Source organism: Sneathiella sp., assembly GCF_036844445.1.
Lineage (GTDB): Bacteria > Pseudomonadota > Alphaproteobacteria > Sneathiellales > Sneathiellaceae > Sneathiella.
Window position 1 is genome coordinate 335,791 of record NZ_DAIUFV010000002.1, and the last position, 55,973, is coordinate 391,763.

Sequence of the window (55,973 nt, forward strand, 5' to 3'; positions counted from 1 at the left end):
CGAAGCAATGGACGCCCGGACGGCTTGAATGGCGCGATCCGCGTTGGTTTACCTTCGCCGTGACCGACGGGCGCACGCCGCTCCTCCGCGACGGCGCAAGCGGAATGCCGCTGCCGGATTTCAAGTTTATTTTCCATGAGGTCAAGGCAAAGAGCGGCATCCCGATCCGCGGTGGTCTCGCCCGCGCGATCAGCTGGTACTACATGTTTAAAAACTTCGCGGTGAAAGACTGGGTCGTCTTTGCGGAAGTCTATGGTCAGCCGATCCGCATCGGCAAATATCACAAGATGGCAACCGAAGAAGATAAGGCGGTCCTCCGGCGGGCCGTGGGGATGATTGGCACAGACGCCGCCGCCATTATCCCCGACAGCATGATGATCGAATTTGTCCAGGCGGCGAGCAGCGGTGGGTCAAGCGGAAGCGGCAACGGCGGACTCTATTCATCGCTCGCCAACTGGATTGATCAGCAAGTATCAAAAGCAATCCTTGGCCAGACGACGACGACCGATGCAATCTCGGGCGGTCATGCCGTTTCCAAGGAACATCAGGAAGTGCGTCTCGACATCCAGCAATCGGATGCACGCCAGCTCGCCGCGACCCTAAATCGCCAGCTGGTTCGCCCGCTGATCGATCTAAATTTCGGACCGCAGGATGTGTATCCGAAGCTCTCGCTGCCGATCCCGGAAAGCCTCGACATGCAAGCCTTTGCCTCCGCCGTGAAGACGGCGGCGGATGCTCAGCTCAAAATCCCGGCCAAATGGGTGCGCGATAAGATGGGCATCCCCGAACCGGAAGAGGATGAAGAGGTTATCGGCAATGCACCGCTCATGCCTGCCTTCCCACAACCCGACACCGAGAATGCGCGCGCCAGGCACTCCGGCACCTTCGCGCTCGCCGGGGCGGCAAGCCGACCAATACGCGATATTGATCAGCTGACGGAGGCGGCCATTGTTGCCGCTGACAGTGCGGCCACAAAAATGATAGACCAGGTCCGGGAAATCATGGAGAGCTCCAGCGACCTCGCCGATTTTGCGAGCCGCCTGCTCGACGCCTATCCGGATATGGATGTCCGGGAGATGGGCGACGTGATTGGCGAGGCGTTGGCGGTTGCTGATCTGGCGGGCCGGGCGGCATTACTCGATGGCTGACGGTCCCCGCTTAGAGCCCGTCCATTTTGAGGAGGCAATTGATTTCTTCCAGGGCAAACTCCGGATGCCGACGGCGACCTGGACGGACATCTGGCGGGAGCAACACGCCCGCGCTTTTGTTGTTGCCGGGGCCATGAAGGATGATCTGCTCAAGGATTTCCAGTCGGCAATCGATAAGGCAATCAGCCAGGGCACCACGCTGGAAGAGTTTCGCAAGGATTTTGATCGCATCGTCGCGACCCACGGCTGGCAATATAACGGCGGGCGGAACTGGCGGAGCCGGGTGATTTTTGAGACCAACCTGCAGATGGCATATTCCGCCGGCAAGTGGCAACAGATCCAGCAGGTCAAGAATGCGCGCCCCTACCTCCGCTATACCGCGCTGCAGGGCGGCGACCGGCGACCGGAGCATCAGGCCTGGCACGGCACGATCCTGCCCGTAGACGATCCCTGGTGGCAGACGCATATGCCGATCAATGGCTGGGGCTGCAAGTGCTCCGTGCAGAGCCTCTCGGATCGTGACCTGCGCCGATACAAGCTGAAGGTTTCAGACAAAGCCCCGCCGATGGAGATGGAGGAGCGGACAATCAACACGCCCTCCGGCCCGGTCACCCGGCAGGTGCCGAAGGGGATCGATCCTGGCTTTGATTACAATGTCGGGGAGGCTGGCTGGGGGAGAAAGTATCCAAAGGAAGTCCGTCAGGAATTCCTCGATAGCGGGATAAGGGAATGGGAACCGCTTTATAAAAAGGACTGGCAGGAGCTCGGTCGGCCCGCCGACGTTCCCGTCGACAATCCAAGGGCAAGGTTGGGAGAGCGATTAAAAACAGACGATGAAATGAAAAAGGCCCTTCGTACGATCTTCGGAGCGGACAAAAAAGTTATGGACATGGTCGTCCCCCTCCCTGACGGCTCAGCCTTCCAATTGAACTTTGATAATCTGGCAGGTCACCTCAAATTAGAGAGAAGTAGTTATTTGCCCTTCCTTCCCGAACTGTTGTCAGATCCGTTCGAAATCTGGCTGGCTTTTGAAAAAAGCAGATTTAATGGACAGGTCGCATTGCGAAAACGATTTGTCAAATCCGTCTACCTTCCGAAAATCGGCCGTTTTGTTTTTGTGGCAAATGTGGTGCGCGGCAGATTTGAAGGATGGACCTATTTCAAGGCTAGAAAAAAATCAGATATTAACTCTGTGCGGTATGGGAGACTGCTCTACGCACGAGATGAAAATATCGAGGCTGGTCAGAAGTAGCCTGCTGGCCACCCAGTGATGTTTATAGGAGGCTACTTCTCCAAACATCACCTTCGCTGGAATTCATATAACAATTTCTGCTGATGCATTCAACCCCCTCCCCAAGCGATCCTGATTTTAAGGCCCGTGTGGGGCCTCTGTCGGCTTGAGGGGTATCGTTCCACCTAAATCACTGCAGCGGCGAAATTTGACCGTTTAACACCCCTTTAACGGCGACGTTGCATGGGCGGGCGATCTGCGTTTGTCGGAATGTCGGATAAATGGCGCTGGCCGGAAGGACTTCCGGGCAGTCTGCGGACCGTGCTCCCGCCATACTCACCCACGAACAGTACGGCTGCAACCTCTTTTTATCGGGTGATATTTTGGCGGAGCGTATCGCACATTTTATTGTCGAGCTGAAGGCGGGATCGGACCACCAGTGGGTCCACCTGATGCCCGCCGGTGAGTTTCGCGCTCACGAGTTTGACGGCCGCGCCGGCTGGACGCTGACCTCGGCCGAGAAGGTTATCGAGAAAAGCCTGTCTTTGGGCCGCGATATCGTCATCGACTTCGAGCACCAGACCGATAAAGCGGCCGCGAATGGCCAGCCTGCGCCTGCCGCTGGCTGGATCAAGCAGCTCGAGGCGCGTAGCGATGGCATCTGGGGCCGTGTCGAATGGACGGCGCGCGCCGCAGAGATGCTCAAGAACCGCGAGTACCGATACATCAGCCCGACATTCGCGCACTCTAAATCCGGTGAGGTCCTGGCGATCCTGCGCGCTGGTCTCACTAATGATCCGGCCCTATCACTCACCGCACTTGCATCTAGCGAATATGGAGATCGAGAAAACATGGAAGAGTTTCTGAAAACTCTGGCGGCCGCCCTTGGCCTGCCAGAGGACAAGGCAACGGACGTTGCGGTCTGTGCCGCGATTAAGTCCCTGGCGGAACAGGCCAAGAGCGGATCGGCCGCTGTCGCGCGGCTCGCTGAGGCAGCTGGTCTTGAAAAGGCGGCAAAGGTCGACGACATCGTGGCCGCCATCGCCGATATCGCCAAAGCAAAGGCCGAGGCCAATACGGCCGACCCGGCGAAATATGTCAGCATCGACCAGTTCAAGACGGTGGCTGCGTCGCTGAAGGATCTCCAGGACAAGGTCAATCTGGAGACGGCCACCGCCACAGTTGATGCCGCCGTGAAGGCTGGCAAGGTTCCGCCCGCGATGAAGGAATGGGCGCTCGGTTATGCAAAGTCGGATCCGGCAGGCTTCGCCAGCTACATCGAAAACGCGCCAGTGCTCGCGGGCGAGTTCCAGCTTTCTGCCCAGGTTGACACAGCGACCGGCCTTACGTCCGCCGAATTGGCGGTCGCGAAGGCGATGAATTTGACGGCGGAAGAATTCGCCAAGTCCAAAAAAGGAGCCGCCGCATGACTGCACTCACCAATGGCCGTCCGATTGAAGAGCGGGCGGGAATTCTGTTCACGGATCCTGTCGCCGCCGCGAAGAAAATCTACGCGGGCGCGCTTGTCTGCCTGGACGCAAGCGGCAATGCAACACCTGGTGCTGTCTCCGCGACGCTGAAGGCGCGAGGTGTCGCGCGGGAAACGGTCGACAACAGCGCGGGCGGTGCAGGTGCAGCCACCGTCACGACCGCAAAGGGCATCTTTCCATTCGCGAATTCCGCGGACACCGATGAGATCACTCGCGCCGACATTGGCGGCACGGCTTACATCGTCGATGACCAGACAGTCGCAAAAACACATGCGACGAATGCCCGGTCGGCCGCAGGCAAAATCATGGACATCGACGAGTACGGTGTCTGGGTCAAGATCGATTAAAGGATCGTTTAAATGATTATCAACGGACAAAATCTCCGCACCCTCAATGTCGGATTTAACGCATCGTTCCAGCGCGGCTTTGATGCGCCGGAGGTCTACTGGCAACACATCGCGACCCAGGTCAACTCCACCACGGCCAGCAACGAGTATGGCTGGCTCGGCAACATTCCGGGCTTTCGTGAATGGTTTGGTGATCGCGTCATTCATCAGATCTCGGCGCATGGTTATGCCATCAAGAACCGCAAGTTCGAGCTGACCGTTGGCGTGGCGGCGGACGACATCAAGGACGACAATATCGGCATTTACTCACCGCTCATGGAGGAGATGGGACGGCAGGCTAAAATTCATCCCGACCAGATGGTGTTTGAAGCATTGCTAGGTGGCTTCGACACCGCGTGTTTCGACGGGCAGTATTTTTTCGACACTGATCATCCTGTTGGCCTCGGCAGCAGCAAGGACAGCGTTTCCAACTTTGTCACCGGGTCCGGTTCGCCCTGGTTCCTGATGGATACCAGCCGCGCGCTGAAGCCGCTCATCTATCAGAAGCGCGAGGATTACAACTTCGTCGCCAAAGATAATCCGGATGATGAGAATGTCTTTCACAAAGACCAGCTGCTCTACGGCTCCAGCGGCCGCGGCGCAGTTGGCTATGGCTTCTGGCAGCTCGCCGTCGGCGTGAAGGATACGCTTGACGCGGAGGGCTTCCGCGAGGCGCGCAACATGATGCGAGCTTTCAAGAATGATGCCGGCGTCCCGCTCGGGATCAACCCCAAGACCCTGATTGTCGGTGCAGGCAACGCGGACGCCGCGCGCGATGTCCTCCTGCGCGACCGCATTGACGGGTCGAGCAATCCGGACTTCAAGCTCGCCGAAATCGTCGAAGTCCCGTGGCTGGATTAAGAGGAAAAATCTGATGGCCGATACACCCAAAACCAAGCCCGAGGCAACGGCGCCTGATCCAAAAGGGCGGACGCCCGCCCTCATCATCCGCGCCGTTAAGGATGGGTTCCGCCGTTGCGGCATGGCCCATCCGAACGAGGATGTCGAGCATCCTGCGGGGACATTTACGGAGGCGCAGCTGGCGGCGCTGATGGCGGAGCCTGGCCTCATGGTCACCGTTATTACAGACCCGTCCACCAAAAAATAATTCCAGCGCAATGATCCTGCCGTCGCGGTGCGGTGCGGCGTGTATGCCAGGGGAGCGCAACATAGGGTCAGCCACCGCATATGGCTGACCCGTTTTTTAGAGGTCTTTAAGTGGCATATATCACGGCTCAAAATCTGAAAGATGCATTTGGCGCTTACGTCATCGAGCAGCTCGCCGACCGTGACAATGATGGCGATGCGGTCAAGATGACCGCCGCGATCGACGATGCCATTGCCCTTGCCGAGGCCGAGATCAATGCATATCTGGCACCGGTTTATCCGCTGCCCTTTGCGACGACGCCGCCGATTGTCGCGCGGCTCGCCCTCGACCTTGCCCGCTACCAGCTCTCCACCGTCAACCCGACCGATGATGTCCGCGCCCGCTATAAGGATGCCATCGCGCTGCTCGAGAAATTTGCCAGTGGCGTTGCCGATCTCGACCTCACGCGGGAGAGCACGAACCCTGCCGTCGTCGCCCCTCCCCGCGTTTTCGGGCGCACCGAGATGAAGGGGTTTTAACATGGTTGCGACGATTGAATTTCGCCCTGCCGCCGCCGACAAGATCGCCGCTGCATTCCGCGAGATCGGTCGTGCGGATACCACACCGCTCATGCAGGAGATCGGCGAAGAGCTCCGCACGTCGGTCGACTTCCGCTTTGAGAATGAGGAGGATCCCGACGGGAACGCCTGGCTGCCGATCTCTCGTGACGGGCCGATCCTGCAGAAAAGCGCGCGGCTGCGTCGATCCATCACCTATAAGGCGACCCGCCGTAAAGTTCGGGTCGGCACGAACGTTATCTATGCTGGCGTGCACCAATATGGCGCGGTGATCAAGCCGAAAAGCGCCGCTCGTCTGGCGTTCAAAATTGGCGACCGGATGATCTTCGCGAAACAGGTCACCATTCCCGCCCGGCCCTATCTCGGCTTCAGCCAGGATGATTTCGAGGCCATTCGCGAAATCGCGATGGACTTCCTGCGGCGACGGCTGGAGGTGCTGCCATGAGCGCCGCCGCCGGATGGATCACAGATATCGAGAAGGGGATCATTGACCTCGCCGCCGCCGCTTTTACCCGCGATGGCAAGTCGGCGCTCAAAACCGTTGGCTCGTTACCAGGCGAATTCACGGCGGAGAGCGTGGCGCAAATGCGGATCGAGACACCGGCGCTTTACGTCCTGTTCCTCGGCGGGCGTCTGACACAAGGCATGGATGACCGCATTGATACGAGCTGGGCGCTTTATGCCGTTACCTCTCACCAGGGCGGCCAGGTACAGCGCCGGCATGGGGACACGCGAGAGATCGGCGCTTATGAAATTGTCAGTGTGGCCGTCGCGGCGCTCAATGGCGTGACTGTCGCCGGCTGCGGACCCTTCCGGATCGCACAAGTTGAAAACCTTTTTACCGGTCAGCTGATGAAGCGCGCGATTGCGGCATATGCCGCGACTTTTACGCTGCCCGTCGATGTCCCTGGCACGCTCGATCCCGAAACCGACCTGGCTGATTTCAACATTTACCATTCCGACTGGACGGACGAGGCGGACGATCTGCCGCTCCCGCCCGGCGACCATCCTGTCAACCACATCGACTTGAGAGAGAGCGAATGAAACAGACGATCCATGTCGTCCCCGCAGCGGGACTTAAAGTCATCAACCCCGACAAGCCTCTCGGCGCAGCGGATGTGTACCTGCCGCCGGAAGGGGCTGTCGTCGAGACTAGTGCGTACTGGCTGCGCCGGGTCAAGGACGGCGACGTCACATTGAAATCGCCGGCAAAGTCCGGGCAGAAAAAAGGAGCTGATGCATGAGCATGATTGCTTTCAACCAGGTGCCGGTCGATCTTCGCCGCCCCGGTCAGTACATTGAATATGACAACCGCCGTGCGGTCCGCGGGCTTGTCGGCATGCCGCGCAAGATCCTCATGATCGGCCAGATGCTTTCCACCGCGACGGTTGCCGAGGCGACGCCTGTCCCGGTCACCGACCCGGCCGGTGCCGCCGTCGCCTTCGGTTACGGCAGCATGCTGCATCAGATGGCAATTCGCCTCCGTGATGCCAACAACTATCACCAGCTCGTCTGCATGGGGCTGGCGGACGCATCTGCCGGAACTGCCGCATCCGGGGACATCAGCTTTACAGCAACCTCGGTTAAGGCCGGCACGCTCAATCTCTGGATCGGTGGCCGGCGGATCCGCGTCGGCGTCAAGACCGGGGACGCGGCCACCGTCATTGCTACAGCCGTTGCAGCTGCCATCAATGGCGATGGCATGCTGCCGGTGACAGCTGCAGTCGACGGAGAAGATGCCTTTAAGGTCAACCTGACCGCCCGGCATAAGGGCGAGCTTGGCAACTCTATCGATGTCCGGATCAACTATTATGATGACGAGTTCCGCCCGCTCGGCCTCACAGTGGCGATCACCGCCATGTCCGGCGGCACGGGTAATCCGGAGATTGACAGCGTCATCGCGGCGATGGGGCCGACCTGGTACACCGATATCATCACGCCCTATACCGACGCCACCAATCTAGCGGCGCTGGAGGCGGAGCTCGAGGATCGCTTCGGCCCGATGGAGATGCAGGATGGGATCGCCTATTCGGCGAGGGCCGGGACGCATGGCGCTCTCTCCACCTTTGGCGATGGCCGCAACAGCCCGAGCGTGACAATCATCGGCATCAATGGTTGCCCGACACCGCCTTGGGAGATCGCCGCCGCCTACGGCGGGGTCATCAGCTTCAATGCTGCGATTGATCCCGCCCGTGATTATCAGACACTGCGCCTGCCGGGCGTGCTGGCTCCGGCGACCGATGCGCAGTTTACCGATATGGAGCAGGAGCTGCTGCTCTATGAGGGCATCACGCCAACTTACTGCGTCGGCAGTGACGTGCATATCACACGGGCGATCACGACCTACCAGGTCAACGCGCAAGGGCTGGAGGATACGTCCTATCTCCGGCTCGTGACGATGACGCTCCTCGCATATCTCCGCTATTCGGAGCGCCACACAATCGCGACGACCTTCCCGCGCTTCAAGCTGGCTGACAACGGCACTCGACCGTCAGCCAACGTGATCACCCCGGACGGGATCCGCAACGAGCTGATCTCACTCTACAAGAAGTGGGAGGGCGCGGGCCTCGTGCATCAGGTCGACGAGTTTATCGAGGAGCTCCGCGTCGAGCGGGATCCGAATAATCCCGACCGCGTGAACGTTCTGAACCCGGCGAAGCTGATCGGCAACTTCCTGATCTACGCCAGCAAAATCCAGTACAGCCTCTAAGGATCTGCCATGAGCAAACAGTTTACGGGCCGCGCCCATATCGCTATCGCCGGGAAAGAGTGGGCATCCTCACTCGGCGCCACCTGCACTTTCCCTGGCGTCCGGAGGACAGAAGAAGAAACCGACCGCGGCAGCGGCTACAAAGAGCAGCTGGTTTCCGGCAAGATCAGCGCAACATTCCGCTTTGGCAAGGGCGACAGTCTCAAGGAATTGGCTGAGCTGCCACCGGCTACGGTTACGTTCACCTGTGACACCGGGCAGGTCTATATCTTCTCTGATGCCGTCCGCCTGGGTGATCCGCCGACGCTCAACTCCGATGGCGGCACCGTCGACATGGAGTTTATGAGCAATGATGTCGAGGAGGTTAAGGGTTGATCCAGACGGCGGTCATCAAGCTCGCCGGCGGCATCAGCGCGGGCAAACATTCCTTCACTGAATTCACGGTTCGGGAAGCGCTGGACCGGGACGAAGAGGACGTCATCAAGACGCATGGCAAGAAGTCCGGCCTCGCGCTCGAGCTGGCGCTCGTCGCCCGGCGCGTCACCAAATATGCGGGTACGGACGGCCCGATGTCTGCCGATCTGCTCTCGATGCTGACCGACACCGACTGGCTGCTCGTTGTCGAACAGATCAGCGCCTTTGATGAGCGCCTTCGCGCCGATGCACTCGCGAAAATCGACGTCGACGGATCGGCGGCCATCGACATGGTGAGCGGCCTCACCGTTGACGGCGCGGCCGTTACCCGTTTCGTGATCCGCGAGACGACGCTGAAAGACCTGCTCGCGGCGCAGGAGGAAACAAACAGTGCGGAAGGCGGCGACTTCACCCGCGCGGCGCTCGCCCGGCGCATCGTCAAATTTGGAGACCGCGAAGGCGCGCCGGACCCCGCAGTCTTTCGTGATCTCACCCTGACCGACGGCTGGCTGATCCGCCTGCAGGTGGAGAAATTTGATAACCGCCTCCTCGCTGATGCAATGGCGGAGATCGGGCTGCCGGCGGGGCGAGAATAATCCCGCCGATCCGCATGAGGACCGGCGGGGAGTAATAAAAATGGTCGTCATGATCAGCCGATTTACCGGCTGGGGCCGGGATGAGGTCCTGAATATCGGCCTCCGAGAAGCGGCAATGATCCTGAAATTGGCAAAGGATGAAAGCGAAATAAATGGTCACCACCAACGTTGATATGCTCCTGAACCTGCGCGGCAATGTCGCCCGCGAAGCGCGCCGGAATGAGATGGCGCTCGCAGGTATGGCCAAGCGCAGCAGCGTTGCCATGGGCCGGATGAATGGCACGCTGCGGGCAACGAGCAAAGGGCTCGATGCCCTCGGTAATCGCTATAGCGCCATCCTCTCCGGCGCGGCGGCGGCCGGGGCCATCAAATATATCGCTAGCCTCGAGAAGCGGTATGAGATGCTGGGCATCGCGGCCGGGCGAACGTCAAAACAAATGATCGAACTGCGCGAACAGATTTTTGAGACGGCCCGCGCGCCTGATATCCGCATCGGCGAAGGCGAGCTGTTTGCGGCTGTCGACGAAATCTACAAAAAGACCGGCGATCTGGAGGCCGTCACCAAAAACATGCAGACCCTCGCCCGGCTGATCCGCGCGAGCGGTGCTACCGGCGCGGCGGCCGGTGCACTCGGCGCGGGTCTGATCGAGACGATGGGCATTCGTGATCCAAAGGCGTTTGAAGCAGCGGTTGACACTTTGTTAGTCCAAGGCCAGGCGGGCGGCTTTGAGCTTGATGACCTGGCCGCATTGGGGCCGCGTATCATTTCAATGATGGCGGGAACGGGCAATGTCGGGGTTGGTGGTGCGCGGGAGTTGGGCGCACTCATGCAGATGTCAATGAGAAGTACCGGTACGCCCGAGATGGCCGCAACAGCGTTCGAACGCTATGCAGGTAGTTTGCTGGATGGGGAGATCATCAAAAAGCTAGAGGGCGTTGGGCTCAAAATTTTCGAGGATGATGATCCCGACAAGATGCGCAGCTTGGTTGATATCACCAAGGAACTGATGACGCTATCGGGCGGGGACGAACTCAAACTCGGCCAGGTCTTCGATATCCAGGCCATGCGGGCGATCAGAGATATTGCCCGTGAGTACAGAGATACCAAGGATTTTAAAACACTCGACAGTTTTCTGGCCGTTGGCGGCGACGGATCGAAGTTGATGGAGGATGCCACGCGCGCGGCCCAGACAATGGACGCGGCGCTTACAAGCCTCTCATCAACAATCCAGAACCTCGCCGATAAAAACCTGTCCGGTCCAATCAAGGGTCTCGCAGATGCCATTAATGCTCTGGATCCTGATCGGCTCGACACGATTTTTAAAACGCTGATCGGCATCGCCGGCGCGGTAGGTGGCCTTGTCATAATAAACAAGCTGATCAAGGGCGGCATGGGCATTGTCGGCATGGCGAAGGGAATGAGATCCGGCGGCCTCGCTGGTGCGGTCGGGGCCGTTGGTGTGCAGAAGGTCTTTGTCGTCAATATGGGGATGGGCGGCATGGGCGGCGGCATGGGTAATCCCCGCCGCGGCGGCGTTGCCGCTGGTGCGGCGGGTGCCGCTGCGGCTGCCGGCACGACCGGCGGGCTCGCTTCACGGCTCACATCGCTGTTCAAGGGCGGTTCTGTAAGTGGCCTTAAAGGGCTTTTTACGCGTGTGCCGGTCCTCGGCGCGTTGATCGCCGGAGCGGCGATCAGCGGGACTGCTTTGGCGGATGATCTCACGGGCGCGGAAAAAGCCCGAGGCATAGGCGGTGACCTCGGTGCACTCGGCGGGGCGCTCGGCGGCAGCGCCCTCGGGGCATCCATCGGTAGCGTGGTGCCGGGCCTCGGCACCCTGCTCGGCGGCATTGTCGGCGGGGTGCTGGGCGGCTTTGGCGGTCAGTTCAGCGGCGAGCAGATCGCCGAGCTGTTGACCGAGCTGATCGACGTCACCAAAGAAAACGGCGAGGTCAACGTTGATGTTGCGGTCAATCCGAACGCCGGCGGCCCGGTTGTCCGAGCGACAGCCGCGCGGCGCGCGCGGCGCGGCACAAATGTGCATGCCGGCCCGCCGATGGAAGCTGGAGGCTGGTGAATGAGCTGGCTCTCTCAACTTCGGCCCGGTAGCTTTCGGGGCATCCCGTTTCACTCCCTGACCCATCGCGTCTCCGGTGGCCGGCGCGGTGTGCATCATGAGTTTCCCGGCAGCGACCAGGGCGAGATTGAAACCTTCGGCCTTGCCGACAAGAAGTTCACTTTCGATCTTGTCCTCTTCGGCGACGACATGCGCTTGCGCAATGCCATGTGGGCGGCGCTCGATGCGGCCGGCGCGGGCGAGTTGATCCATCCCTTTGTCGGCACCGTTCTGGTCGAGGTTGATCCGGAAGAGCGCTGGACGCTTGCGGAGAGTGCCGGCGAGGGTCGCAAATCCGTCTTCACCGTCACCTTCGTGAAGAGCGCGCCAATTGTCCGCCCGACCGTGCGAACAGATACGCGCCGCACCGTCCTGATATCGAGCGAAGAGGCGCGCCAGGCGGCGCTCGATCTCTTTCAGGAGCGTTACGCCGCGCGCGGTCGCCCCGGCTTTGTCGCCGCAGCGAGCGAGGGATTGGTTGGCTCCCTCCTCACCCAGATAGAGGGAGCCATGAGCTCTCTCCGCCTGGTCACCAGCGAAATCAATGCGTCAAAATCGCAAGTTATCGGCACCCGCAAGCGGGTCTCGACGCTCGTCTATGAGCCGACCGCGCTGGGTGCCGCCCTGCAGGGCGCGCTGACCCTCGGCGGGGCGGCGCTGAGCAATCCTCTTGGCACCCTCGGCGCGCTCGGCCTGATCCTTGATGGCTGGCGCGCGACATTACGTCCTGTCCCGAACTCAAACGGCGCGATGGCAACAGCGTCCCGCCGGGCGGAGGCGGACAATCAGACGGCGTTGGAGGGGCTGGTTACCACAACTGCCGCCGCACTGAAAGCCGATGCCCTGGTCACTGCGGATTTTGACAGCTATGAGGAGGCGACCGCCGCCCTCGCCGACGCGCTCGATCTGATCGATGAGGCGGCCGCCGCCGCGTCCGATCCGGTCTTTGCGGCGCTCGAGGATCTCCGCGCCAAGCTGGTGACTGATACGCGGCAGCGGTCCATCGACCTTGCCCGGCTGGTCCGCGTCAGCATCAACCGGACGCGGCCTGCGCTGGCCGTTGCCTACGATCTGTTCGAGGATCTTGACAAGGCCGACGATCTGATCTCCCGCAACGCCTTGAAGCATCCGAATTTCGTACCCGCTGGCCGGCCTTTGGAGGTGCTCTCCAATGTCTGATGTCGCGCTCAAAATCGACAATCTCATCTATGGCGGATGGACGGAAAGCCGCGTCGAGATGGCTATAGGCGAGATTGCCAGTACGTTCGAGCTGACACTCTCGGCGCATTGGGGCCAGCGTCGCGGCCGCCCGGCGATCATGGATAACTCTGCGGTGCAGATCCTCATCGACGACGAGTTGGTGATCGACGGCTGGATCGATGAGTTGCGGACCAGCTACGATCACGAGACGGCCACCACCACCATCACCGGCCGCTCGCGGACGGCCGATCTCGTGGACTGCAGCGCCGGGGCAAAAATCAGCGAATGGAAAGACCGGACGCTCCTCCAGATCGCCGCGGATATCGGCCGGGAGTTCGGCGTCACCGTCCGCGCCCTCACAGATGTCGGCGAACCATTTGCCAAGGTCGATGTGTCGCAAGGTGAAAGCGCCGGCGACTTTTTGCAGCGGCTCTGCGCCGCGCGTGCAGTCTTCCCGATGGCGGATGTACACGGCAATCTAACGCTGGTCCGTGCCGGCGAGGAGCTGCAGGGCGCGCTGGTGCTGGGCAAAAACATCAAGGCGATGTCCGGCACCAGTTCCTCGCGTGGCCGGTTCAGCCCGGTCATCGTTAAGGGAGATGGCATGGGCAATATCTGGGCTGATCCTGATGCGACCGCGAGCAGCGATGCCCGGGCGACGGACGTCAACGTGGCAAGATATCGTCCGAAAATCATCATCTCGGAGACCAGCGGCGATGCGAAAAGTTTCGCGGATCGCGCGCAGTTTGAAGTCAATGTCCGCGCCGGCAAGGCCAAGTCATACGAGTATACGCTCACCGGCTGGCGCACGGGCGGGGCGACCGGCCCGCTTTGGCAACCCAACAAGCTGGTGACGGTCGATGATCCGGAGGCCGGGATCGACACGACGATGCTGGTCGAGCGGGTGGTATTTACAAAAAACGAGGAAGGGACATTGACCCAGCTGAGCGTCGTTCCGCCGGCTGCTTATGACCTGATCCCCGTTCCGCTCGATCAGGGCACGGAGGGGGCGCTCTCATGGTAGAGGATCTGATCCGGAAGGTCAGCAGCAAATTGCGGCTCCAGCTCCAGCTCCTCGTCGGCCGGGCGGTGCTGAAGGCGATCAGCCACACAGAAGGAAAACAGTATCTGAAGGCAACCCTGCTCGCCGGCGAGACTCACGACGGGCTGGAGCAGTTTCAGGAATATGGCCTATATTCCGTGCCACTTCCCGGCTGCGAGGCCGTCTTTGTTGCCGTCGGCGGCAAGCGCAACGCGGCCATCTGTATCGCCACCTCCGACATGCGCTATGAGCCGAAGGACAAGGAGGCCGGCGAAGTCGGCGTCAGCCATTATACCGGCAAGCTATTTCGGCATCGCAAAAGCCAGACCGAGCTCAACAGCGAAAAACTTGTGGTCGAGGTGGGCGAGATGATTGTCACCGCAGGATCGCTGGTCATCAACAGCGATGATATCCGGCTCGGTGGCGCGGACGGGCAGCCTGTCGCACGCGTCGGCGATATGGTCCGCATCGGCGGCGGCAGCTCGGCGGGCGACTGGCCGATCATCTCCGGGTCAGACACAGTGAGGTCCGCATGAGTGATCTGCTCGCCAGTTTCGATCCGGCCATGCTCGGGATTGATTTCAGCGTCACCGGCGGCGACCTCGCCCGCGATGACGGCGTCGTCTCGGCCGTCCTGATATCGCTTTTTACCGACCGACGGGCGCTCCCCACCGACGAAATCCCGGATGGCAGCGGCAACCGGCGCGGCTGGTGGGGCGATCTGCTCAATGATGATCCCGCCGACCGCATCGGCTCGCGGCTCTGGACGCTCGACCGGCTGAAAGTCACCCCTGAAAACCTCCGCCGCACACAGGAAATCGCCGAGGAGGCGCTGGCATGGATGATCACTGACAAGGTGGTCACAGAGGTCAATGTGGAGGCAATCGAGATCCCGCCGCGTGCCGCTGGCGCATCCCCCACTCTCGGCCTGATCGTGACACTCCAGCGGGCCGATCAGCCGCTTGAATTTCGTTTTAACCAGCTCTGGAAGGAGGACGCATAATGCCCGCGCCGCGCCCGACAATTGCCGATCTCGATGAACGTCTGCGCACGACCCTGGCTTCCCGCCTCGAGGGGACGGACCCGCTGCTGCGCAAAAGTTATGTCGCCACAATCGGCCGCGCCGTCGCCGGCCTTGCGCATGGGCTCTATGGCCGGATTGAATATGCCGAACGGCAGCTCTTTCCCGCCACGGCCGATGAGGATGCCCTGCTCGAGCTGCATGCCCCGCTGCGCGGTATCCCGCGCAAGGCGGGCGAGGAGGCTGTCGGTATGGTAAGTGTCGCCGGCGCGGACGGAGCTGTCATCCCGGAAGGGCGCGTCCTTACCCGTAGTGACGGGATGGCTTTCGAGGTCCAGACGGAAACCGCCATCGCCGGCGGCAGCGCGAGCGTCCCTGTTCGGGCCGTCGATCCGACGGCGGCGGCGAACACGCCCGCCGGAGCCAGTCTCTCGTTCATCTCGCCGCTTGCCAATGTCGCGAGCTCCGGCACTGTCCTTGCTCCAGGCATCACCGGCGGCAGTGATGTCGAGCCGATTGAGCGGCTCCGCGAGCGGGTCGTCGCCCGCTGGCGCCGGCCGGCGCAAGGGGGAGCGCTGCATGACTACATCGCCTGGGCGCTGGAAGTCGCCGGCGTTACCCGCGTCTGGCCGGTCCGCGAGGCAGGCGGCTCGGTGACCGTGCGCTATGTCACCGATGACGAGGCGGACATCATCCCCTCTCCGGCTCATGTCGCGCTGGTGCAGGCGCATTTGGAGAGCGTTCGGCCGATCACGGCCGAGGTGATCGCCCTTGCCCCCGTCGCAACGCCACTCGATTTCGAGATCCAACTCGCCCCCAACACGCCCACAGTACAGGCGGCGGTGACGGCCGAGCTCAACGACCTGATGACGCGGCTCGCGGCACCGGGGGCAACACTGCTGATCAGCAAGATCCGCGAGGCGGTGTCCATCGCGGCCGGCGAAGGCAACAATGTCGTCGTCGCCCCGGCCGCTGACGTCAGTCACGCGGCTGGCGAGATCGCGACGCTCGGCAGCATCGCCTTTGCGGAGATCGAGTGATGGCGAGCGAAACTGAAATCGCCCGCCAGGTGAATGCGCTGCGCGAGCTGCTGCCGGGCGGCCTCGCCTGGCCGCGCGAGCGCAATACCGTCCTGATGAGCCTGGTCGAAGGGCTCGCGGTAGAGTTCGCCAATATCGAGGAGCGCATTGCTCAGCTGGAGCGAGAAGCGGATCCACGTGAAGCATCCATTCTGATCGACGACTGGGAAATCGCGCTCGGCCTGCCGGATGATTGCGTCACCTACGCCCCGGTGTTTCAGGAGCGCCGTGCGGCCATCCTGCAACGGTATCTCTCCACAGGGGGGCAAAGCAGGTCCTTCTTTGAGGGGCTCGCCGAGGATCTCGGCTATCCCGTCACCATTACCGAATGCAAGCCGCTGTGCTGCGGCGATTTCCTTGTCGATCCACTCGGCGGCGGCCCTGCACAGCGGCACTATTGGTTTGTGACGGTGCATGAGCCGCGCGTCACCTATGCCCGAACGGGGGCCAGTAACTGCGGAGATTTTCTCGCCACTCTGCGCCAGGCGGAGGATCTGGAATGCCTGTTTCAGCAGCTCAAGCCCGCCCACACCATCCTGACATTTTTCTATGAGGAAACCGAATGAAATACGTGCCGCCGCTCGATGCGTCGGGGACCGAGGATGCCTTCGAAAACCCGAACAGCAACAACCCCAAAGGCTCGCAGATCCCGGCAGAGTTTTTCAACGTCGTCCAGACCGAGATCCTGAACGCCATCGAAAATGCCGGACTGGAACCGGACGACGGCGATCTTGCCCAGCTCTCAAAGGCAATCCAGAAGGGGCGGGCAATGGATATCGCTTTCATGGCCGGCGTCGCATCGGACGGATCCGGGCGGGACCTCGCCGTGCAGGAATATGGCCGCCTCGTCCTCGCTCGCCCGATCCGGATCGATGGCTTCTATGCGCATGCTGCGGTAGCGCCGACCGGCGCAGCCGTGATTGTCGACATTGAAAAAAACGGCGCGTCGATTTTTGGCACCAAGCCGCGCATTGCCGCGACCGACAATGTGCATACGGCCGGCACATTCGCGGGCGGAGCGGCCTATGTCGACGCGGTGGCGGGCGACGTGCTCGTGTTCAAGGTGACGCAAATCGGCAGCACCATTGCCGGGCAAAAGCTGACAACAACCATCCGCGCAAGCGGGATTTAAGGAGGGGTAAATGGCTCTTTACATGCAGATTAAAAACGGCGCTCCTGCGGGTTTGCCGCTCACCCGCCCGGCTGTCATCCCCTATACCGACCCGGGGAGCGGAGAAGTCACGACGATCCGTACGAACGGGCTTGATGACGCGGCGCTGCTCGCGCTCGGCGGTTATGCGCGGCTTGATCCTGCCTTTGCCCTCGGTGTGCATGAGGTTTATGTCCCCGGCGGCACGCTCGATGCGGAGACAGGGCTTGCAACGCCCGCCACCTCGACGCTGAGCGTGGAAGCGGTGCAGGCGAAGGCTATCGCCCGCATCCGGCATATTGCGGACGATATCCGCGCGCAAACGGCCGACGCCGGCCCATTCGAGATTGCCGCCTGGCCGGTGAAGGCGGAGCGGTCGCGGCGCTATCTTGCCGGGGTGGCGACAGAGGAAGATGAGGCGATCATTGCGGCGGAAGCGACCGCACGCGGCCTCGGTGAAAGCATCACCGATCTGGCGGAGCTGCAGCAGTCCAAGGCCCTGATGCTGGCAACCGTCGTCTCGGTTATCGACGGCACTATAAAACAGGCGGAGGACGCCGTCTCCACCGCCGCCGATGCCGCCGCTGTTGCGGCCGCGGTCACCAGCTTCACCACTGCCCTGACATCGGCTTTAGAGGCGCTGCAGGAGGGGGAATGACATGGGTTTCCTAAGCCCGCAGAACATCAGTAACAGCTGGCGCGGTCAGTCAATCCAGTTGCAGCTCAGCGTGGATGACTACAACGTCAACCTCTTTGAGCTTGCGCAGGAGCAGCCGAATTTTATTCCCGGCCTGCCCGCCTTTGTGACGGTTATCGTGGAGAGCGGCGTCATCATCGGCTCGGAAAGCACGGCGCTCAAAGCGCTGCGCACCGGCGTCTTCGCGGCCGGCAGCCTGATCCATCTGACCGTCGATGGCCGGATCCAGGGCATGGGCGGGGCTGGGGGGAAAGGCTCCAATTCCGAGCAGAACGGCGGCTCTGCCGGCCTGCCGGGCGGCGACGCGCTTCATATCGAAACGCCAACCATCCTCGACTATGCGGCGGGGCAAATCTGGGGCGGCGGCGGTGGTGGCGGCGGCGGGCGGCATTACCGTGTTTATATGGGCGCGGGCGGCGGCGGCGGCGGGGCGGGCTCGTTGCCGGGCGCGGGCGGTGCACATGGCGGCGATATCAATGGCGGGAACAATGGTAGCCCGGGCACATCCATCGCCGGCGGTGAGGGCGGCGCGTTGCATACAGCCGGCGGCAAGGGCGGGGATCCGGGCGAGCCGGGCGATCCCGGCAGCACATACGCGACCGGTCAACCTGCCTACGCGGGCGGGGCGGCGGGCGCGGCAATCACAGCGACAGCAGCGCTTTCGATCATCGGCTATGGCGATCTGCGCGGTCCGGCGGCTTTCGCAGCGTATCCGGTCTCGGCAGTGATCGGCGACGGTTCGCCGGATACGCTGACGGTGATTTTCAGCAAGAGTATCACCAGCGGCTGGTTCATTACCGGCGTGTCAATCACTATTGACGATGTGCCCGTAACCGGGCTTGCGGCATCGCCGGCGGACGGTTCGAGCGATACGCTCGTTTTCACGTTTAACGAGGAGGTCGAGGCCGGGCAAGAGGTTCGCTGGTCTTACAATTCCGGCCCCGGCGACTGGCTCGATGCCGATGGATTTAATGTCCCGTCCATCTCGGGCGCACTCGTTACAAACAACGTGGCTCCGCCCGAGGTCGCTCCACCGGTGATTACAGTCCATCCGGGCAGTCAGTCGGTGGTGGAAGGTGACGACGTGAATTTTGTGGTCGTCGCGACCGGCGCGACCGGCTATCAATGGCGGCTCGACGGAACGCCGATCAGCGGCGAGACCTCCTCGACCCTGACGCTTGAGGATGTCGCGCTCGCACTCGACGGCGCTGAGATCGATTGTGTCGTCAGCAACAGCGACGGCTCGGTCATTTCGGACGCGGCAATCCTGACCGTCAATGAATTCGTTCCGGTCCTTCCTGTCATCACCGTGCAGCCGTCAAATCAGACAGTGACGGAAGGGGCGAACGCGACCTTCTCGGTCACGGCCACGGGCGCGACCGGCTACCAGTGGCGGCTCGACGAGGCGCCGATTCCCGGCGCGACATCATCGACGCTCATCCTCGAAGCGGTGACGCTGGGTGACGATGGTGCGGAGATCGATTGCGTCGTCAGCAATGAGGATGGATCGGTCACCTCTAATGCCGCGACACTGACGGTCAGCGCAGTCGTCCTCAATCCTCCCGTGATCACCGTGCAGCCCATAAATCAGAGCGTGACGGAGGGGGAAAACGCTACATTTACAGTGACCGCGACGGGCGCGGACAGCTATCAATGGTACATGGATGAGGTCGCGCTCGTCGGCGAGACATCGGCCAGCCTGACGCTCACGGCTGTCGAGCTGGTCGAGAGTGGATCCGAGATCTATGTTGTGGTCGCGAATAGCGATGGCGCAGTCGCCAGCAACACGGTGATATTGACCGTGACCGCAATCGTCGATCCGCCGGCGGATGCGCCGCGCTACCTCGGCGGCGATATCCTGCCGATCCCGGTGATCAAGGGCTCGGCGATGACGGCCTATGATTTCGGCCCGCGCTTTGATGATGCGACCAGCTATGCATGGGAGCCGTTTGACGCGGTGCAGGATCAGCTGCTGGATGGCCTGACGCTCAACACCTCGACCGGAATACTGTCCGGCACCCCCACGTACGCAAAACCCATCTATGGGCGAGTGAAGGCGACAAATGCTGAGGGCACCGCGATTAGCGGCCCGATCATGATCTACTCGGTTGCGCATAACAATTTTAGCTATGGCTCTGACGTAACTTATGATGGCGGCGAGACTGGCACATTTTATGTTGATGCAAGCGTCGTCAGTTCCGGCGACGGAACATCATGGGGCACTGCCTTTAAGACCATTACCGAGGCGCGCAATGCCGCCCATGCGGCGGGCGGCGTGCAGAAAATCATTGTCGCTGGCGAAACGCCGGGCGGTGACGAGATTATTTATCGGGAGAGTGTCTCACTTGGGGCAGGCGCATGGAGTGCGCTCGATATCGTGCCGCGCGGCACCTCCCGGCCAACGATCAGCGCATTTGAGATATTGACCGGATGGACGCCGTGTACGGCAGGCGATGCGGCCCGCGTCGGTCCAGACTATGCCAAGTGCTACAAGGTGGCGCTCCCCTCCGGATTTACCCACACCAATATCCCGCCGGAGGGTCTTAATCTACACGAGGCCGGGGTCCAGCTCCGCTGGGCCAGCGATAAAGCGGTTGAGGGTGACCCGGCGGCGCTCAAAGTCTTTACCGAGTACCACAGCGCCGACAGTTTCGGGACCGTGGGCGGTAAAATCAGCTCGATCACAGACGCTGATGTCCTCTCCGCCTACACTGCCGGGCAGCTCACCAATGCGCGGGTGTACTACCACCGCAACGGCAATTATTTACACGCGGGGGAGATCGCCTCTTTTGACGGGACCGATACGATCACGCTCGCGACGGCCGATCAGGACCCGCAATCGGGCAGCACTCGATTTGCCCTGTTTAACGTCCCGCTGACCGCTCCAGGGCAGTGGATGTTTGAGAGCGAGGCAGAGGGAGACGGCAGCCGATATCTCTACATCTGGCCCTATGACGCCCGCAATCTGACCGACAAAATCGAAGTCTCGGCCCGCACATTCTGCGTGGATTGGGGGGCGGTCCAGAACACAACTATTGAGGGGTTCAACATTTTCGGGGCCAGCGGATCGTTGACCCGCGAGGGTGTCTGCGCGGGCACTGTCACCAGCGCCACAAGTGGTGGCGTTCGGACCGGCAATGGCCTTAAAAACTGCGTCCTCGGCAAAAACTGGCATTCTTCGCGGGGTTATGGCGCGATCTATTTTGCCCTCAACGATGATCTAATTCTTGAGCAAAACACTATCTTGCAGACTACCGCATCATTTGGCGTGTTTACCCAGCGCTGCAATGACTGGCTCAACACAAACGCGCTCTATTTTCGGTGCGGCCAGGCCATCCACCGGTCGTTCGGCAATAATTATACCGACCCTTCCGAGCATCAGGTGCTCTATCGCGCCTATGCATTTTTTAATGGATTTGACGAACATGCCAACGCAGTCAATTTTTACGAGGGCCAGATTGATGCTATCGGCTACGCATTGCAAATTTACAGACAGTACGGTTATGTGACATGGCAAGAGGCCTCGGGTGTCTATATAGGAGAGAGCTATATCGAGCCTTCACGGCTGGATTATGTCACTGGCGGGACTGATGGCCGGGCCATTGTCGATCAGGGTGGGACGCTCCCCTCCGGCGGCGATGATGAGGTCCGCGTTTGGAACGTCACCATCCCGCCACGGCCTGATGGGACCGGCGGCTTTATGATTATCGGTTATGACGCCTCCGTTGATACGAGATTTTATAATATGATCCTCAATGGCGGCGGGGCGACGGGCGGCGCAGCGGCTCTGGCCGAGGAAAAAAACAACCTCTACACGGGTCTGCTGTCCGGTCAATCATCCGGGTCTCTCGACCCGACGGATACCCACGACAATGATCTGGCTGAGACCTATGTTGATCCGTCCAGCGGTAATTTTAATTATGTGGAGGATGGCAACGCGGGCAAGAGCGGGGCGGATATCTCGGCGATGCTCTCTACTCTGGCGGTCAAATTCCCGGAGATTGACTTTACGCGGGATATGCACGGCGACTTGATCACCAGCGATTACGTCGGCGGCGGGTATCCGGGATTTGGCGGGACGCCGGTCACCGCGCCTGAGTACACAGGCTCCGTCAGCAACCTCACGCTGACCGAAAACACGGCGATGACGCCGGTTGATTTTAGCGAGGAATTCGGCGGGGGCACTCCGACGAGTTATTCGATCTCATCAATCCCGTCGGGCCTGTCGTTCAATACCAGCTCGGGCGTGCTATCCGGCACGCCGGATGATCCTGATGACGATAAAACCGGCGTGACCGTGACGGCGACCAACTCCGCGGGCAGCGACACGACCGACCCATTCAACATAACTGTGGATGCGGCGGCGCCCCCTGTCTCAATTAATGACGTGCATTTTGACAGCAGCACGTGGTACGCATTTACTCCGCCCGCCGCATCCAAAAATTTGACCGTTGCTCTTAAAATTAGGCGCACCTCCACAGCCGAGACGACGCTGATGTCGTCCGAGGGCGCAAATAACAGCCGTCTCCGATTTGCGTCCGGCGCATCCTCCAGCCTCTATACGATTATGGAGGAGACCAGCGGCAGCCCCCACACATACACATCGGCAGGTGGCTATGCTAAAAATGCAGAGCTGGCGATCGTCGTCAGTGTGACGGATGGGACGCAAAAGGTGATGATCAACGGCGCGCTCGCCGCCAGCGGCACGGACAGCTACGCCGCCAATCTCAAGATGCTATCGTTGATCAATTCATTGACGGCGGCGGGCTCGGGCCAATCCGAGTTTGATATCATCGGACCCCTGTTTTTGGCGTCTGCCTATATCGACGCGGAGGCCAACTGGGGGTCATTTTTCGACGCAAACAATGACCCCATTTTTGGATCGACGGTCGAGAGCGTGGCGGCCGACGTATTTATCGACGAGGACGCGGCAGGCTGGAACGCTCTGCCGGGCACCACAGGAACTGTAACTGACAATTAAAGGAGCGTTTAAATGAGCATTAATGACGTGAAAAGTGAGAAATTCGGGTATGCGCACGAACTGGTCGGCCGACCCGTCGAATTTTATCAGGTCGGCCAGCGTTACGCTGGCGACGTGATCCGGTTTCAAGAGCCGGTCGGCACAGACAGCCAGAGCAATATCGCGATCGCCGATCCCGACAGCCTGAATGGCGAGCGGTATCAGCCGCTCGAGGCGACCCGCTTTAAATGAGGCGGGGGTTACGGCGTTCGCGCGCCGGAACCGGGTAGAGGACACTACCCACGACATAAGCCGCCCCGCCGCCGCTTGCGCGGCCGGGCCTGTTTAAATGAGATAGATTTGCAAAACGTTAATGAGGTAAAACCCACCCTGCCCGTCGCTCCCTACATCGGCGGAAAACGCAACCTGGCCAAAACCATCATCGCCCGAATTGATCAAATCCCCCACCAGACCTATGCCGAGCCATTCGTCGGCATGGGTGGCGTTTTCCTCCGCCGCACCCGCCAGCCCAGGGCGGAGGTGATCAATGATTACAGCCGGGACGTGGCGACATTCTTCCGGATCCTGCAGCGGCACTATGCCGCCTTTATGGATATGATGAAATTCCAGATCACCTCCCGTCGGGAATTCGAGCGCCTGGTGGACACCGATCCTGCCACACTCACAGACCTCGAGCGCGCTGCGCGGTTTTTGTACCTGCAGCGCACGGCCTTCGGCGGCAAGGTCTCGGGCAAGAATTTCGGCGTTGCTGTGGGTTATCCCGGCCGGTTCGATATCAATAAGCTCGGCCCGATGCTCGATGATCTCCACAGCCGCCTCTCCGGTGTGATTATCGAGTGCATGGGATATGATGTGTTTATCCCAAAGTACGACCGGCCTGACACCCTGTTTTACCTCGATCCGCCGTATTATGGCTGTGAGAGTGACTACGGCAAGGATGCATTTCACCGCGATGATTTCGAGCGGTTAGCGGAGATTTTAGGAGCCATTAAAGGACGATTTATCCTCTCTCTTAACGACCGCCCGGAAGTATGGTCGATCTTCGACCGCTTTCACATCGAGACTGTCGAGACCCGCTATACCATCGCCAACGGACCATCAAAAAAGGTCGGTGAGGTGATTATTTCGAACTGAAAATGGGACGCGGCGCTAAAATGTGAGTGAGGTAAAACCATGTGTCGTTGCAGGCAAAACCATGTGTCGCGCTACACCACTCGGCAGCACTCTTTTGTTTCCCAGATTTGCGCCCGTCATCGACGGCTATTCGTATAAAACGGCAGTTTTCTGCGGACTTCAGGAGGGCTTAAAATCGGCGGTTATCGCCCATAGTGGCGCGAATTCAGGTTTTGGACAAACAAAAAGCCCAGAAAACCGCAGTTCTCGGGCCTTTGAAGATGGCGCACCGGGGAAGATTCGAACTCCCGACCCCCAGATTCGTAGTCTGGTGCTCTATCCAGCTGAGCTACCGGTGCCTGATGTCGCTTCTCGCGGGCGATGACGTGGGTTGTCGCCGCCTGCGGATCGGGAAACTAATCAAAAGGGGGGGGTAATGCAAGCGATTAAACCGGATTCATGCAAAAAGTTGTGGCGAAATCGGTTCTTGTCGCCACGGCGCACATTGGATAGTATCGGCCCGTGATTTCCGGTGACGATAACCGCCCGGGTTGGATGCGGAATTTTCTGCCGTTTCCCGACGCGTGCATAGAAACAAAGAGTGTTGTACAGCCATGGTATTCAATCTTACCCGCCCCCTTGCAATCAGCGTCGCACTCCTTCTTGCAAGTTGCTCTTTCCTTGATGAAACGCTTCTGCCCCCGCTGACCGGCGATCCGGCGCCGTCCGAGAGCGCCCCGGCCGATGCGAAAACAGCGCAGAATCTCTCACCCGAAGATATCCGGGCGATGACCCCGTCCGGCCCGATTTCCGCGAGCTCCGGCACCGCAGCGGCCTCCAGCACGGCGAGAAACCCGTTCGAGTTGCCGCCGGTGACATCCGCGCCCAGCACGGGCACCGTTGTCGGACAGCGGGTTGAGGCGCTTCGCGATAATCTTCGCACGCTGCAAGCGCGTATCGATCAGGGCAGCAGCGCCTATCAGAGCATTGAAGCCTCCACCGCCGCCACCTCGCAGCGCTATCACGGCACCATGGCCGCCATCAACGCCCGGCTGCAGATCGGCACGACCAAGGGCAACCCGATCCTGATCAACCAGTGGAACGAGGCGCAGAAGGATCTCGAACAGGTTGCCGCGGACGTCTCGCGCATGAACACGCTTGCAAATACCATCGCCGAAGATGTGGGCGAGGTTGGCTTCCTGCTCGAATCGGTGCAGTCCGCTTTTGATCTCAGCGGCGCGATCGAGGAAGACCATCGCCAGCTCACCGTTCTCGAAGACGAGACGAGCCGCACGTCGGTTCTCGCCAACCGGCTGCTGACGCAGCTCACCAACGATATCAACCGCCAGACCACCTATGTCGGAACCGAGCGGATGAACCTCACCAATACGTCGATCGCCATCAAGAATGGCGGCTTTCTTGGCAGCACCGTCAGCGGACGGAAAGGCCCTGATACAGCGAGCCGCACCCAGGCCGCGGCCGATGAGCGACAGGCGCTCGTGATCATCCGTTTCGACCGGGACGATGTTGCCTATGAAGACCCGCTTTACGATGCCGTCAGCCAGGCCCTGCAGGCGCGGCCCCAATCAAGCTTTGACATTGTCTCCATCGCCCCCCTCACCGGCAATCTCGCCGGCAACCAGGCCCGTGCGACACAAAATGCGCAGCGCGTGCTGCGATCCCTGACCAATATGGGGCTGCCGGCGTCGCGTGTGAATTTGTTGAGCGCCGCCAATGCCAACGTCGCCTCCAACGAAGTCCATATCTACGTGCGCTGAGCAAATATCCCGCCGTCTCTCCATTGCTCTGAAGATTTCCTCTCGCTCTAACTATATGAAGCAAAATGATTTTTTCTCGGCTTCAGAGAAAAACCTTATATATTAAAATAATTCTAAAAGTGACTTGCAACAACAGGCTTCCTTCCTATATGTAAGCTGTCATTAATTCAATTTCAGTGGAGCTGTTAAAAGATGAAAAATATGGAAGGCCAAAAAGTCCCGAACGTAACCTTTAAAACGCGCGTCGGGGACGCTTGGCGTGATTTGACGACGGATGAGTTGTTCAAGGGCCAGAAAGTTGTTGTTTTCGCGCTCCCCGGCGCATTTACGCCGACCTGTTCTTCCTCGCACCTGCCCCGCTACAATGAACTCGCACCGGTGCTGAAGGAAAACGGCGTCGACCGGATCGTTTGTCTCTCGGTTAACGACACCTTCGTGATGAATGAGTGGCAGAAGGATCAGAAGGCCGAAAACATCACCTTCGTTCCGGATGGGTGCGGTACCTTCACTGAAGGCATGGGCATGCTCGTCGACAAGGCGGATCTCGGCTTCGGCAAGCGGAGCTGGCGCTATTCCATGCTGGTGAATGACGGCGTCGTTGAGAAGATGTTCATTGAACCGGAGAAGGAAGGCGACCCGTTTGAGGTTTCCGATGCCGATACGATGCTGAACTACATCAACCCGTCGGCGGCGAAGCCGAAGGCTGTCACGATCTTCACCAAGCCCGGCTGCGGTCACTGCGCCCGCGCAAAGTCGACGCTGGAGAAGGCTGGTCTTTCTTATGAGGAAATCGTCCTTGGTTCGGATGCGACCTATCGCTCGCTTCGCGCTGTCGCCGGCGCTCTGACGGCACCGCAGGTCTTCATTGACGGCCAGCGGATCGGTGGCGCGGACGAGCTTGAGAAGCACCTCGCCGCTGCCTGATAACGGGTCAGACAACTTTACCCCGCACGGGAGGAGGAGTTAGAGTTCCTCCCACAAAAAAACCCGCTGGTGGAAGCCAGCGGGTTTTCTTTTTCGTTTCCGATTGTCGCGGCGCGATCAGTCGCTCCAGCTCATCCGGGCAACGTCGGTCGCGAATAGCGGCAGGTCTTGCCAGACGCCGTTCAAGCCTTCACGGGTGACGATGATGCGCGGCAGCTGGAAGATGTAACCATTGACCGCATCTTCGGCGAGAATCCGCTGCGCTTCCTGCAGCAGTTTGGTCCGCTCTTCCGGCGAGGCGGCGGAATCAGCCCCCTGAACCGCTTCCTTCAGCTTCGGGTTGTTGTAGTTGAAGTAATAGTTGTCGCGGATGTAGATGCCGATATCCATCGGTTCGACATGGGCGACGATGGAGAGGTCATAGTTCTTGTTCTTATAGACTTCATCGAGCCATTTCGGCCAATCGACATTCTCGATATTGATCTTGAAGCCGGCCTTTTCGAGCTGGGAGGCGATGATCTGCCCGCCCTGGCGCGCATAGCCTTCAACGGGCGGCAGCTTCAGCGACAGCTCCAGCCCGTCCGGATACCCGGCTTCCGCCAGCAGCTTCTTGGAGAGTTCCGGATCATAGGGATAGGTATCCGTCAGATCGATATAATCGGGGTGATGCGGGGCGAAATGCGTGCCGATCGGAGTGCCGTAGCCGAACATGGCGCCGTCGATGACTTCCTTACGGTTGATCGCATGCGCAATTGCCTGACGCACTTTCAGCTTGGAGAGCGCCGGGTGTGCATTGTTCGTGCTCAGGATCACTTCGCCGTTGGTGTTGCCGACGATGATGTTGTAGCCATCCTTCAGCGCGTCATTGGCAAGCAGCTCTGTCGGCACGTCGGTCGCATCCACATCGCCCGAGAGAAGCGCGGCGAGGCGGGCCGTACCGTCACCGATGAAACGGATCGTCACATGCTTGATCGGCAGGTTCTCCTTGTCGCGGTAGGTTTCCGCGGCAGTGAGCTTGAGGTTGTCGGCTTTCGTCCAGCTTTCAAACTTGTAGGGGCCGGTGCCGACGGGATGGGTCGCATTGTTGGCGTCTGATGCCGGATCAACGATCACGGCGGTAGATTCGCCAAGCTGCTCCAGCAGGTCGGGGCGGCGCTCCTTCAGCTTGATGATGACGGTATTTGCGTCCGGCGTCTCGATGCTTTCCATCACATCGAAGCGATCTTTGCGCTTGTTCTGGCTGCCTTCGGCCTTGTTGGCCTCGAAGGTATATTTCACGTCGGAGCTGTCGAAATCCGCGCCGTCATGGAATTTGACGCCTTCCTCAAGCTTGAAGGTGTAGGTCAGGCCGTCGTCGCTGATCTCCCAGCTCTTGGCGAGCAGCGGCTGAACCATGCCGTGTTCGTCGATCCGGGTCAGCCCTTCATACACATTGTACAGAGTTGTCAGGGAAATCGCCGCAGCGGCCCCGGTGCGCGGGTCAAGCCCGGGGGGCTCGAGCTGCTGGGCAAAGACAACACTGTCTTTTGCGGCCACGGCCGAAAAGGGCGCCAGAATGGCCCCTGCAACGGCAGCAGCGATAAACATTCTCTTCATAGACTTTTCTCCCTAAATGACGTTTGAAACGTTACGACATGAATCCCGGCACGCCGCCCAGACTTTTGGCATTGTAAACTGCACGGGCTACTGAACGGGCAACACAATCTGCAGCCATGGCGCCTATTTTCGCGATTACCTGAGGCCGCAGTCCCGTTACCTCTTTCCTCTCCGTCGACAATGCGAAAATACTATCGCCGTCAAAGGGGGTATGTACAGGCCTAATTGCACGCGCGAAGCCGTCATGCGCCATTATGGCGATGCGCTTGGCTTCCGATTTCGTAAGCGTGATATTGGTGGCGACGACTCCGATCGTCGTATTCTCTCCAAGGCGCGAATCCGCGGGAAGGTCGAGGGGGATATCCGCCGCCAGATCCGGCGCGCCAAAGCCCCCGAACTCATCCTGCTGCTCAAGCGCCCAAGCCCAGAAATGCCGCGTTCCGGGGATCAGGACACTGCCGACCGGATTGACCGCAATCACCGCGCCAACCTGTATGCCGTCCGCGTCGATGAGCGATGCACTGCCAAGCCCGCCTTTCAGTTTTCCGGCCGCTGCGCCGTAGCCTGCGCCTGTATTGCCGAGCGGAAAATCCACGCGTGCGTTCTGAACCGCTTCGATGCCGAGCTGCCTGTAGGGCGGCATGTCGCCCCAGTCCTTGTTGCCGGCATTCGCAAGATCAAAAAGGATTGCGGACGGCACAATCGGAACGCGGATGCCGCGCGCCTCGAACCCGCGCCCCTGACGGGCGAGAGCGATTGTCGCGCCGGAGGCCGCCTCAAGCCCGTAGACCGAGCCGCCGCTGAGAACAATGGCGTCAATGCGCTCGACCAGGCATTCGGGGCTGAGCGCTTCTGTCTCGCGCGTGCCGGGCCCCCCGCCGCGCACATCCACCGCCGCAACCGCGGGCGCCTCCGGAACTACTGCCGTCACGCCTGTCATCGCCCCCAAATCCTCGGAATTGCCGATTTTTATCCCGTCTACATCTGTGATAAGGTTTCTGGCGCCGGGTTTCATCATTTGCTGCATCTTTGTTTATATTTATTTCCCATCAGGTTAGTCGCGGCGGAAACGCCGGTCAACTTATCTTCGCACGTGCGGCAGGAACAGGAGAGAGTCCCTCATGAGCGCCAAACGCATCGCTTTCCGCTTGATATTCGCCGCGCTGATTTCGCTTCTTGTCTGCGGCCGTGCTGCTGCCGCGTCACAATCTGAGGGCGCAGAGAAATTCATGATCGCGGCGGCGCATCCGCTCGCCGCAGAGGCGGGGCGCGATATCCTTGCGCGCGGCGGCAGCGCGGTCGATGCCGCGATCGCAACCCAGATGGTGCTGACGCTGGTGGAGCCGCAATCATCCGGCATCGGCGGCGGCGCCTTCCTACTCTATTATGATGCAGCGGCAGCGCGGCTCGAAACCTATGACGGGCGCGAAACGGCCCCTGCCGCTATCCAGCCCGATCATTTTCTGCAAGCGGACGGGGAGCCGAAGAAATTCTATGATGCCGTTGTCGGCGGCGGCTCCGTTGGAGCGCCCGGCGTCCTCGCCATGCTGGAGATGGCGCATCGCGATCACGGCCGGCTACCCTGGGCGGAGCTGTTCGAGCCCGCCATCCGCCATGCCCGCGAGGGGTTTCTCATCACGCCGCGCCTTCATTACCTGCTGCATGAGGACCAGTATCTGAAAACCCGGCAGCCTGCACGCGCCTATTTCTATGACGCGTCGGGAGAGGCACGAAAGACCGGGGCCCGGCTCGTCAATCCGGAGCTTGCCGAAACCTTCTCGCAGATTGCGAAGGACGGCGCGCAGGCCTTCTATCGCGGCGATATCGCCGCGGCGATCGTTGCGGCGGTCCGGAACGACCCGACAAATCCCGGCGTGCTGTCGCTTGACGACCTCGCCGCCTATCGCGCCATCAAGCGCGCGCCGGTTTGCGCGCCCTATCGCGCCTATCAGGTCTGCGGCATGGGACCGCCGACCTCGGGCGGCGTTACGCTGCTGCAGGCCCTCGGGCTGCTGGCGGCGCATGACCTTGCTGCGCTTGATCCCCTCGGGGCGGAGGCCATCGACCTGATCGCGCAGGCAAGCGCGCTTGCGTTTGCCGATCGCGGCAAATATCTCGCCGATACAGATTTCGTCGATGTGCCCGTTGCCGATCTTCTCTCCCCCGCGTATCTCTCGCGTCGCGCACGGCTGATCCGGCCGGGAGCGCCAGCGCTGCCGTTCGCCGCGGGCGATCCGCGGGAGAAGCAGGGATCGCGCGGGATTGACAACGCAATCGAGCTTCCCTCAACCAGCCATTTCAGTATCATCGACAGCTATGGGAACGCCGTCTCGATGACGACATCGGTGGAAAACGCCTTCGGCTCTCGACTGATGGTGCGCGGCTTCATGCTCAATAACCAGCTCACCGACTTCTCCTTCATCCCCGCGACGCCCGAGGGGCCGGTGGCGAACCGGATCGAGCCCGGCAAGCGCCCCCGCAGTTCCATGGCCCCGACGATGGTCTTTGATAGCGACGGCGCGCTCGAGATGGTGATCGGCTCACCGGGCGGCGGGCGGATCATCGGTTATGTGCTGAAGACGCTGGTCGCCGCGCTCGACTGGGGGGTCGATATCCAGACGGCGATCGACATGCCGCACGTCATCAATCGCAACGGCGTGCTGGAAATCGAGAAGGAGACGCCCCCGGCTGACCTGCAGCTGGCGCTTGACGCGATGGGCTATAAGGTCAATGTCCGCGCGCTCAACAGCGGGCTGCATGGCATCCACATCACGCCGCACGGGCTTGTCGGTGGCGCGGACCGGCGGCGGGAGGGCGTGGTGCTCAGCGAATAGCGCCGCCCCTACTCGGGGATCTGGACAACGATGAAGAGACGCGAGAAGGGATAGATCGTCGCATCGTCCTCGCGCATCGGATAGGCCGACAGCAGCCGCTCGGCATACTGACTCTCGAACAGCACCGCCTCCTCCTTGGTGAGTGCCGCGAGGAACGGGCGAAGGGCCGACCCGCGCGTCCATTCAAGGACCGCATCCTTGCCCTTCAGGATCTGAAAATATGTCGTCTCCCAGATGTTGATTTTCTCAACCATCGGCGAGAGAAGCTCGAAATACCAGTCGATCTTGTGCACCGGCGCCGGGCGGACCAGCGCCCCCAGCCGGTCGTACCATTCGGAGGAGCGGGCAAGATCATAGAGATTCTCGTGCGACGGGGCGTTGAAATTATTCGGCATCTGCACCGCGAGAACGCCGCCCGGGCGAAGCTGGCCGAGCAGTCGCGGCAACAGCGCTTCATGGTCGTCGAGCCAATGCAGGGCCGCGTTGCTGAAAATAAGATTGGCTTTGCTTGTTGGGCTGAAACGGCTGATATCCTCGCGTTTCCATTCGAGAGACGGATAATCCTCCCGGGCTTTCGCCAACATCTCTTCGGAGCTGTCGACTCCGGTAACGATCGCTTCCTTCCAGCGCTGCGCGAGAAGCGCGGTGACATGGCCCGTCCCACATCCGAGATCATAAACAAAGGTTGGCGCGGCCAGCGGAACCTGCGCGAGCAGGTCGAGCGCCGGACGGAGGCGGTGATCGGAGAACAGGTTATATTGTTCCGGATTCCATGTCATTGTGCGTTGCTCCTTCTCTTCTCCCTGTAAGGTAGCAACTTTATCGTGCGATATCACGCCGGTTTCACGAAAAACGACGAAACATGCGCAAGATCACAGTCACTGATCGCCGAGCCGCTGGCCGGTTTTGAGACGCTCATACTCCGAAACGCTGACATAGGGCGCGCCGAAAGAGGCAAGCGGCGGAACCTTGCGCACCCGCGGCGAGCGTTCCGTTGGATAGGGATTGGGCTCGCTGTAGCAATCAACGGTGCCGAGCGACCGGTAGCAGTAGAGCGGTATCTGAACGATCACCTCGCCGTCCAGTTCCGTGCAGACGGCGTCGCTTCCCGAAAGGGGCGAGCAGGTTTCGCCCGGCAGCGCGGCAACCTGTTTCGGTCCGGGCGTTGCCGTGTCGCTTGCGCAGCCCGCGAGCGCGAGCAGCACCGCGCCTAACCCCGCGCCTGACCAGAACGGATTTTTACCCATGCCCTCAACCTCCGGCGAGCGAATGATCACCTATTCTGACACCACCTAATACGCCGCGCCTTTAAAATTTATTAATCGGGCAGTTCAATGCGGAATATGGTGCCCGCAGGTCCCGTGCTCTCCAGTGTAATGTCCCCCCCATGCGCAACGACAAGCTCACGCACGATGGAAAGTCCGAGGCCCGTTCCGCCTGCCCGCGCCGAGCCGGAAAAAGGTTCGAACAGATGCTCTTTCGCCTTTTCAGGGAGCCCCGGACCCGTATCGATAATCCGGATCAGCGTGCGCGGCCCCTGCCGACAAACGCGGATTTCAAGCGTTCCCTTGCCCTCCATCGCCTGAACGGCGTTGCGGCAGAGATTGAGAAGGATACGATAGAACTGCTCACGATCGGCATGCAGCATCATCCCGGCGGGGATCACGTTGCGCCAGACGACCCCTTCATTTTCCCGAAGGCCAACCGAGGTTCGCACCTCATTGACCAGCGATTCCAGAAGGAACCGTTCTTTGCGCGGCTCGCGTTCATCGGCGCGGCCGAATTTGAGGGTCTGCGTGCAGAGCTCGATCGCCCGGTCGATACTGGTCATCAACCGCGGAACAATCTTCTGCACTTTTGGATCCTCAATCTCCGCAAGGCTGTCGCTGACGATCTGCGAGGTCGAGAGAATGTTGCGAAGGTCATGGCTGATCTTGGTAACGGCGGTGCCGAGCGCGACCAGATGCTGCTTCTGCTTCAGCGCCGCGCGAAGCCGCGTCTGCAGGATCTCGAATTCGCGCTCGGCAATGCCGATCTCATCGCGCCGCCGGGTCGAGACGGGCGCCGTGGTGACGGCCTCCGGCGCCTTTCGAAAGCGGCTCATATTTTCGCTCAAGCGCCGCATCGGCCGCACCATCAGCCAATGGAGCGCAAAATAGACAAGAATGGCCGCGAGGATCGAGATCAGCAGTGATACCCAGAAGATATTCCACGCATATTTGTACATTTCCCGAATCAGGGGCGCTTCGTCGATGACGACCTCGAGCTGGGAATTGGGCTCATTCTCGATCGGGCTGAGGATCCGGATAATCCGCCCCGGCCCTGTGATCATGCTCTCGAACGCATCCTCGATCAGGAGGAAGGGGTTGTCTTCCGCTAGGTTATACTCCGCGTCGATGATATAGGGCATATTCTCGCGCAGGATCAAAAGCCGGGAGTTGGCGCCGTGCAGGACGACGCTGCGCGCCCCCACCCGAAACAGCAGTTCCTCGCGCAATTCTTCGGAAACCACATTGTCCGGAGAGGCAAGCAGCGACAAGGTCGCAAGGTGCGCGAAATCCACCTTCTTCTCCAGATAGTTGAGACGGAAAAACGCAATGGAGGGCACGAAAATCAGAATTTCGGCCAGCATAACGAACAGCAGCGTCAGCACCAGCAGTCGCGCCGATAGGCTATGGAAAGATGCCTGTATTTTGTTCCAGAATGCCATTACCAAGGATAAATCAAAAAGATGATCTGCATCAACTCATTGATGGCGGGGCAATATCAATGCAGAAGACTGATCGGCGGGCGCGGCGCGGACCTATCCGAAACGCGCGAGAAAACGGACGATGGCACGCGTGCGAGCACTGAAGAGGGCCGGCGTATAGTAGGCGCCTGCGACGCGCTTGTTAATCTCGCCAAGCGTCGGATATGGCGCAATATAGTTCGCCATCGCCGATATTTTAAGCCGCGCCGACACGGCAAGCACCCAGGGCTGGATCAGTTCGCCGGCGTCGGCTCCGACAATCGCCGCCCCGAGGATTACCCCGCGCGGCGCGGTGATGACCTTGATGCGCCCCTCTTCGCGGCGATCCGTTCGCGCCCGGTCAATGTCGCTGAACGGGCACTGAAGCACCTTTATCTTATCCCCGTGGCGGGCGCGCGCCTCCGCTTCCATCAGCCCGACGCTCGCAAATTCCGGATCGGTGAAAGTCACCCGCGGCAGGGCGCGATAGTCCGCCTTCGTCGGCAGTCGGAACAAAGCGTTGCGGATAACAATGCCGGCCTGATACCCGGCGGCGTGGGTGAACTGCGGCCCGCCCGCCACATCGCCGATTGCGAAGATGCGCCTGTTCGTTGTCCGGAGCCGGCCATCCACTGTTATTCCCGAAGGCGTCGTTGCAACTCCCGCCGCGTCAAGGCCGAGATCGTGGAGGCTGGCCCGCCGCCCCGCCGCGACAAGGAGGTGAGATCCGGAGAGAACCTCCTTCTCCGCGTCGGCAAGGGCGAGCCGGTATTCTCCGCCCGCGCCGCCGGCAACCTCGGAAACGGCGGTCCCTTCGCGGATATCAACGCCGTCGCGGCGGAGCGCAGCGAGGACCACTGCCGCCATCTCCGGATCCTCCCGTCCGAGGACGCGGGCCGCTTCCAACACGGTGACGTTTGATCCCAGCCGACTGAAGGCCGTTGCCATTTCAATGCCAATCGGCCCGCCGCCGATAATAAGGAGACGGTCCGGCAGCTCTCTCAGATCGAAAAGCGTTTCGTTAGTAAGGTACCCGCTCTCGGCAAGTCCGGTGATCGGCGGGATGAGCGGGCGCGAGCCCGTCGCGATCACGAAACGCCGGGCAACAACGCGATCGGCACCGATAGCAACTTCGCGATCTGAGACGAACCTCGCCCGCCCCTCAATCACCGTAACGCCAAGGCCTTCAAAGCGTTCAATCGAATCATGCGGCGCGATCGCGTCAATGACCGACTGCACATGCGCCATCACGGTGGGGAAATCGACCTGCGGGGCCGGGGCGCTAATTCCGAATGCGGCGGCTGCCCTGATGCCCGCCACCTGTTTCGCCGCGGCCAGCAGCGCCTTTGAGGGGACGCAGCCGTAGTTCAGGCAATCGCCCCCCATTCTCGCCGCTTCGATGAGGACGGTCCGCGCGCCGAGCTGGCTTGCTCCCGCCGCGACCGACAGCCCGCCCGAGCCCGCGCCGATCACGCAAATATCCGCCTCAATTTTCCGGCCCATCAGCAGCCCCTCCCCTATTGGCCGCGTCCGCGCAGCTTTTTCACAATGACCGGCACCAGCGCCAGCACGCCCAGCGCAGCGAACGCCACCAGCATCTCCCCCGTCAGCAGTGAGGAAATCTGAAAATCAAGCGCACAATTGGCCCGGCCGGCCTCCATGCAGGCGCTATAAGTTGCCTGTTGCTGACGGATGATACTGTCAAGACCACCGCCGAGATAGGCGAAGGCGAAGGTTCCCGGAATGATCCCGATCAATGTTCCAAGGATATAGGTGCCGGTGCGCACCCCGAGGAACGCCGGCGCAACATTCACGAGCCAGAACGGAAAGAGCGGAACGAGGCGAAGGAAGAGAAGATAGCTCATGGCATTTTCGGCAAAGCCTGCCTCCAGCTTTTTGAGCCACGGCCCCGCCCGGGCGCGAAGCGGCGTGCCGAGCGACGTTGCCGCAATCAAAAAAATGAGCGTCGCGCCAAGCGTTGCCGCGATCACCGTCATCACGCCCGCCGCAACCCAGCCGAACAGAAAGCCGCCGGTCACCGTCATCAGCAGCCCGCCCGGCAGCGAGAGGGCGACGACCGCAATATAGATCGACATATACAGCATCGCGGCGGCGACATAGTGGCTGGCAACGAAATCGAGCAGGCGATCCCGATTTTCGCTGAGCGCGCGGAACGTCAGGTAGTTATCGAGACCGAAGGCAAAAAACGCGGCAATGGCGAGGGCAACCAAAGCAAGCGGCAACAACCGCGTCACGGTCAGGCGGGGCCGCGCTGCCCCCCCGGCACGTGGCGCGCGCGTCTGCTGCGCCTTGCCGCGCTTTTTCGGGACCCTCTTTTTGCTGTCGGAACCTGCCATATGGACCGGGCGAATCTGTCTTGGAGCCGAAGAACGGATACTCCGTTCCCGGTCGCTATGGCGGTCAGCTTATGCTATTGCACGTCCGGATGATAGGCGTCTAAATTCCGCTTCAAGCGATCGTGAGTTCAATTGAACGGGCGTTCCCGCCCCGCGGCTGCAAAATTCATCTCCTGCATTGACTTCACCCCGCGTAGACCTTATACAGCGGGGCTTGTTTTCCCTTCGCGCGAAAGCGCGCGGATGATCGACGGAGAAGTCTCTTGAAACGTACATATCAGCCGAGCAAACTTGTTCGCACGCGCCGCCATGGTTTCCGTGCACGCCGGGCAACGGTCGGTGGACGCCGGGTTCTTGCCAACCGCCGGGCAAAAGGCCGCAAGAGCCTTTCAGCCTAACTCATGCCGATTGGCGTCGAACGGTTGAAAAAGCGGGCGGATTTCCTCCGTGTTGCCTCTGTTCGTCGTAAATGGGCCGCACCGGGGATGGTTCTACAGGCCGCCCGCGGGACTGCAACGGGCGAAACCGATGTTTCGCGCGTTGGCTTTACTGTGACCAAAAAGGTCGGCAATGCTGTCGTCCGTAACCGGATAAAGCGTCGCCTTCGCGCCGCTGCCGATCAGGTTATCCCCGAGCATGCCGCGCGGGGTTGGGATTTTGTTCTGATCGGGCGGCAGAGCTCTCTCAATCGTGATTTCGACGATCTGACGGCCGATCTCAGGCTGGCGCTGGACAAGGTCGGAGCTGCGGCTTCGGCGGAACGGGGAACGCGGTGATCAAATCGACTGTCATCTTTCTGCTCTCGCTCCCGATCCGGATATATCGCTATTTCATATCGCCCCTGCTGCCGGCGAGCTGTCGTTACTATCCAACCTGTTCCTCCTATGCTATGGAGGCGTTGGCTGTTCACGGCCCGCTGAAAGGGAGCTGGCTGACGCTGCGACGCCTCGCGCGATGCCATCCCTTTGGCGGACAGGGATATGACCCTGTTCCCGACACACATCGCGACTGTCATCATGGCGCGCCCGACCTGACATCCCGCGCCCGTATCAAGTAACATTGGACCTGTAATCATGTCAGACCAGAAAAACCTGATCCTCGCTATCGTTCTTTGTTTTCTGATCGTTTTCGGATTTCAGTATTTCGTTGAAGGCCCGAAAATCGAAGAAGCACGCCAGCAGGAGCAGGCGCAGTCGGCTCAATCCGGCTCCGAGGCCTCGTCATCTGCGCCCGCCGCGCCGGGCGATCTTTCCGTGCCGGCCCAGAATCAGGGCCCGGTCGCCCAGAACAGCCTGACGCGCGAGCAGAGCCTTCAGAATGCGGCGCGGATCAGGATCGCGACGCCGAGCCTGCACGGCTCCGTTTCCCTTACCGGCGCGCGGCTTGATGATCTGACGCTGATCAAATATCGCGAGCAGGTCAATCCCGCCAGCCCGGAGATCAAACTGCTCTCACCGGCCGGCAGTCCGCATCCCTATTACGCCGAATTCGGCTGGAGCCCTGCACCCGGCCTCAATATCGCCCTGCCCAATTCCCAGACTATCTGGAGCACGGATGCGACCGAGCTGACACCGGAAAAGCCGCTCGAACTCAAATGGGACAACGGCGCAGGACTGGTGTTCCACCGGATTATCTCGATCGATGAGAACTATATGTTCGCCATCGAACAGCGGGTCGAAAATAATACCGGTGAAGCCATCACGCTTTATCCCTACGGGCTGATTTCGCGCCACGGCACGCCGGAGACGACGGGCTTTTATATTCTGCACGAAGGTCCGATCGGCGTTCTCAACGACAAGCTTCAGGAAATTGACTACGACGACCTCGAAGACGGCGACACGCCGAGCTATACCTCCACGGGCGGCTGGCTCGGCATCACCGACAAATTCTGGCTGACCGCGCTCATTCCCGATCAGGCCACCGAGGTCAAGACGCGCTTTTCCTATGCACCGCAAGGAGCGCGGTATCAGACCGACTATCTCAACCAGCAGGGCGTCACGGTCCCTGCAGGCGAGACAGCGGGCATAACCAACCGGCTCTTTGCCGGCGCCAAGGAAGTTTCCATTCTGGACGCCTATGAAGAGCAGTATAACGTTGCCCGCTTCGATCTTGCCATCGACTGGGGCTGGTTCTACTTCCTGACCAAGCCGATCTATTTTGCACTCGAATATCTCGACAAGCTGATCGGCAACCTCGGCCTCGCCATCATGGCGCTGACCATCATCATCAAGATCATTCTGCTCCCGCTCGCGCACAAATCCTACGTGTCGATGAGCAAGATGAAGAAGCTGCAGCCGGAGATGCTGAAGCTGCGCGAGCGTTACGGCGAGGACAAGCAGAAGCTCAATCAGGAGATGATGGCGCTCTACAAGAAGGAGAAGGCGAACCCGGCCGCGGGCTGTCTGCCGATCCTCCTTCAGATCCCGATTTTCTTCGCGCTCTACAAGGTGCTGTTCGTCACGCTGCTGATGCGTCACCAGCCCTTCTATGGCTATATCAAGGATCTGTCGGCACCGGATCCGACGACGATCTTTAACCTTTTCGGGCTCATTCCGTGGGATCCGCCGCAAATTCTGATGATCGGCTTCCTGCCGATCCTGATGGGCGTCAGCATGTTCCTGCAGCAGCGGCTGAACCCGCAGCCGGCAGACCCGGTACAGGCGAAGATCTTCCTCTTCATGCCGATCTTTTTCACCTATCTGCTGGCAAGCTTCCCGGCTGGTCTCGTTATCTACTGGACCTGGAACAACATTCTCAGCATGGCGCAGCAGTGGCTGATCATGAAGCGGATGGGCGTGAGCGCGTCGGGAGAGAAGAGCTGACGAGTATGGCCGTATGACAGCGCCGATTGATCCTGCGACAGACCAAGACGACGCCCTGCGCATTGAAGCGGGGCGGCATCTTTTCGCGCAGGAGTGCCGGTTTGTCGCCGGGGCGGCAACGCTTCAGATGCTGCCGCCCGCCTCGCTCGTCGAAGTCGCCTTCGCCGGCCGCTCCAACGTCGGCAAATCGAGTCTGATCAATGCGCTGACCAACCGCAACACCCTCGCCCGCACCTCCAACACGCCGGGCCGCACGCAGCAGATCAACTTCTTCGATCTCGGCGGCCGGCTCTATCTCGTCGATCTGCCGGGGCATGGCTATGCGCGGGCATCGAAAGCGAAGATCGATATCTGGACGGATCTCGTGAACAGCTATCTGCGCGGCCGCGCGTCGCTCCGCCGGGTCCTCCTGCTGGTGGATTCGCGGCACGGCCTCAAATCCTCCGACCGCGACGTCATGGATATGCTGGACACCGCTGCCGTCAGCTACCAGATCGTCCTGACGAAGGTTGACAAAGGCAATAAAAGTGACATCGAATCACTGATTACAAAGATCAAGGCGGAACTGACCAAACGTCCGGCGTCACATCCGGAAGTGGTGGTCACAAGCGCCGTCAAAGGATACGGGATAGACATGCTCCGGGCGGAGCTGGCGACAATGGCGGAGGTCGGTTAATTACATGAGCAATAATTCCCTGACGGTCGAAGAACAGCTGGCCAAGGCCCGCACGCTCTCCGAAGCCCTGCCTTATATGCACCGCTTCAGCGGCCAGACGTTCGTCATCAAATATGGTGGCCACGCCATGGGCGATGAAGAGCTGTCGCTGATGTTCGCCGGCGATGTCGCGCTGCTGAAACAGGTGGGGATCAATCCGATTATCGTGCATGGCGGCGGACCGCAGATCGGCAGCATGCTGGAGCGGCTGCAGATCAACAGCTCATTCATCGACGGCCTGCGCGTGACCGACCAGCAGACGGTGGAAATCGTCGAGATGGTTCTTTCGGGCTCGCTCAACAAGAAGATCGTTTCGTCCATCAACTCGGCAGGCGGGCTGGCCATCGGCCTTTCCGGCAAGGACGGGAAACTGATCGAGGCGCAGAAGCTGACGCGGACAAAGCGCGATCCGGACAGCAACATCGAACGCATTCTCGATCTCGGCTTTGTTGGGGAGCCGACCCGCATCAATCCGGAAATTCTCGAAAGTTTCGAAGAGAATAACGTCATTCCGGTAATCGCGCCGATTGGCGTCGGCCCCAACGGCCAGACCTACAATATCAACGCCGATACCGCCGCCGGCCATATTGCCGCGGCCGTCGGCGCCACCAAGCTCATCATGATGACGGATGTCGAAGGCGTGCTCGACAAGAACAAAAAGCTGATCAACCGTCTGTCCTCGGCCGAGGTGTTGAAGCTGCAACAGGACGGAACCATCGGCGGCGGCATGATCCCGAAGCTTGAAACCTGTCTCTATGCGCTGGAGGAAGGGGTCGAATCGGCGACCATTCTGGACGGCCGCATTCCGCATGTGCTGCTGCTCGAAACTTTTACCGAGCATGGCGTCGGCACCATGATCACGGACAGCGACGACTAGGCGCGTCGCCGCGCGTCAGTTTTCATAGAAGGAAAGCTGCCATTCCATCTCGCCGGGGCTGTAGGGATAGTCGAACCCGTTTCGCGCGTTGACGAGATCCTTCCCCGGCACGAAGGCGATCATTGTCTGTATCTTGTAGGCAAGGCGCATGCCGAGCCCGGCCCGCCAGCAAAGTGAGGTGACGATCTTGCCGCTGCGCGATGACAGCATTGCGCTCACTTTCTCGTGGCTGAAATCGGCGAGAAGCGCGAGCGCCGCGGTGACGAATTCCTGGTCTCTCGCCTCCACCGCCTCGCTCACCGCATCTTCATCGAGCTTCGCATCCGCATAGAGTTTTTCCGCAGCCGCGCGCCCCTTCGCCTTCGGCGTCTTATCGAACTCCCGGGTTTCGTCAATCCGGCCGCGCACGATAGCCTTCAGCTGCTTTTCCGCCTGTTCGGGGAGGTTATGGCGGCGCGCCAGTGTTTCAACGAGGGAGAAGGCGACGAAGCCGGCGATCCGCCGCATGGCCCGGAGCGAGAGATTGAGCCGCATGACAAGCGGCTCATGCAGCGCCTCGACAGTTTCCGCCTGATCGATGATCCGGTCCAGCGTCTCCTCGCGGATTTTGGCGGACGGGTTGGCAAGAAGCGCCGACATCACCGGCATTTCAAGCTGCGCAACCAGCACATCGGATACCTCTTCGCCGATATTCTGCCGACGCGCGATGCCCTGCAACCCCCCGGCCGCAATCCCGCTCGCCATAATTTCGAGCAGGTCGTTGTCGGAGAGCAGCGGCGAATATTCGAGGATCGGGCAGGCGACAATTTCCTCAACATCCCGCGCCAGCGTCATCACGATGCTCTTCGGCACGTCGAGACTGTCTTTCAGCGCCTCGGCAACGATGGCGCGAACGGCGGCCGTCTGATCGCGGGCGAGGATTTCGAGCACCTCGATGGTTCGTTGCAGCAGCGCGACCGCCTGCTGGTCGGTGATATCGGGAAGCAGGCGGCAGATCTTCCGCGCGAGCTCCATGCGCACTTCGATATCATCATCGGTCGCGAGGATAAGATTGGCCCGCGCCGGCGTCGCGGGGTTGATGGCGAGATTCTTTCGCACATCGCCCGAGTTATCATCGGCAAGATAATAGAGGATCTCCGGCTCGACATCCTCGCGAGCGGCAAGATCGGCACGCACTCTCCGGTCGATGCTCAGCGCCCGCGCTTTGTTTTCCTCATATCGACGGGCGGCGCGTTGTTTTCCGCTGGAATGGATCGTCACAGCCACTAAATATCCCAGAGACAGTTTATCGCTGCTATCATAGGTGGCTAATCTTAACAGATTATTAATAAACGGCCCGATCCCGGGCCAGATAGGGCTTGCCCTTCGACCCAGTCGGGGGCACATTCAGGACATGATGAATACACCAAGTTGGCAGGATTTTGAGCATATCGACAGCTGGATATTCGATCTCGACAACACGCTCTATTCTTCGGCGACCAACCTCTTCGCGAGGGTCGACAAGAAGATGGGCGAGTTCATATCGAAGCTGCTGGATATCGATCTCGTCGAAGCAAAGAAACTTCAGAAGCGCTATTTCAGGGAGCATGGCACAACCCTCCGCGGCCTGATGGAGGTGCATGGCATCGATCCCACCGCCTATCTCGAATTCGTTCACGATATCGACGTCTCCGATCTCGTTTCGGTCCCCGAACTCGGCGTCGCGCTTGAAAAGCTGCCGGGCAAGAGAATTATTTTCACGAACGGCTCGCACTTTCACGCAATGAATGTGTCGACCCAGCTTGGCATCGACCGCCATTTCCACCATATCTTCGATATCGCGGCGGCCGATTACCTGCCCAAGCCCCATAAGCCGGTCTATGAAAAGCTGATCCGCGATTTCGATATCAATCCCGAGCGCGCAGTGCTGTTCGAGGATATGGCCGTCAATCTCGTGCCTGCGCATGAGATGGGTATGAAAACCGTCTGGATCCCGGGCAATACCGATTGGTCCCGCGAAGGCGGCGACGGCGATCATATCCACTACCGGACGGACGACCTCAGCCGCTGGCTGACCGATCTCCTGAACGACCGGGCGCGCCAGGACTAAGAAAATTTACCCGGCCGGCAGATTGACATCTCGCCGGGGCCGGGTATCTTCTGGCCAACGCAAATTGACTAGATATCGGGGAAAAATTTATGACAGTAGCGCAGTTGCAACCCGTCATCGACGCCGCCTGGGAAAACCGGGACCAGATTTCCGTCGCGACCAAGGGCGAGGTGCGCGAGGCCGTCGACGCCACGCTGGAAGCTCTTGATAACGGATCGCTCCGTGTCGCCGAGAAAGGCGCGAACGGCTGGACCGTCAACCAGTGGGCGAAGAAAGCGGTGCTGCTGTCCTTCCGTCTCAACGATATGGAACTGATCCCGGGCGGACCCGGCAGCAATTCCGCCTGGTGGGACAAGGTGCCGAGCAAGTTCGAGGGCTGGGACGCCGCGCGCTTTCGCGAGGCGGGCTTTCGCGCCGTGCCGAACTGCGTCGTGCGCAAAAGCGCCTATATCGCGCCGAACGTGGTGCTGATGCCGAGCTTCGTCAATCTCGGCGCCTATGTCGACAGCGGCAGCATGGTCGATACCTGGGTAACCGTCGGCTCCTGCGCGCAGATCGGCAAAAATGTGCATCTGTCGGGCGGCGTCGGCATCGGCGGCGTGCTGGAGCCGCTGCAGGCCGATCCGGTCATCATCGAAGACAATTGCTTCATCGGCGCGCGCTCCGAGGTCGTCGAAGGCGTCATCGTCGAGGAAGGCTCCGTCCTCTCCATGGGCGTCTTTATCAGCGCCTCCACCAAGATCGTCAACCGCGAGACCGGCGAGATCCATATCGGCCGCGTGCCCGCCTATTCTGTGGTCGTTCCGGGGTCGCTGCCCGGCAAGCCGCTGCCGGACGGGACGCCGGGGCCGAGCCTTTACTGCGCGGTGATCGTGAAGACGGTGGATGCGCAGACCCGCTCCAAAACATCCATCAACGAACTGCTCCGCGATTAAGCGCGGAATAACGCAGGACACGGGCGGAGCGTCCCTCCGCCCGGTGTCACACGCGCTTGATATGCTCGCGGTAGATCATAAAGAGACCGCTGCCGGCGATGACCACGATGCCGAGCCAGACGTGCGAGGGCGGGAAATCGCCAAAGAAGAGAAACCCTAAAATCACCGACCAGATGATCCCCGTATATTCAAACGGGGTGATGACCGCGACCTCACCGACCGCGAAGGAGCGGATCATACAGACGCTGCTGACGAGCGACAGCGCCGCCATCAGCGCGATCAGCCCAATGTCGCGAAGCGGCATGGGCTCCCAGGTAAAGAGCGTGATAAACGCCGTAATGATCAGGACGCCAAGGGTATTGTAAAAAACCACCGCGAGCGTCGTCTCCGTTCGCGTCAGCACGCGCCCCGTCAGCATGATACCGCAGTAGCAGAGGCTGGAGCCGAGCACGAGCAGCGCTTCCCACTTCAACATGCCGCCGCCCGGCTGCATGACGATCAGCACGCCGCTGAAGCCGACGACGATCGCACTCCAGCGATAGATACCGACTTTCTCACCGAAGAGCGGCACCGAAAGCGCGGTCATGATAAAGGGGGAGACGAAGAAAATCACCGTCGCGGTCGCGAGCGGCAGCTCTTTCAGCGAGAGGTAAAAGAGAAGCGGCGCCAGCACACCAAAGATGGCGCGGATGACATGCATGCCCTTGCGGTTCGTGCGGATCCGCTTTGTCCCGCCGCGCCAGATCATCCAGGCGGTCAGTGGCACCATGAGGAATAATCCTCGGATCGCCAGCATCTGGAGAACGGAATAATTCGCCTCCACCAGCAGCTTGGCAAAGGCGTCCGTCAGACTCATGAAGAGGATTCCGACCAGCATATAGATCACGCCGTGGAAATTGTCGGATCCGGGAAGTTGAGGAAACCGCATGCGTTACCTTCCCTGCATATCTGATGAGTAGTATCGCGTCGCGCGCGCCGGCGCAATCGGCAAAGGGCAATGAGGCGAACAATTATTCGCGCGCCGGCACCTTCCCCATTGACCGGGCGCCCCGGCGGGCGGTAAAGGTCATCCTATGGAAAATAATGCAGAAAATTCAGAAGTCATCGCCCTGACGCAGGCTCTTATGCAGTGCGCGAGTGTCACGCCCCGCGACGCGGGCGCGCTTGATGTATTGCAAAAGGCGCTTGAGGCGGCTGGTTTCGTCTGTCATCGTCTGACGTTCAGCGAGGCGGGAACGCCGGACGTTGACAATCTCTACGCCCGCTTCGGCACCTCGGCTCCCAATTTCTGCTTCGCCGGCCACACCGACGTCGTTCCGGTCGGAGATAAAAACGCATGGAGCGTCGATCCCTTCAGCGGCACCATCCGCGACGGCATGATTGTCGGCCGGGGCGCAGCGGATATGAAAGCCGCCGTCGCCGCTTTCGTCGTTGCCGCAAAGCGTTTCATCGGTGCGACCGCAGGTGACTTCGATGGCTCCATCAGTCTTCTGATCACGGGCGATGAGGAAGGACCGGCGATCAACGGGACGCGCAAAGTGCTGGACTGGATGGCGGAGCGGGGCGAGAAGATCGATCACTGCATCGTCGGCGAGCCGACCAATCCGTCCGAGCTCGGCGAGATGGTCAAAATCGGCCGGCGAGGCTCCTTCACCGGCTATCTCACCGTCACGGGAACGGAGGGGCATGTCGCCTACCCGCATCTTGCGGATAATCCCATTCCCCATATGGCGACCATGATAACCGCGCTCGACAGTCACATTCTCGATGACGGGACGGAGCATTTCCAGCCGAGCAATCTCGAATTCACCACCGTCGACGTCGGGAACCCGGCGACCAACGTGATCGCGAGGACGGCGAAAGCGACCTTCAACATCCGCTTCAACACGGAGCATAGCCACGATGCGCTCGAAGCGACGATCCGCACTATCCTCGACCGGATCGCAACGGAGCGGAACTGTCGCTATACGCTCGATTGCAGCAGAAACTCGTCGCCTTTCCTGACGCCCGAAGGCGAGTTCAGCGCCCTGATCGTCGCGGCAATCGAAAAGCGTCTCGGCATCAAGCCCGTTCTCTCGACGACCGGCGGCACGTCCGATGCCCGCTTTATCAAGGATTACTGCCCGGTCGCCGAGTTCGGGCTGATCAGCCAAACCATGCACAAGGTCGACGAGCGGGCGAGCATCAGCGATATCGAGGCGCTGACGGATATCTACACCGATATCCTGTTCAATTATTTCCAGAAGAGCAGATGATAACGCTGCAGGAAATCCGCACGTCTTTGAATGGCGCCGTGTTGCTCGCAAAACGCACACCGGGCGCCCTCTCCTATTTCAATCTCTCCGCAGACGGCTTCTATCGTTCCTTTTATGCGCTGTTGCTTGCCGCACCGGTTTTCGCGCTCGAGAATGCCTTCGACTACCGGTCATTCGAAACCGACACCGCGCTCGTTCCATTTATCCTGATTTTATGCCTTGCACTCTGGGTAAGCTGGGGAAGCTATCTTGTTGTCATGGGCACGGTGACGCGCCTTATGGGGCTCGGTGATCGCTTTGGCGCGTTTGTCATCGTCTATAACTGGGTTCAGCTTGGCCTGATCCTCATCTGGCTTCCTGTCACTGTGATTGCCACCGGCATTCTCCCGCCCGGTTTCGGCAGCATGCTCAACCTGATCTTCATCGTCGCCACATATGTCTACCTCTGGTACATCCTCAAGGTGACATTGCGGACGAGCGGGTTTATCGCGGCGGGCTTCGCGTTTCTCGAATTTCTCGTGGTGATCCTCGTCCAGTCGCTGTTCTCGGGCTGGCTTTTCACCGCAAACGGTCTCTAGCTGTAATCGACCTGCGTGAGGTAGAGCCCATAGGGCGGCGCGTTCGGGCCGGCGCGCGACCTGTCTTTCGCCTCCAGCGCCGCGCGGAGATCATCGGCCGTCCACTGACCGGTTCCGACAAGTGACAGGCTCCCCACCATGGCGCGCACCTGATTGTGCAGAAAGGATTGCGCCGACGTGCGGACTTCGATCAGGACGCCGCTTCGCGTAACCTCAAGCCGGTCGAGCGTTTTCAGGGGCGATTTCGCCTGGCAGGCGGCGGCGCGAAAGGTCGTGAAATCGTGAACGCCGACAAGGACGGAGGCCGCATTATTCATCGCCTCGGCATCAAGCTCTCGCTTCACATGCCAGGCGCGCCCAAGCTCGAGGGTCAGCGGCGCCTGCCGATTGATAATCCGGTAGAGATAATGCCGCCGCGTCGCCGAAAAGCGCGCGCTGAAGTCGGCCTCCACCTCGCGGCAGTCAAGAATGGCCACGGGCGCGGGCTTCAGATGAAAATTAAGGGCATTCTTCACAACTTCGGGCCGGCGGTCAGAGGCAAGCGCGAAACTTGCGACCTGGCCCAGCGCGTGGACCCCGGCGTCGGTCCGCCCGGCGCCCTGTATCCGCACCTCTTCCCCGCAGAAGGCAAAAATCGCCTCCTCGATATACTGCTGCACAGACGGCCCGTTGGTCTGGCGCTGCCAGCCGACGAGGGCGCTTCCGTCATACTCGATCGTAATACGGAAGCTGGGCATCAGCCGAGCACCTCGCCCCTGGCGATCGGGCGGCCATTCAGAAAGGCGGCGGCACTCATCGGACCTTTGCCGGCCGGCTGAACCAGTTGCAAGGCGAGCGCACCCTCGCCGCAGGCGACGGTGAGGGTGTCATCGAGCACCTCCCCCGGTGCGCCGCTGCCACTGACAGGCCGCGCCTTCAATAGCTTGATCCGCTGGCCCTGATGCTCGAAATAGGCGCCCGGCGCCGGGTTGAGACCGCGAATATGCCGGTCAAGCTCAATTGCACTCCGCGTCCAGTCAATAGCGGCTTCGGCCTTGGAGATTTTTTCGGCATATGTCACGCCCTCCGCGCTTTGCGGCGTGGCGACAAGATCGGGATCGCCAAGCCGCTCCAGCGTTGCGAGGAGGAGCGGCACCGCCGCCTCGGCAAGTTCATCATGCAGGCTGCCCGCCGTCGTTTCGGATATTATGGGAATGCGCGTCTCGGCGAGCACCGGGCCTGTATCGAGCCCCGCCTCCATCTGCATGACCGCAATGCCGGTCTCAGGATCGCCGGCCATAATTGCCCGCTGGATCGGCGCGGCCCCGCGCCAGCGCGGTAAAATTGATGCGTGGAGGTTGAGGCAGCCATATTTCGGCGCGTCGAGAATGGCCTGCGGCAGGATAAGGCCGTAGGCGACAACGATTGCGGCATCAAGATCGAGCGCGGCAAATTCCGCCTGCACGTCCGGAGATTTCAGCGACTGGGGGGTGCGAACCGGGATCCCGGCGTCTTCAGCAACTATGTGGACAGCCGAGGGCATCAGCTTGCGGCCCCGCCCGGCCGGGCGCGGCGGCTGCGAATAGACGCAAACGATGTCATGCGGCGAGGCAATCAGGGCCTTCAGAATATGCGCTGAAAAGGCCGGCGTCCCCATGAAGGCAAGTCGCAGTCGGGCCATCCGCCGGCCTCAACTCGCCATTTTTTTCTGCTTGAGAAGCTTGCGGAGGATCATGTTGCGTTTCAGCGCCGACAGATGATCAAGGAACAGGATACCGTCCAGATGATCAATCTCATGCTGCACGCAAATGGCAAGCAGGCCATCGGCGCGGAGCTGCTGCGGCTGGCCGTCGAGATCGAGATAGCTGACCTCCACTTCGGCCGGGCGCACGACGTCGGCATAATGTTCGGGCACCGACAGGCAGCCTTCCTCATAGGTCACATCGTCATCGGAAACCCAGGTGATTTCCGGGTTGATGAGCGCGAGCGGCTGCGGCGGCTCCTCTTTCCCCTTGCCGACGACATCCATCACCAGCAGGCGTTTCGGAACGCCCACCTGAATGGCGGCAAGACCGATACCGGGCGCGGCGTACATGGTCTCGAACATGTCCGCAACCAGCTTGCGAATCTCGTCATCCACCTTCTCAACCGGCGTTGAGATGGTTTTGAGCAGCGGATCGGGCGCCGTGTATATGGGTAAAAGGGCCATGGCATTCCATTGACGATATGTTTCTGATGTGCCTTTATGGCACAATGAGTAGGTATTATGCCTGTTTGCGTTCGTCAAGACCATTGGTCCCCGGGGAGTAGCGGGTTTTGCAAGAGTTTATTGAGCAGTTTCTGCAAGGAAGAGGGCTTGAAGTCGCCCTGATCGCCGTTATCGGGCTGCTTTTTATCGTCATCGTCGTTCTTGTGCTGCGCATGTCGAAGGCGCAGGCGCTTGCCGAAAAAGCATCCGCAAACAGTGAGAACCTGCACCGTCTTGCGGAAACGCTACTGAACCGGCAGTCGCAGCTTGAAGGCCAGCTTCGCCAGGTCTCAAACGATACAGCGACCAGCCGCGCCGAGATCAACCGCACGCTCAACGAACGGCTCGATGCCGTTTCGCGCCGGCTTGGCGAAAGCCTCGTGCAATCGGCCGAGAAGACCGGACAGAGCCTTTCCGAACTGCAGGCCCGCCTCGCCGTCATCGACAAGGCGCAGACCAACCTGACGGAACTTTCGACGCAGGTCGTCGGGCTGCAGGATATTCTCGCCAACAAGCAGGCACGCGGTGCGTTCGGGGAAATCCAGCTCTATGATCTCGTGAAATCGGCCCTGCCGCCCTCGGCCTATGAGTTTCAGGTAACGCTTGGCAACAACCGACGGGCCGACTGCCTGATCAAGCTGCCGAACCCGCCGGGGCCGATCGTCGTCGATGCGAAATTTCCGCTGGAGAGTTTTCACCTGATGCGGCAGGCGGAGACGGAGGCCGAAAAAACCCAGGCCGAGCGCGCCTTCAGCAACGCCATGCAGAAACATATCGCCGATATCAGCGAGAAATATATTCTCGATGGCGAGACAGCGGAATCGGCGCTTCTGTTCCTGCCCTCCGAAGCGGTTTATGCGGAGCTTCACGCGCGTTTCCCGGCGGTGCTCGAGAAATCCTACAAGTCGCGGGTATGGATCGTTTCGCCGACGACCTTGATGGCGACGCTCAACACGGTCCGCGCCGTCCTCAAAGACAGTCAGATGCGGGCGCAGGCGCATATCATCCAGAAAGAGATCGGCGTGCTGCTGAAGGATATCGAGCGACTGGATGTCCGGGTCAACAACCTCTCGAAGCATTTCACTCAAGCCGGAAATGATATCGACCAGATCAAGACCTCAAGCCGAAAGATCAGCAGCCGCGCCGAGCGGATCGAGGAATTGCAGCTTGGGGATGTTGCCGAGGATCTTCTGAACGCACCTCCGGAAGCGCCGCGCGAGATGGGGTATGAGCCTTAACTGATCGACCGGCGCGACTTGAGCGCGGCCGAAAGCGTGCCATCATCAAGATAGTCAAGCTCGCCGCCGACCGGCACGCCATGCGCGAGCTTTGTTACCTGCACATCAAATTCCGAAAGCCGGTCCGAAAGATAATGCGCGGTTGTCTGGCCATCAACCGTTGCATTGAGCGCAAGGATAACCTCGCTGACGCGCCCCTCCGTTACGCGGCGGATCAGGCTCTCGATATTCAGTTCATCCGGCCCGATCCCATCAAGCGCCGAGAGGGTGCCACCCAGAACGTGATAGCGCCCGCGGAAAGCGGCAGAGCGCTCCAGCGCCCAGAGATCGGAGACATCTTCGACGACGCACAGCATGGTCGCCTCACGCTCCGCATCCCGGCATATGGCGCAGGGTTCCGTTACGTCGAGATTGCCGCATTCCTCGCAGACCTTCACCGTATCCGCCGCCGCCTGCATCGCGGCGGCAAGCGGCGTCAGCAGGGTTTCCCGCCGGCTGATCAGATGCAGCGTCGCCCGCCGCGCCGACCGCGGGCCGAAGCCGGGAAGCCGCGAGAGAAGCTGGATCAGCGTATCGATTTCGGACTGGCTCATTGGGGTTGATCGCAGCGGCGCGTCAGAACGGCAGCTGCATGCCGGGCGGAAGCTGCAGGCCGCCGGTCATTTCCTTCATCTTTTCGGCGGTGTAGGCGTCCGCCTTCTTTCTCGCATCCGCATGGGCGGCGACAATCAGATCTTCCATGACTTCCTTGTCTTCCGGATCAACCAGCGACGGATCGACGTGCAGTTTGCGCATCTCGCCCTTGCAGTTCAGCGTCACCCTGACCATCCCGGCGCCCGATTGGCCGGTCACCTCATGATTTTCCAGTTCGGCCTGCATTTCGGCCATTTTGGCCTGCATCTCTTTAGCCTGCTTCATCAGGTTGCCAAGGTTTTTCATTCAAATATGTCTCCGTCCTGAATGTCGTCATCACCGGATATGTCATCGCCAAGCGTCATGTCAAGGGAAGGTCCGCGATGGCGCACCTCGCGGATTGTTGCGGCGGGGAAAAGCGCCTTGATATTGCGCACCAGCGGATGCGCCTCAAGCGCGGCGATTTCCGCGGCCTTGTCGCTCTCGCGTTTTTCGGCGACCGTCGCGGCGCCTTCGGCATGGGCGGTCATGCGGACATCCCATGCGCGGCCGGTAATCTCCCGCAGGCGCCTGCCGAGCCGGCTCGCAAGATCCGCTGCCGCGCCCGGCGCTGGGCTGAATTCGATTTCCCCGTCCGCAAAGGACACGGGCTTGGCGAAGTTTAGCACCTCCGCCTTCAGCTTAATATCCTGCCTGTCGGTCAGGACATCAACCACATCCTCCATCGATTGCAGTTGGATCTCGCGGGCTTCCTGCGGCGCCGGCACTTCAGGCTCAGGCGCGGGCTCCGGTTGCGGCGGCGTTTCAATGCGCGGCGCATTATCGGCCACGAGTGAGAGATGCGCCCGCGTCTCCGGCGCCCGCTCCGCGGCCCGCTCTGGCGCCGCGCCGGCTAGGGCGACCGCCGCCGTCGCGACGGTGCTCCCGCGCAGGCCCGCTCCGCCGCCGCCGCTTGCGGTCGCCGGGGCCGATGGCCGCGCGGACGCGCCGCCCGCAATCTGGCGCGCAAGCTCGCCGGGCGTCGGCAGGTCGCTGACATAGGCAAGGCGAACCAGAACCATCTCCGCCGCGGCGAGCGGCATCGGCGCGTGGCTCACTTCCTCAAGCCCTTTAAGCAGCATCTGCCAGGTGCGCGCAAGCACCGGCATGGAGAGTTTCCCCGCCAGTTCCTCCCCACGCGCCGCCTCGCCGCCCGCGACGGCGATATTGGAGACCGCCTCGGGCGTCACCTTGATCGACGTCAGCCAGTGTGTAAGCTCGAGCAGATCCTGAATGATGACGATCGGATCGGCGCCCGCGGCATACTGGCCGCGGAGGACGGCAAGCGCCTCCCGGATATCGCCTGCCATCAGCAGGGTGAAGAGATCGAGAATGCGCGTCCGGTCGGCAAGGCCGAGCATGTCGCGGACCTGCTCCGCGCTCACCTTGCCATCGCCATGCGCGATCGCCTGATCGAGCAGCGAGAGGCCGTCGCGCACCGACCCTTCGGCCGCACGAGCGATCAGCGCAAGCGCATCCGCCTCAACCTCGGCGTTCTCCTTCGCCGCGATGGTTGCGAAATATTCGGCGAGCGTCTCCCCGTCGACACGCTTCAGATCGAAGCGCTGACAGCGCGAGAGAACGGTCACCGGAATTTTGCGGATTTCCGTGGTCGCAAAGATGAACTTTACATGCTCCGGCGGCTCTTCCAGCGTTTTCAGAAGCGCGTTGAAGGCATTGCGCGTAAGCATATGCACTTCGTCGATGATATAGATCTTGAAGCGGGCGCTTACGGGGAGATAGCGCACGCCATCGATCAGTTCGCGGATATCGTCGACGCCGGTCCGGCTCGCCGCGTCCATTTCAATCACATCCTGATGGCGATCTTCGGCGATGGTGATGCAGTTGGCACACACGCCGCACGGCGAGATCGTCGGCCCACCGGTGCCGTCCGGACCGATGCAGTTGAGGCCGCGGGCGATGATACGCGCCGTCGTCGTCTTGCCGATGCCGCGCGTCCCTGTCAGGATGAAGGCATGCGCGAGGCGGCCCGCCTCCAGCGCGTTGGAGAGGGTTCGCACCATCGCCTCATGGCCGATCAGTTCATCGAAATTTCTGGGGCGATACTTCCGGGCGAGAACCCGATAGGGAGTAGTTGCTTGTTCTGTCGACATGGCGCGATCATAGCAGACTTGGCCCGCCGAACGCCAGTCAAAGCGGCGCGGCGTTCGAGGGAATACTCAATTTTCGGGGAAACAAGAAGAAGACTGGCAACGACCCGCACCGAAACTCGTTACGGCTGCTTCCTTCCGGACCTGACCGGGTTGGCGAGAGGCACGCCCATCGCCAGCCTTCCACTGCCTATATCATGCAGATGGCGCCGATAAGCAAGCCCTTTCGTCAATTTTTTGCCTGCGGCCCTGCCTCCGCGCTTTTTTAACGCCTTTACAACATCTTGACGATTGCGGCGGGGTACGCTTTGTGACAAATTACCGGTCATGATGAAGCCGATAATCTTTGGCGGTGGAGAACTCGACCGCGCCTCACATGTTCGCACCGACACGAACTGGTTGGAACAGAAAATAAAAGATCCGAGCAGTCGGTTCCTTCCCCTGCATGAATTGAAGGTTCTGATCAACCTGCGCGGGGCGACCGCGATTGACTGGCGCCCCGAAGTGGAGATGCGCGAGTTTCTCGACGATCGGGCGGAGAACGTCTTTCTCGGCGTCGACAAGCACGGCATATATCATTTTGCCATCGATGTCTCGGCAATCGAAAATCCGCGTCAGCCGCCCTTCCCGGACTGGGGAAAGTTTATCGACGTACGCTCCATCGCCCCCCAGCTCAGCCCGACCGAGGCCGGCGCGCTCGCGCAGGCCCGCTCGATGATCGACTGGCACAACCGGCATCGCTTCTGTGCCGTCTGCGGCGCCTCGACCCGGCCGCAGGAAGGCGGCTACTCGCGCGTCTGCTGGGACAGCGACTGCAAGGCGACGCATTTTCCGCGCACCGATCCCGTTGCCATCATGATGGTGCTCTATGGCGACAAATGCCTGATGGGTCGCGGTGCCAGCTTTCCGCCGGGCTTCTATTCCTGCCTCGCCGGCTTCATTGAACCGGGCGAGACGATCGAGCAGGCCGTCGCGCGGGAGGTGTTTGAAGAAGCGGGCGTGCGGGTGCAGAATGTGCGCTATCACCAGTGCCAGCCCTGGCCCTTCCCCTCATCACTGATGATCGGCTGCTTCGCCGAGGCACTGCATGATGATATCACCATCGACCGGGTGGAACTTGCGGATGCCCGCTGGTTCAGCAAGGAAGAAGTGCGCGGCATGTTGAACCAGAGCAGCGAGCGGAGCGGGCTCCGCATGGGCGGCCCGATCGCCCTCGCCCACCAGCTCGCTAAATTCTGGGTCGAGCAGCCTGACTAACCCGTCGCCAGCAGCAGCATACCGGCCAGGATCAGTGCGGCCCAGCCGATGCGGCCGCGGAAGCTGCCCTCTTTCAGGATGAGCGTTCCCAGCATCACGGTCAGCAGCACACTGATCTCGCGCGCCGGTGCGGCATAGACGAGCGGCGTCAGCGTTACCGCGATCAGGAAGAGGATGTAGGCCAGCGAATTCAGCACCGCGATGACAATGACCGCCCCCTTGTGATCGCGCCAGAAGCCAAGGACGAGGGGTTTTCGCGCCGCCGCATAGGGCGCGAGCGCGACGGTACGAAGGACAGCCGACGCGTAGTCGACAATGAGCGGCGACAGCATGAGCGCGGTGACGGCATAGGCATCCCACGCCGTGTAACTCCCGATCAGAACGCCGGTGGCAAGCCCAAATCCCAGCGACGCCCGCAGGTTGGACGTGCGGCTCCGAAACCCGCCGGTCAGAAAGAAAACGCCGATAATGATGGCAAGGCCGCCGCCCAGGATCTGCACCGTCATATATTCGCCGAGAATCAACACAGCGAAGGTAATGGAGAGCAGCGGCCCCGAGGCGCGCGCCGTCGGGTAGACGACTGACAGATCACCGCGGCGGTAGCCCTGCTGCAACAGCAGGAAATAGGCAAGATGCAGGGCGCCGGATCCGGCGAGGAATATCAGTTCCATTGCCCCGAAAGTCGGTCGCTCAAGGAGCATGATGACGACGACGAGCGGCAGATAAATGACGCTCGAAACGAGGGAGAAGAGCCAGACAAGCTCGGGGCCGCCATTCAGGCGCTTAATAAGAAAATTCCACGTCGCATGACAGCAGGCCGCTGCCAGAATAAGCGCGATGGCAAGCAAATCCATTCAGACACCTCAACCTTGACCTGCGAGACGCGCGAGAATGCGCCGTCCCTCCCCCGGCCGTGCCGTCGCGGACGTTACGACTAACGGGTCAGCGGCGCAAGCGTCAGCGGATCTGTTATGCGGATAAGACCCCGGAAAGGCAGAATCAGGACCACCACCATCACCAGCTTCGTCGCATAGTCCCCGAGCGCCCAGGTGTGCCACGGCAGCCCGGTGCCGGCAAAGGCGAGCGAGAAGAAGATGATCGTATCAACGAGCGAGGCAACGACGGAAGAGATGACGGGCGCCTTCCACCAGCTCAGGCGGCGAAGGCGATCAAAGATCGTCACATCGAGAAGCTGCGCAAACAGGAATGCCGAGCCCGAGGCGAGCGCAATGCGGGGATTGGCAATCAGCAGCGATATGACGACGGCGGCAACAAAGCCGACCACGACCACATGGCGGGCAATGCGCACACCGAGGGTCCGGTTGGTGATGTCGGTCACCAGAAAGGCAACAGGATAGGACAATGCGCCCCATGTGAGCCAGTCATTGATCGGCATCTCGACGAGGATGTTCGACGCCGTGACGACGACCGCCATGGCGCTGATCGCGATCAGCAGAAATAGCTTCTGCGCGCGACCGAGAGCCGTGATGATCTCAATCTGGTTCTTCAGCATTGCTGTTCCTTACCTGTTCCCGGCGCGCAGCGCGCTCGGGAAATGCGAGCGCTTATATTCAATCCCGCAACGTTGATCAAGCCTTATCAGCTGCTGTACTGCCGCCGATAGGGGTTCATCGGATAGACGCCAAGGATCTTCAGCTTCGCGGAGAAGAACTGCAATTCCTCGATGGCGCGGGCAACGCGGGCTTCCTCGGGGTGCCCCTCGATATCGATATAAAACTGCGCCGCTTCGAAGCTTGCGTCAGTGATATAGCTTTCAAGCTTCGTGACGTTAACGCCGTTCGTTGCAAATCCGCCGAGCGCCTTGTAGAGCGCCGCCGGCTGGCTGCGCACCTGAAAGACGAAGCTTGTCATGCAGCGGCCTTCTTTCGGATCCGGCGTCCTGCGGTGCCGCGACATGATAACGAAGCGCGTCGTGTTGCCGA

At 60.6% G+C, this 55,973-nt stretch carries 59 protein-coding genes, 1 tRNA gene and 1 other RNA gene (2 of these 61 only partly in view); 41 read left to right on the forward strand and 20 right to left on the reverse strand.

What is annotated here, in order from left to right; all coding sequences use genetic code 11:
* The 26 genes from V7Z56_RS05020 to V7Z56_RS05145 all read left to right on the forward strand — a co-directional run.
* Positions 1-1,148, forward strand: the 3' portion of a protein-coding gene (locus V7Z56_RS05020; RefSeq protein ID WP_334128270.1) for a DUF935 domain-containing protein. The gene continues 430 nt to the left of window position 1, outside the view; 1,148 of the gene's 1,578 nt are visible here — the last part of the coding sequence; its start codon lies beyond the left edge, outside the window; its stop codon occupies positions 1,146-1,148.
* On the forward strand, positions 1,141-2,400 hold the full coding sequence (locus V7Z56_RS05025) for a phage minor head protein (RefSeq protein WP_334128271.1): 1,260 nt from the start codon (positions 1,141-1,143) through the stop codon (positions 2,398-2,400). The genes V7Z56_RS05020 and V7Z56_RS05025 overlap by 8 nt, the downstream gene beginning before the upstream one ends.
* 260 nt (positions 2,401-2,660) lie before the next feature.
* Complete coding sequence (locus tag V7Z56_RS05030; protein WP_334128272.1) at positions 2,661-3,809, forward strand: phage protease; 1,149 nt, start codon at positions 2,661-2,663, stop codon at positions 3,807-3,809.
* A complete protein-coding gene (locus V7Z56_RS05035; RefSeq protein WP_334128273.1) occupies positions 3,806-4,216 on the forward strand; it encodes a hypothetical protein in 411 nt (136 codons plus the stop codon). The genes V7Z56_RS05030 and V7Z56_RS05035 overlap by 4 nt, the downstream gene beginning before the upstream one ends.
* A gap of 12 nt (positions 4,217-4,228) precedes the next feature.
* Positions 4,229-5,116: a Mu-like prophage major head subunit gpT family protein gene (locus tag V7Z56_RS05040; RefSeq protein ID WP_334128274.1), complete on the forward strand. Its 888-nt coding sequence runs from the start codon at positions 4,229-4,231 to the stop codon at positions 5,114-5,116.
* A gap of 13 nt (positions 5,117-5,129) precedes the next feature.
* The gene (locus tag V7Z56_RS05045; protein WP_334128275.1) at positions 5,130-5,363 is read left to right on the forward strand and encodes an HI1506-related protein; all 234 of its coding nucleotides are present in this window, start codon (positions 5,130-5,132) and stop codon (positions 5,361-5,363) included.
* Positions 5,364-5,473: 110 nt separating this feature from the next.
* Positions 5,474-5,881 (forward strand): gp436 family protein, encoded by a 408-nt coding sequence (locus V7Z56_RS05050; RefSeq protein WP_334128276.1) that lies wholly within the window; start codon positions 5,474-5,476, stop codon positions 5,879-5,881.
* Between the two features lies 1 nt (position 5,882).
* The gene (locus tag V7Z56_RS05055; protein WP_334128277.1) at positions 5,883-6,365 is read left to right on the forward strand and encodes a phage virion morphogenesis protein; all 483 of its coding nucleotides are present in this window, start codon (positions 5,883-5,885) and stop codon (positions 6,363-6,365) included.
* On the forward strand, positions 6,362-6,964 hold the full coding sequence (locus V7Z56_RS05060) for a phage protein Gp37 (RefSeq protein ID WP_334128278.1): 603 nt from the start codon (positions 6,362-6,364) through the stop codon (positions 6,962-6,964). Before V7Z56_RS05055 ends, V7Z56_RS05060 begins: the two co-directional genes overlap by 4 nt.
* Positions 6,961-7,164: a DUF2635 domain-containing protein gene (locus tag V7Z56_RS05065; RefSeq protein ID WP_334128279.1), complete on the forward strand. Its 204-nt coding sequence runs from the start codon at positions 6,961-6,963 to the stop codon at positions 7,162-7,164. Before V7Z56_RS05060 ends, V7Z56_RS05065 begins: the two co-directional genes overlap by 4 nt.
* Positions 7,161-8,630, forward strand: coding sequence for a phage tail sheath subtilisin-like domain-containing protein (locus V7Z56_RS05070; protein ID WP_334128280.1), 1,470 nt, complete (start codon positions 7,161-7,163; stop codon positions 8,628-8,630). The genes V7Z56_RS05065 and V7Z56_RS05070 overlap by 4 nt, the downstream gene beginning before the upstream one ends.
* Positions 8,631-8,639: 9 nt before the next feature.
* Entirely contained in the window at positions 8,640-9,005 is a 366-nt protein-coding gene (locus V7Z56_RS05075) for a phage tail tube protein (protein ID WP_334128281.1), read from the forward strand.
* A complete protein-coding gene (locus V7Z56_RS05080; protein ID WP_334128282.1) occupies positions 9,002-9,640 on the forward strand; it encodes a hypothetical protein in 639 nt (212 codons plus the stop codon). Before V7Z56_RS05075 ends, V7Z56_RS05080 begins: the two co-directional genes overlap by 4 nt.
* Positions 9,641-9,680: 40 nt before the next feature.
* Positions 9,681-9,812: a hypothetical protein gene (locus V7Z56_RS05085; protein WP_334128283.1), complete on the forward strand. Its 132-nt coding sequence runs from the start codon at positions 9,681-9,683 to the stop codon at positions 9,810-9,812.
* Entirely contained in the window at positions 9,793-11,715 is a 1,923-nt protein-coding gene (locus V7Z56_RS05090; RefSeq protein WP_334128284.1) for a hypothetical protein, read from the forward strand. Before V7Z56_RS05085 ends, V7Z56_RS05090 begins: the two co-directional genes overlap by 20 nt.
* On the forward strand, positions 11,716-12,933 hold the full coding sequence (locus V7Z56_RS05095) for a DNA circularization protein (protein ID WP_334128285.1): 1,218 nt from the start codon (positions 11,716-11,718) through the stop codon (positions 12,931-12,933).
* Positions 12,926-13,978 carry a phage baseplate assembly protein gene (locus V7Z56_RS05100; protein WP_334128286.1) on the forward strand — a complete coding sequence of 351 codons (1,053 nt, stop codon included), beginning with the start codon at positions 12,926-12,928 and terminating at the stop codon, positions 13,976-13,978. The genes V7Z56_RS05095 and V7Z56_RS05100 overlap by 8 nt, the downstream gene beginning before the upstream one ends.
* Positions 13,972-14,532, forward strand: coding sequence for a phage baseplate assembly protein V (locus V7Z56_RS05105; protein WP_334128287.1), 561 nt, complete (start codon positions 13,972-13,974; stop codon positions 14,530-14,532). The genes V7Z56_RS05100 and V7Z56_RS05105 overlap by 7 nt, the downstream gene beginning before the upstream one ends.
* Positions 14,529-14,999, forward strand: a complete 471-nt coding sequence (locus tag V7Z56_RS05110; RefSeq protein ID WP_334128288.1) for a phage GP46 family protein — start codon at positions 14,529-14,531, stop codon at positions 14,997-14,999. Before V7Z56_RS05105 ends, V7Z56_RS05110 begins: the two co-directional genes overlap by 4 nt.
* Positions 14,999-16,057, forward strand: a complete 1,059-nt coding sequence (locus tag V7Z56_RS05115) for a baseplate J/gp47 family protein (RefSeq protein ID WP_334128289.1) — start codon at positions 14,999-15,001, stop codon at positions 16,055-16,057. Before V7Z56_RS05110 ends, V7Z56_RS05115 begins: the two co-directional genes overlap by 1 nt.
* Positions 16,057-16,662, forward strand: a complete 606-nt coding sequence (locus V7Z56_RS05120) for a YmfQ family protein (protein WP_334128290.1) — start codon at positions 16,057-16,059, stop codon at positions 16,660-16,662. Before V7Z56_RS05115 ends, V7Z56_RS05120 begins: the two co-directional genes overlap by 1 nt.
* Positions 16,659-17,228, forward strand: coding sequence for a hypothetical protein (locus tag V7Z56_RS05125; RefSeq protein WP_334128291.1), 570 nt, complete (start codon positions 16,659-16,661; stop codon positions 17,226-17,228). Before V7Z56_RS05120 ends, V7Z56_RS05125 begins: the two co-directional genes overlap by 4 nt.
* Before the next feature lie 10 nt (positions 17,229-17,238).
* A complete protein-coding gene (locus V7Z56_RS05130; RefSeq protein WP_334128292.1) occupies positions 17,239-17,904 on the forward strand; it encodes a hypothetical protein in 666 nt (221 codons plus the stop codon).
* A gap of 1 nt (position 17,905) precedes the next feature.
* Positions 17,906-22,924, forward strand: coding sequence for a putative Ig domain-containing protein (locus tag V7Z56_RS05135; RefSeq protein ID WP_334128293.1), 5,019 nt, complete (start codon positions 17,906-17,908; stop codon positions 22,922-22,924).
* A 12-nt stretch (positions 22,925-22,936) separates the two neighbouring features.
* Positions 22,937-23,155, forward strand: coding sequence for a hypothetical protein (locus V7Z56_RS05140; protein ID WP_334128294.1), 219 nt, complete (start codon positions 22,937-22,939; stop codon positions 23,153-23,155).
* 108 nt (positions 23,156-23,263) lie between these two features.
* On the forward strand, positions 23,264-24,058 hold the full coding sequence (locus V7Z56_RS05145; RefSeq protein WP_334128295.1) for a DNA adenine methylase: 795 nt from the start codon (positions 23,264-23,266) through the stop codon (positions 24,056-24,058).
* A 261-nt stretch (positions 24,059-24,319) separates the two neighbouring features.
* Here V7Z56_RS05145 and V7Z56_RS05150 read toward each other — a convergent pair.
* Positions 24,320-24,396 (reverse strand) — tRNA-Arg (locus tag V7Z56_RS05150).
* A 255-nt stretch (positions 24,397-24,651) separates the two neighbouring features.
* Here V7Z56_RS05150 and V7Z56_RS05155 point away from each other — a divergent pair.
* Both V7Z56_RS05155 and V7Z56_RS05160 read left to right on the forward strand, forming a co-directional pair.
* The gene (locus V7Z56_RS05155) at positions 24,652-25,815 is read left to right on the forward strand and encodes a hypothetical protein (RefSeq protein WP_334128296.1); all 1,164 of its coding nucleotides are present in this window, start codon (positions 24,652-24,654) and stop codon (positions 25,813-25,815) included.
* 192 nt (positions 25,816-26,007) lie between these two features.
* Positions 26,008-26,739: a glutathione peroxidase gene (locus V7Z56_RS05160; RefSeq protein ID WP_443023748.1), complete on the forward strand. Its 732-nt coding sequence runs from the start codon at positions 26,008-26,010 to the stop codon at positions 26,737-26,739.
* A 117-nt stretch (positions 26,740-26,856) separates the two neighbouring features.
* Here V7Z56_RS05160 and V7Z56_RS05165 read toward each other — a convergent pair whose 3' ends face one another.
* Both V7Z56_RS05165 and V7Z56_RS05170 read right to left on the reverse strand, forming a co-directional pair.
* Positions 26,857-28,335, reverse strand: a complete 1,479-nt coding sequence (locus V7Z56_RS05165; protein ID WP_334128298.1) for an ABC transporter substrate-binding protein — start codon at positions 28,333-28,335, stop codon at positions 26,857-26,859.
* Between the two features lie 31 nt (positions 28,336-28,366).
* Positions 28,367-29,353, reverse strand: a complete 987-nt coding sequence (locus tag V7Z56_RS05170; protein WP_334128299.1) for a P1 family peptidase — start codon at positions 29,351-29,353, stop codon at positions 28,367-28,369.
* A gap of 103 nt (positions 29,354-29,456) precedes the next feature.
* Between V7Z56_RS05170 and ggt the strand changes: the two genes are divergently transcribed.
* Positions 29,457-31,169, forward strand: coding sequence for a gamma-glutamyltransferase (ggt, locus tag V7Z56_RS05175; protein WP_334128300.1), 1,713 nt, complete (start codon positions 29,457-29,459; stop codon positions 31,167-31,169).
* Positions 31,170-31,177: 8 nt separating this feature from the next.
* Here the strand turns inward: ggt and V7Z56_RS05180 are convergent, their stop codons facing one another.
* From V7Z56_RS05180 to V7Z56_RS05200, 5 genes are all read right to left on the reverse strand, one after another.
* A complete protein-coding gene (locus V7Z56_RS05180; RefSeq protein ID WP_334128301.1) occupies positions 31,178-31,948 on the reverse strand; it encodes a methyltransferase domain-containing protein in 771 nt (256 codons plus the stop codon).
* A gap of 99 nt (positions 31,949-32,047) precedes the next feature.
* Positions 32,048-32,416 carry a hypothetical protein gene (locus V7Z56_RS05185; protein WP_334128302.1) on the reverse strand — a complete coding sequence of 123 codons (369 nt, stop codon included), beginning with the start codon at positions 32,414-32,416 and terminating at the stop codon, positions 32,048-32,050.
* A 71-nt stretch (positions 32,417-32,487) separates the two neighbouring features.
* Positions 32,488-33,879, reverse strand: coding sequence for a sensor histidine kinase (locus V7Z56_RS05190; RefSeq protein ID WP_334128303.1), 1,392 nt, complete (start codon positions 33,877-33,879; stop codon positions 32,488-32,490).
* 93 nt (positions 33,880-33,972) lie between these two features.
* The gene (locus V7Z56_RS05195) at positions 33,973-35,400 is read right to left on the reverse strand and encodes a dihydrolipoyl dehydrogenase family protein (protein WP_334128304.1); all 1,428 of its coding nucleotides are present in this window, start codon (positions 35,398-35,400) and stop codon (positions 33,973-33,975) included.
* A 14-nt stretch (positions 35,401-35,414) separates the two neighbouring features.
* Positions 35,415-36,254 carry a TVP38/TMEM64 family protein gene (locus tag V7Z56_RS05200; RefSeq protein ID WP_334128305.1) on the reverse strand — a complete coding sequence of 280 codons (840 nt, stop codon included), beginning with the start codon at positions 36,252-36,254 and terminating at the stop codon, positions 35,415-35,417.
* 263 nt (positions 36,255-36,517) lie between these two features.
* Here V7Z56_RS05200 and rpmH point away from each other — a divergent pair, with 263 nt between their 5' ends.
* The 6 genes from rpmH to argB are packed head-to-tail and all read left to right on the forward strand — an operon-like array spanning position 36,518 to position 40,668.
* Positions 36,518-36,652, forward strand: coding sequence for a 50S ribosomal protein L34 (gene rpmH / locus V7Z56_RS05205; protein WP_293948819.1), 135 nt, complete (start codon positions 36,518-36,520; stop codon positions 36,650-36,652).
* Between the two features lie 3 nt (positions 36,653-36,655).
* Positions 36,656-37,030: a ribonuclease P protein component gene (gene rnpA / locus V7Z56_RS05210; RefSeq protein WP_334128306.1), complete on the forward strand. Its 375-nt coding sequence runs from the start codon at positions 36,656-36,658 to the stop codon at positions 37,028-37,030.
* Positions 37,030-37,311: a membrane protein insertion efficiency factor YidD gene (gene yidD / locus V7Z56_RS05215; protein WP_334128594.1), complete on the forward strand. Its 282-nt coding sequence runs from the start codon at positions 37,030-37,032 to the stop codon at positions 37,309-37,311. Before rnpA ends, yidD begins: the two co-directional genes overlap by 1 nt.
* 16 nt (positions 37,312-37,327) lie before the next feature.
* Complete coding sequence (gene yidC, locus V7Z56_RS05220; RefSeq protein WP_334128307.1) at positions 37,328-39,076, forward strand: membrane protein insertase YidC; 1,749 nt, start codon at positions 37,328-37,330, stop codon at positions 39,074-39,076.
* Between the two features lie 13 nt (positions 39,077-39,089).
* Entirely contained in the window at positions 39,090-39,752 is a 663-nt protein-coding gene (gene yihA, locus V7Z56_RS05225) for a ribosome biogenesis GTP-binding protein YihA/YsxC (RefSeq protein ID WP_334128308.1), read from the forward strand.
* 4 nt (positions 39,753-39,756) lie between these two features.
* A complete protein-coding gene (gene argB, locus V7Z56_RS05230) occupies positions 39,757-40,668 on the forward strand; it encodes an acetylglutamate kinase (protein WP_334128309.1) in 912 nt (303 codons plus the stop codon).
* A 15-nt stretch (positions 40,669-40,683) separates the two neighbouring features.
* Here the strand turns inward: argB and V7Z56_RS05235 are convergent, their stop codons facing one another.
* A complete protein-coding gene (locus V7Z56_RS05235) occupies positions 40,684-41,934 on the reverse strand; it encodes a DUF2336 domain-containing protein (RefSeq protein ID WP_334128310.1) in 1,251 nt (416 codons plus the stop codon).
* Between the two features lie 127 nt (positions 41,935-42,061).
* Between V7Z56_RS05235 and V7Z56_RS05240 the strand changes: the two genes are divergently transcribed.
* Positions 42,062-42,757 carry a pyrimidine 5'-nucleotidase gene (locus tag V7Z56_RS05240; protein WP_334128311.1) on the forward strand — a complete coding sequence of 232 codons (696 nt, stop codon included), beginning with the start codon at positions 42,062-42,064 and terminating at the stop codon, positions 42,755-42,757.
* Positions 42,758-42,846: 89 nt separating this feature from the next.
* Entirely contained in the window at positions 42,847-43,692 is an 846-nt protein-coding gene (dapD, locus tag V7Z56_RS05245; protein ID WP_334128312.1) for a 2,3,4,5-tetrahydropyridine-2,6-dicarboxylate N-succinyltransferase, read from the forward strand.
* 46 nt (positions 43,693-43,738) lie between these two features.
* Here dapD and V7Z56_RS05250 read toward each other — a convergent pair whose 3' ends face one another.
* The gene (locus V7Z56_RS05250; RefSeq protein WP_334128313.1) at positions 43,739-44,620 is read right to left on the reverse strand and encodes a DMT family transporter; all 882 of its coding nucleotides are present in this window, start codon (positions 44,618-44,620) and stop codon (positions 43,739-43,741) included.
* Positions 44,621-44,765: 145 nt separating this feature from the next.
* On the opposite strand from V7Z56_RS05250, the gene dapE reads away from it, so the two are divergent.
* On the forward strand, positions 44,766-45,947 hold the full coding sequence (gene dapE / locus V7Z56_RS05255) for a succinyl-diaminopimelate desuccinylase (protein ID WP_334128314.1): 1,182 nt from the start codon (positions 44,766-44,768) through the stop codon (positions 45,945-45,947).
* On the forward strand, positions 45,944-46,525 hold the full coding sequence (locus V7Z56_RS05260; RefSeq protein ID WP_334128315.1) for a hypothetical protein: 582 nt from the start codon (positions 45,944-45,946) through the stop codon (positions 46,523-46,525). Before dapE ends, V7Z56_RS05260 begins: the two co-directional genes overlap by 4 nt.
* Here V7Z56_RS05260 and truA read toward each other — a convergent pair.
* Genes truA through def form a run of 3 tightly spaced genes read right to left on the reverse strand, consistent with a single transcriptional unit; the run spans position 46,522 to position 48,713 of the window.
* Positions 46,522-47,262 (reverse strand): tRNA pseudouridine(38-40) synthase TruA, encoded by a 741-nt coding sequence (gene truA / locus V7Z56_RS05265; RefSeq protein WP_334128316.1) that lies wholly within the window; start codon positions 47,260-47,262, stop codon positions 46,522-46,524. The two genes, V7Z56_RS05260 and truA, sit on opposite strands and share 4 nt — an antisense overlap.
* Positions 47,262-48,176 (reverse strand): methionyl-tRNA formyltransferase, encoded by a 915-nt coding sequence (gene fmt, locus V7Z56_RS05270; RefSeq protein WP_443023758.1) that lies wholly within the window; start codon positions 48,174-48,176, stop codon positions 47,262-47,264. Before fmt ends, truA begins: the two co-directional genes overlap by 1 nt.
* A gap of 18 nt (positions 48,177-48,194) precedes the next feature.
* Entirely contained in the window at positions 48,195-48,713 is a 519-nt protein-coding gene (gene def / locus V7Z56_RS05275) for a peptide deformylase (RefSeq protein ID WP_334128318.1), read from the reverse strand.
* 107 nt (positions 48,714-48,820) lie between these two features.
* On the opposite strand from def, the gene V7Z56_RS05280 reads away from it, so the two are divergent.
* Positions 48,821-49,990, forward strand: a complete 1,170-nt coding sequence (locus tag V7Z56_RS05280) for a DNA recombination protein RmuC (protein WP_334128319.1) — start codon at positions 48,821-48,823, stop codon at positions 49,988-49,990.
* Here V7Z56_RS05280 and recR read toward each other — a convergent pair.
* The 4 genes from recR to ffs form a co-directional block, all read right to left on the reverse strand.
* The gene (gene recR, locus V7Z56_RS05285; RefSeq protein ID WP_334128320.1) at positions 49,987-50,583 is read right to left on the reverse strand and encodes a recombination mediator RecR; all 597 of its coding nucleotides are present in this window, start codon (positions 50,581-50,583) and stop codon (positions 49,987-49,989) included. The two genes, V7Z56_RS05280 and recR, sit on opposite strands and share 4 nt — an antisense overlap.
* 22 nt (positions 50,584-50,605) lie before the next feature.
* On the reverse strand, positions 50,606-50,929 hold the full coding sequence (locus V7Z56_RS05290; RefSeq protein ID WP_334128321.1) for a YbaB/EbfC family nucleoid-associated protein: 324 nt from the start codon (positions 50,927-50,929) through the stop codon (positions 50,606-50,608).
* Positions 50,926-52,776, reverse strand: coding sequence for a DNA polymerase III subunit gamma/tau (locus tag V7Z56_RS05295; protein ID WP_334128322.1), 1,851 nt, complete (start codon positions 52,774-52,776; stop codon positions 50,926-50,928). The genes V7Z56_RS05290 and V7Z56_RS05295 overlap by 4 nt, the downstream gene beginning before the upstream one ends.
* Before the next feature lie 85 nt (positions 52,777-52,861).
* An RNA gene (gene ffs / locus V7Z56_RS05300) (signal recognition particle sRNA small type) lies at positions 52,862-52,957 on the reverse strand.
* Positions 52,958-53,100: 143 nt separating this feature from the next.
* On the opposite strand from ffs, the gene nudC reads away from it, so the two are divergent.
* The gene (gene nudC / locus V7Z56_RS05305) at positions 53,101-54,030 is read left to right on the forward strand and encodes an NAD(+) diphosphatase (protein WP_334128323.1); all 930 of its coding nucleotides are present in this window, start codon (positions 53,101-53,103) and stop codon (positions 54,028-54,030) included.
* Here nudC and V7Z56_RS05310 read toward each other — a convergent pair.
* The 3 genes from V7Z56_RS05310 to V7Z56_RS05320 form a co-directional block, all read right to left on the reverse strand.
* Positions 54,027-54,884 (reverse strand): DMT family transporter, encoded by an 858-nt coding sequence (locus V7Z56_RS05310; RefSeq protein WP_334128324.1) that lies wholly within the window; start codon positions 54,882-54,884, stop codon positions 54,027-54,029. The two genes, nudC and V7Z56_RS05310, sit on opposite strands and share 4 nt — an antisense overlap.
* 80 nt (positions 54,885-54,964) lie before the next feature.
* Positions 54,965-55,543, reverse strand: a complete 579-nt coding sequence (locus V7Z56_RS05315; RefSeq protein WP_334128325.1) for a queuosine precursor transporter — start codon at positions 55,541-55,543, stop codon at positions 54,965-54,967.
* A gap of 86 nt (positions 55,544-55,629) precedes the next feature.
* A protein-coding gene (locus tag V7Z56_RS05320; protein WP_334128326.1) for a prephenate dehydratase crosses the window boundary here: on the reverse strand, positions 55,630-55,973 show its final stretch. The gene runs 517 nt beyond the window's last position; the window shows 344 of its 861 coding nt (coding positions 518-861); the start codon falls outside the window, past its right edge; its stop codon occupies positions 55,630-55,632.

Coding starts and splice junctions, on each gene's coding strand:
- V7Z56_RS05045 (WP_334128275.1), top strand. CDS start 5,130: ATGGCCGATACACCCAAAACCAAGCCCGAGGCAACGGCGCCTGATCCA.
- V7Z56_RS05250 (WP_334128313.1), bottom strand. CDS start 44,620: ATGCGGTTTCCTCAACTTCCCGGATCCGACAATTTCCACGGCGTGATC.
- V7Z56_RS05295 (WP_334128322.1), bottom strand. CDS start 52,776: ATGTCGACAGAACAAGCAACTACTCCCTATCGGGTTCTCGCCCGGAAG.
- dapE (WP_334128314.1), top strand. CDS start 44,766: ATGGAAAATAATGCAGAAAATTCAGAAGTCATCGCCCTGACGCAGGCT.
- V7Z56_RS05100 (WP_334128286.1), top strand. CDS start 12,926: ATGTCTGATGTCGCGCTCAAAATCGACAATCTCATCTATGGCGGATGG.
- dapD (WP_334128312.1), top strand. CDS start 42,847: ATGACAGTAGCGCAGTTGCAACCCGTCATCGACGCCGCCTGGGAAAAC.
- V7Z56_RS05140 (WP_334128294.1), top strand. CDS start 22,937: ATGAGCATTAATGACGTGAAAAGTGAGAAATTCGGGTATGCGCACGAA.
- V7Z56_RS05065 (WP_334128279.1), top strand. CDS start 6,961: ATGAAACAGACGATCCATGTCGTCCCCGCAGCGGGACTTAAAGTCATC.
- V7Z56_RS05040 (WP_334128274.1), top strand. CDS start 4,229: ATGATTATCAACGGACAAAATCTCCGCACCCTCAATGTCGGATTTAAC.
- V7Z56_RS05180 (WP_334128301.1), bottom strand. CDS start 31,948: ATGACATGGAATCCGGAACAATATAACCTGTTCTCCGATCACCGCCTC.
- yihA (WP_334128308.1), top strand. CDS start 39,090: ATGACAGCGCCGATTGATCCTGCGACAGACCAAGACGACGCCCTGCGC.
- V7Z56_RS05190 (WP_334128303.1), bottom strand. CDS start 33,879: ATGGCATTCTGGAACAAAATACAGGCATCTTTCCATAGCCTATCGGCG.
- V7Z56_RS05115 (WP_334128289.1), top strand. CDS start 14,999: ATGCCCGCGCCGCGCCCGACAATTGCCGATCTCGATGAACGTCTGCGC.
- V7Z56_RS05105 (WP_334128287.1), top strand. CDS start 13,972: ATGGTAGAGGATCTGATCCGGAAGGTCAGCAGCAAATTGCGGCTCCAG.
- V7Z56_RS05025 (WP_334128271.1), top strand. CDS start 1,141: ATGGCTGACGGTCCCCGCTTAGAGCCCGTCCATTTTGAGGAGGCAATT.
- V7Z56_RS05075 (WP_334128281.1), top strand. CDS start 8,640: ATGAGCAAACAGTTTACGGGCCGCGCCCATATCGCTATCGCCGGGAAA.
- V7Z56_RS05240 (WP_334128311.1), top strand. CDS start 42,062: ATGATGAATACACCAAGTTGGCAGGATTTTGAGCATATCGACAGCTGG.
- V7Z56_RS05055 (WP_334128277.1), top strand. CDS start 5,883: ATGGTTGCGACGATTGAATTTCGCCCTGCCGCCGCCGACAAGATCGCC.
- V7Z56_RS05135 (WP_334128293.1), top strand. CDS start 17,906: ATGGGTTTCCTAAGCCCGCAGAACATCAGTAACAGCTGGCGCGGTCAG.
- V7Z56_RS05120 (WP_334128290.1), top strand. CDS start 16,057: ATGGCGAGCGAAACTGAAATCGCCCGCCAGGTGAATGCGCTGCGCGAG.
- def (WP_334128318.1), bottom strand. CDS start 48,713: ATGGCCCTTTTACCCATATACACGGCGCCCGATCCGCTGCTCAAAACC.
- V7Z56_RS05165 (WP_334128298.1), bottom strand. CDS start 28,335: ATGAAGAGAATGTTTATCGCTGCTGCCGTTGCAGGGGCCATTCTGGCG.
- V7Z56_RS05260 (WP_334128315.1), top strand. CDS start 45,944: ATGATAACGCTGCAGGAAATCCGCACGTCTTTGAATGGCGCCGTGTTG.
- V7Z56_RS05085 (WP_334128283.1), top strand. CDS start 9,681: ATGGTCGTCATGATCAGCCGATTTACCGGCTGGGGCCGGGATGAGGTC.
- argB (WP_334128309.1), top strand. CDS start 39,757: ATGAGCAATAATTCCCTGACGGTCGAAGAACAGCTGGCCAAGGCCCGC.
- truA (WP_334128316.1), bottom strand. CDS start 47,262: ATGCCCAGCTTCCGTATTACGATCGAGTATGACGGAAGCGCCCTCGTC.
- V7Z56_RS05170 (WP_334128299.1), bottom strand. CDS start 29,353: ATGATGAAACCCGGCGCCAGAAACCTTATCACAGATGTAGACGGGATA.
- V7Z56_RS05060 (WP_334128278.1), top strand. CDS start 6,362: ATGAGCGCCGCCGCCGGATGGATCACAGATATCGAGAAGGGGATCATT.
- V7Z56_RS05315 (WP_334128325.1), bottom strand. CDS start 55,543: ATGCTGAAGAACCAGATTGAGATCATCACGGCTCTCGGTCGCGCGCAG.
- V7Z56_RS05290 (WP_334128321.1), bottom strand. CDS start 50,929: ATGAAAAACCTTGGCAACCTGATGAAGCAGGCTAAAGAGATGCAGGCC.
- V7Z56_RS05090 (WP_334128284.1), top strand. CDS start 9,793: ATGGTCACCACCAACGTTGATATGCTCCTGAACCTGCGCGGCAATGTC.
- V7Z56_RS05185 (WP_334128302.1), bottom strand. CDS start 32,416: ATGGGTAAAAATCCGTTCTGGTCAGGCGCGGGGTTAGGCGCGGTGCTG.
- recR (WP_334128320.1), bottom strand. CDS start 50,583: ATGAGCCAGTCCGAAATCGATACGCTGATCCAGCTTCTCTCGCGGCTT.
- V7Z56_RS05155 (WP_334128296.1), top strand. CDS start 24,652: ATGGTATTCAATCTTACCCGCCCCCTTGCAATCAGCGTCGCACTCCTT.
- V7Z56_RS05095 (WP_334128285.1), top strand. CDS start 11,716: ATGAGCTGGCTCTCTCAACTTCGGCCCGGTAGCTTTCGGGGCATCCCG.
- rnpA (WP_334128306.1), top strand. CDS start 36,656: ATGCCGATTGGCGTCGAACGGTTGAAAAAGCGGGCGGATTTCCTCCGT.
- V7Z56_RS05195 (WP_334128304.1), bottom strand. CDS start 35,400: ATGGGCCGGAAAATTGAGGCGGATATTTGCGTGATCGGCGCGGGCTCG.
- V7Z56_RS05030 (WP_334128272.1), top strand. CDS start 2,661: ATGGCGCTGGCCGGAAGGACTTCCGGGCAGTCTGCGGACCGTGCTCCC.
- V7Z56_RS05130 (WP_334128292.1), top strand. CDS start 17,239: ATGGCTCTTTACATGCAGATTAAAAACGGCGCTCCTGCGGGTTTGCCG.
- V7Z56_RS05125 (WP_334128291.1), top strand. CDS start 16,659: ATGAAATACGTGCCGCCGCTCGATGCGTCGGGGACCGAGGATGCCTTC.
- V7Z56_RS05200 (WP_334128305.1), bottom strand. CDS start 36,254: ATGGCAGGTTCCGACAGCAAAAAGAGGGTCCCGAAAAAGCGCGGCAAG.
- V7Z56_RS05110 (WP_334128288.1), top strand. CDS start 14,529: ATGAGTGATCTGCTCGCCAGTTTCGATCCGGCCATGCTCGGGATTGAT.
- V7Z56_RS05310 (WP_334128324.1), bottom strand. CDS start 54,884: ATGGATTTGCTTGCCATCGCGCTTATTCTGGCAGCGGCCTGCTGTCAT.
- V7Z56_RS05160 (WP_443023748.1), top strand. CDS start 26,008: ATGAAAAATATGGAAGGCCAAAAAGTCCCGAACGTAACCTTTAAAACG.
- V7Z56_RS05070 (WP_334128280.1), top strand. CDS start 7,161: ATGAGCATGATTGCTTTCAACCAGGTGCCGGTCGATCTTCGCCGCCCC.
- yidC (WP_334128307.1), top strand. CDS start 37,328: ATGTCAGACCAGAAAAACCTGATCCTCGCTATCGTTCTTTGTTTTCTG.
- nudC (WP_334128323.1), top strand. CDS start 53,101: ATGATGAAGCCGATAATCTTTGGCGGTGGAGAACTCGACCGCGCCTCA.
- ggt (WP_334128300.1), top strand. CDS start 29,457: ATGAGCGCCAAACGCATCGCTTTCCGCTTGATATTCGCCGCGCTGATT.
- V7Z56_RS05035 (WP_334128273.1), top strand. CDS start 3,806: ATGACTGCACTCACCAATGGCCGTCCGATTGAAGAGCGGGCGGGAATT.